This window comes from Streptomyces sp. 4F14 (assembly GCF_048159485.1).
Classification (GTDB): domain Bacteria; phylum Actinomycetota; class Actinomycetes; order Streptomycetales; family Streptomycetaceae; genus Streptomyces.
Genome location: NZ_JBLRVY010000002.1, coordinates 1 through 55,117 on the forward strand (window position 1 = coordinate 1; position 55,117 = coordinate 55,117).

General features: G+C 70.4%; 55 protein-coding genes. 17 read left to right on the plus strand and 38 right to left on the minus strand.

The features are described 5' to 3' along the window. Positions 1–73: 73 nt before the first annotated feature. Both ACLZOT_RS02275 and ACLZOT_RS02280 read right to left on the minus strand, forming a co-directional pair. Positions 74–325 carry a DUF397 domain-containing protein gene (locus ACLZOT_RS02275; RefSeq protein ID WP_416966964.1) on the minus strand — a complete coding sequence of 84 codons (252 nt, stop codon included), beginning with the start codon at positions 323–325 and terminating at the stop codon, positions 74–76. Continuing rightward, positions 322–1,236: a Scr1 family TA system antitoxin-like transcriptional regulator gene (locus ACLZOT_RS02280; protein WP_416966965.1), complete on the minus strand. Its 915-nt coding sequence runs from the start codon at positions 1,234–1,236 to the stop codon at positions 322–324. The genes ACLZOT_RS02275 and ACLZOT_RS02280 overlap by 4 nt, the downstream gene beginning before the upstream one ends. A gap of 149 nt (positions 1,237–1,385) precedes the next feature. Between ACLZOT_RS02280 and ACLZOT_RS02285 the strand changes: the two genes are divergently transcribed. After that, positions 1,386–1,850, plus strand: coding sequence for an ATP-binding protein (locus ACLZOT_RS02285; RefSeq protein ID WP_416966966.1), 465 nt, complete (start codon positions 1,386–1,388; stop codon positions 1,848–1,850). Here ACLZOT_RS02285 and ACLZOT_RS02290 read toward each other — a convergent pair. Beyond that, positions 1,847–2,533: a hypothetical protein gene (locus ACLZOT_RS02290; RefSeq protein WP_416966967.1), complete on the minus strand. Its 687-nt coding sequence runs from the start codon at positions 2,531–2,533 to the stop codon at positions 1,847–1,849. The genes ACLZOT_RS02285 and ACLZOT_RS02290 overlap by 4 nt on opposite strands. A gap of 347 nt (positions 2,534–2,880) precedes the next feature. Between ACLZOT_RS02290 and ACLZOT_RS02295 the strand changes: the two genes are divergently transcribed. After that, complete coding sequence (locus ACLZOT_RS02295; RefSeq protein ID WP_416966968.1) at positions 2,881–4,233, plus strand: alpha/beta hydrolase; 1,353 nt, start codon at positions 2,881–2,883, stop codon at positions 4,231–4,233. A 46-nt stretch (positions 4,234–4,279) separates the two neighbouring features. Here the strand turns inward: ACLZOT_RS02295 and ACLZOT_RS02300 are convergent, their stop codons facing one another. The 5 genes from ACLZOT_RS02300 to ACLZOT_RS02320 form a co-directional block, all read right to left on the minus strand. Then, positions 4,280–5,512, minus strand: coding sequence for a hypothetical protein (locus tag ACLZOT_RS02300; RefSeq protein ID WP_416966969.1), 1,233 nt, complete (start codon positions 5,510–5,512; stop codon positions 4,280–4,282). Between the two features lie 121 nt (positions 5,513–5,633). Then, positions 5,634–6,245 (minus strand): DUF305 domain-containing protein, encoded by a 612-nt coding sequence (locus ACLZOT_RS02305; protein ID WP_416966970.1) that lies wholly within the window; start codon positions 6,243–6,245, stop codon positions 5,634–5,636. Beyond that, a complete protein-coding gene (locus tag ACLZOT_RS02310) occupies positions 6,242–6,979 on the minus strand; it encodes a DUF3105 domain-containing protein (protein WP_416966971.1) in 738 nt (245 codons plus the stop codon). Before ACLZOT_RS02310 ends, ACLZOT_RS02305 begins: the two co-directional genes overlap by 4 nt. Positions 6,980–7,049: 70 nt before the next feature. Next, complete coding sequence (locus ACLZOT_RS02315; RefSeq protein WP_416966972.1) at positions 7,050–7,436, minus strand: hypothetical protein; 387 nt, start codon at positions 7,434–7,436, stop codon at positions 7,050–7,052. 54 nt (positions 7,437–7,490) lie between these two features. Next, entirely contained in the window at positions 7,491–8,096 is a 606-nt protein-coding gene (locus ACLZOT_RS02320) for a DoxX family protein (RefSeq protein ID WP_416966973.1), read from the minus strand. Between the two features lie 266 nt (positions 8,097–8,362). Here ACLZOT_RS02320 and ACLZOT_RS02325 point away from each other — a divergent pair, with 266 nt between their 5' ends. Continuing rightward, positions 8,363–9,331 (plus strand): D-alanyl-D-alanine carboxypeptidase family protein, encoded by a 969-nt coding sequence (locus tag ACLZOT_RS02325; protein WP_416966974.1) that lies wholly within the window; start codon positions 8,363–8,365, stop codon positions 9,329–9,331. 238 nt (positions 9,332–9,569) lie between these two features. Here the strand turns inward: ACLZOT_RS02325 and ACLZOT_RS02330 are convergent, their stop codons facing one another. From ACLZOT_RS02330 to ACLZOT_RS02345, 4 genes are all read right to left on the minus strand, one after another. Further along, positions 9,570–10,319 carry an SDR family oxidoreductase gene (locus tag ACLZOT_RS02330; RefSeq protein ID WP_416966975.1) on the minus strand — a complete coding sequence of 250 codons (750 nt, stop codon included), beginning with the start codon at positions 10,317–10,319 and terminating at the stop codon, positions 9,570–9,572. Next, positions 10,316–11,308: a small ribosomal subunit Rsm22 family protein gene (locus ACLZOT_RS02335; RefSeq protein WP_416966976.1), complete on the minus strand. Its 993-nt coding sequence runs from the start codon at positions 11,306–11,308 to the stop codon at positions 10,316–10,318. Before ACLZOT_RS02335 ends, ACLZOT_RS02330 begins: the two co-directional genes overlap by 4 nt. Positions 11,309–11,389: 81 nt before the next feature. Further along, positions 11,390–12,373 carry a serine hydrolase domain-containing protein gene (locus ACLZOT_RS02340; RefSeq protein WP_416967419.1) on the minus strand — a complete coding sequence of 328 codons (984 nt, stop codon included), beginning with the start codon at positions 12,371–12,373 and terminating at the stop codon, positions 11,390–11,392. A 461-nt stretch (positions 12,374–12,834) separates the two neighbouring features. Then, positions 12,835–14,127: a multidrug effflux MFS transporter gene (locus ACLZOT_RS02345; protein WP_416966977.1), complete on the minus strand. Its 1,293-nt coding sequence runs from the start codon at positions 14,125–14,127 to the stop codon at positions 12,835–12,837. Between the two features lie 105 nt (positions 14,128–14,232). Here ACLZOT_RS02345 and ACLZOT_RS02350 point away from each other — a divergent pair, with 105 nt between their 5' ends. The 3 genes from ACLZOT_RS02350 (at position 14,233) to ACLZOT_RS02360 (ending at position 16,716) form a co-directional block, all read left to right on the plus strand. Then, complete coding sequence (locus tag ACLZOT_RS02350) at positions 14,233–15,234, plus strand: Gfo/Idh/MocA family protein (protein WP_416966978.1); 1,002 nt, start codon at positions 14,233–14,235, stop codon at positions 15,232–15,234. Positions 15,235–15,243: 9 nt separating this feature from the next. Continuing rightward, positions 15,244–15,849 (plus strand): TetR/AcrR family transcriptional regulator, encoded by a 606-nt coding sequence (locus ACLZOT_RS02355; RefSeq protein ID WP_416966979.1) that lies wholly within the window; start codon positions 15,244–15,246, stop codon positions 15,847–15,849. A 120-nt stretch (positions 15,850–15,969) separates the two neighbouring features. Next, the gene (locus ACLZOT_RS02360) at positions 15,970–16,716 is read left to right on the plus strand and encodes a bifunctional DNA primase/polymerase (protein ID WP_416966980.1); all 747 of its coding nucleotides are present in this window, start codon (positions 15,970–15,972) and stop codon (positions 16,714–16,716) included. A gap of 85 nt (positions 16,717–16,801) precedes the next feature. On the opposite strand, the gene ACLZOT_RS02365 is transcribed toward ACLZOT_RS02360, so the two are convergent. The 6 genes from ACLZOT_RS02365 to ACLZOT_RS02390 form a co-directional block, all read right to left on the minus strand. Next, positions 16,802–17,782 carry a hypothetical protein gene (locus tag ACLZOT_RS02365; protein ID WP_416966981.1) on the minus strand — a complete coding sequence of 327 codons (981 nt, stop codon included), beginning with the start codon at positions 17,780–17,782 and terminating at the stop codon, positions 16,802–16,804. Continuing rightward, positions 17,760–18,614 carry an iron uptake transporter permease EfeU gene (gene efeU, locus ACLZOT_RS02370; protein ID WP_416966982.1) on the minus strand — a complete coding sequence of 285 codons (855 nt, stop codon included), beginning with the start codon at positions 18,612–18,614 and terminating at the stop codon, positions 17,760–17,762. Before efeU ends, ACLZOT_RS02365 begins: the two co-directional genes overlap by 23 nt. A 3-nt stretch (positions 18,615–18,617) precedes the next feature. After that, positions 18,618–19,841 (minus strand): iron uptake transporter deferrochelatase/peroxidase subunit, encoded by a 1,224-nt coding sequence (gene efeB, locus ACLZOT_RS02375; RefSeq protein WP_416966983.1) that lies wholly within the window; start codon positions 19,839–19,841, stop codon positions 18,618–18,620. Between the two features lie 11 nt (positions 19,842–19,852). After that, positions 19,853–20,992 carry an iron uptake system protein EfeO gene (efeO, locus tag ACLZOT_RS02380; RefSeq protein ID WP_416966984.1) on the minus strand — a complete coding sequence of 380 codons (1,140 nt, stop codon included), beginning with the start codon at positions 20,990–20,992 and terminating at the stop codon, positions 19,853–19,855. A gap of 189 nt (positions 20,993–21,181) precedes the next feature. Next, the gene (locus ACLZOT_RS02385; protein WP_416966985.1) at positions 21,182–22,006 is read right to left on the minus strand and encodes a heme ABC transporter ATP-binding protein; all 825 of its coding nucleotides are present in this window, start codon (positions 22,004–22,006) and stop codon (positions 21,182–21,184) included. Positions 22,007–22,294: 288 nt separating this feature from the next. Then, positions 22,295–23,374 carry a FecCD family ABC transporter permease gene (locus ACLZOT_RS02390; protein ID WP_416966986.1) on the minus strand — a complete coding sequence of 360 codons (1,080 nt, stop codon included), beginning with the start codon at positions 23,372–23,374 and terminating at the stop codon, positions 22,295–22,297. 387 nt (positions 23,375–23,761) lie between these two features. Here ACLZOT_RS02390 and ACLZOT_RS02395 point away from each other — a divergent pair, with 387 nt between their 5' ends. From ACLZOT_RS02395 to ACLZOT_RS02405, 3 genes are all read left to right on the plus strand, one after another. Continuing rightward, positions 23,762–24,406 carry a PhzF family phenazine biosynthesis protein gene (locus ACLZOT_RS02395; RefSeq protein WP_416966987.1) on the plus strand — a complete coding sequence of 215 codons (645 nt, stop codon included), beginning with the start codon at positions 23,762–23,764 and terminating at the stop codon, positions 24,404–24,406. A gap of 106 nt (positions 24,407–24,512) precedes the next feature. After that, on the plus strand, positions 24,513–24,776 hold the full coding sequence (locus tag ACLZOT_RS02400; RefSeq protein WP_416966988.1) for a DUF6247 family protein: 264 nt from the start codon (positions 24,513–24,515) through the stop codon (positions 24,774–24,776). Next, a complete protein-coding gene (locus ACLZOT_RS02405; protein WP_416966989.1) occupies positions 24,773–25,069 on the plus strand; it encodes a hypothetical protein in 297 nt (98 codons plus the stop codon). Before ACLZOT_RS02400 ends, ACLZOT_RS02405 begins: the two co-directional genes overlap by 4 nt. Positions 25,070–25,073: 4 nt before the next feature. Here ACLZOT_RS02405 and ACLZOT_RS02410 read toward each other — a convergent pair whose 3' ends face one another. Beyond that, a complete protein-coding gene (locus ACLZOT_RS02410) occupies positions 25,074–25,721 on the minus strand; it encodes a heme oxygenase (biliverdin-producing) (RefSeq protein WP_416966990.1) in 648 nt (215 codons plus the stop codon). Positions 25,722–25,860: 139 nt separating this feature from the next. Continuing rightward, on the minus strand, positions 25,861–26,718 hold the full coding sequence (gene map, locus ACLZOT_RS02415; protein ID WP_416966991.1) for a type I methionyl aminopeptidase: 858 nt from the start codon (positions 26,716–26,718) through the stop codon (positions 25,861–25,863). A 59-nt stretch (positions 26,719–26,777) separates the two neighbouring features. Between map and ACLZOT_RS02420 the strand changes: the two genes are divergently transcribed. After that, on the plus strand, positions 26,778–27,029 hold the full coding sequence (locus ACLZOT_RS02420; RefSeq protein WP_416966992.1) for a hypothetical protein: 252 nt from the start codon (positions 26,778–26,780) through the stop codon (positions 27,027–27,029). Between the two features lie 20 nt (positions 27,030–27,049). Here ACLZOT_RS02420 and ACLZOT_RS02425 read toward each other — a convergent pair whose 3' ends face one another. Then, on the minus strand, positions 27,050–27,649 hold the full coding sequence (locus ACLZOT_RS02425) for a hypothetical protein (RefSeq protein WP_416966993.1): 600 nt from the start codon (positions 27,647–27,649) through the stop codon (positions 27,050–27,052). 88 nt (positions 27,650–27,737) lie between these two features. On the opposite strand from ACLZOT_RS02425, the gene npdG reads away from it, so the two are divergent. Further along, positions 27,738–28,442: an NADPH-dependent F420 reductase gene (npdG, locus tag ACLZOT_RS02430; RefSeq protein ID WP_416966994.1), complete on the plus strand. Its 705-nt coding sequence runs from the start codon at positions 27,738–27,740 to the stop codon at positions 28,440–28,442. Between the two features lie 55 nt (positions 28,443–28,497). Beyond that, entirely contained in the window at positions 28,498–28,668 is a 171-nt protein-coding gene (locus ACLZOT_RS02435) for a hypothetical protein (RefSeq protein WP_416966995.1), read from the plus strand. On the opposite strand, the gene ACLZOT_RS02440 is transcribed toward ACLZOT_RS02435, so the two are convergent. Beyond that, complete coding sequence (locus ACLZOT_RS02440; protein ID WP_416966996.1) at positions 28,661–29,458, minus strand: site-2 protease family protein; 798 nt, start codon at positions 29,456–29,458, stop codon at positions 28,661–28,663. The two genes, ACLZOT_RS02435 and ACLZOT_RS02440, sit on opposite strands and share 8 nt — an antisense overlap. Before the next feature lie 221 nt (positions 29,459–29,679). Here ACLZOT_RS02440 and ACLZOT_RS02445 point away from each other — a divergent pair, with 221 nt between their 5' ends. Continuing rightward, a complete protein-coding gene (locus tag ACLZOT_RS02445; RefSeq protein WP_416966997.1) occupies positions 29,680–33,288 on the plus strand; it encodes an AfsR/SARP family transcriptional regulator in 3,609 nt (1,202 codons plus the stop codon). A gap of 13 nt (positions 33,289–33,301) precedes the next feature. On the opposite strand, the gene ACLZOT_RS02450 is transcribed toward ACLZOT_RS02445, so the two are convergent. The 3 genes from ACLZOT_RS02450 to ACLZOT_RS02460 all read right to left on the minus strand — a co-directional run bounded on the left by ACLZOT_RS02450 (position 33,302) and on the right by ACLZOT_RS02460 (position 35,789). Further along, the gene (locus ACLZOT_RS02450) at positions 33,302–34,111 is read right to left on the minus strand and encodes an ABC transporter permease (protein ID WP_416966998.1); all 810 of its coding nucleotides are present in this window, start codon (positions 34,109–34,111) and stop codon (positions 33,302–33,304) included. Further along, positions 34,108–35,133 (minus strand): ATP-binding cassette domain-containing protein, encoded by a 1,026-nt coding sequence (locus ACLZOT_RS02455; RefSeq protein WP_416966999.1) that lies wholly within the window; start codon positions 35,131–35,133, stop codon positions 34,108–34,110. The genes ACLZOT_RS02450 and ACLZOT_RS02455 overlap by 4 nt, the downstream gene beginning before the upstream one ends. Positions 35,134–35,198: 65 nt before the next feature. Continuing rightward, positions 35,199–35,789: a dihydrofolate reductase family protein gene (locus ACLZOT_RS02460; protein WP_416967000.1), complete on the minus strand. Its 591-nt coding sequence runs from the start codon at positions 35,787–35,789 to the stop codon at positions 35,199–35,201. Between the two features lie 83 nt (positions 35,790–35,872). On the opposite strand from ACLZOT_RS02460, the gene ACLZOT_RS02465 reads away from it, so the two are divergent. Continuing rightward, positions 35,873–36,457, plus strand: coding sequence for a TetR/AcrR family transcriptional regulator (locus tag ACLZOT_RS02465; protein WP_416967001.1), 585 nt, complete (start codon positions 35,873–35,875; stop codon positions 36,455–36,457). Between the two features lie 29 nt (positions 36,458–36,486). Then, on the plus strand, positions 36,487–37,710 hold the full coding sequence (locus ACLZOT_RS02470; RefSeq protein ID WP_416967002.1) for an MFS transporter: 1,224 nt from the start codon (positions 36,487–36,489) through the stop codon (positions 37,708–37,710). On the opposite strand, the gene ACLZOT_RS02475 is transcribed toward ACLZOT_RS02470, so the two are convergent. From ACLZOT_RS02475 to ACLZOT_RS02490, 4 genes are all read right to left on the minus strand, one after another. Further along, positions 37,707–38,930 carry an MFS transporter gene (locus tag ACLZOT_RS02475; protein WP_416967003.1) on the minus strand — a complete coding sequence of 408 codons (1,224 nt, stop codon included), beginning with the start codon at positions 38,928–38,930 and terminating at the stop codon, positions 37,707–37,709. The genes ACLZOT_RS02470 and ACLZOT_RS02475 overlap by 4 nt on opposite strands. Positions 38,931–39,051: 121 nt before the next feature. Then, the gene (locus ACLZOT_RS02480; RefSeq protein ID WP_416967004.1) at positions 39,052–40,098 is read right to left on the minus strand and encodes an endonuclease/exonuclease/phosphatase family protein; all 1,047 of its coding nucleotides are present in this window, start codon (positions 40,096–40,098) and stop codon (positions 39,052–39,054) included. A gap of 189 nt (positions 40,099–40,287) precedes the next feature. After that, positions 40,288–40,974, minus strand: coding sequence for a TetR/AcrR family transcriptional regulator (locus ACLZOT_RS02485; RefSeq protein WP_416967005.1), 687 nt, complete (start codon positions 40,972–40,974; stop codon positions 40,288–40,290). A gap of 125 nt (positions 40,975–41,099) precedes the next feature. Then, entirely contained in the window at positions 41,100–42,692 is a 1,593-nt protein-coding gene (locus ACLZOT_RS02490) for an MFS transporter (RefSeq protein WP_416967006.1), read from the minus strand. A gap of 169 nt (positions 42,693–42,861) precedes the next feature. Between ACLZOT_RS02490 and panB the strand changes: the two genes are divergently transcribed. Further along, positions 42,862–43,728: a 3-methyl-2-oxobutanoate hydroxymethyltransferase gene (gene panB / locus ACLZOT_RS02495; protein WP_416967007.1), complete on the plus strand. Its 867-nt coding sequence runs from the start codon at positions 42,862–42,864 to the stop codon at positions 43,726–43,728. Positions 43,729–43,933: 205 nt separating this feature from the next. Here the strand turns inward: panB and ACLZOT_RS02500 are convergent, their stop codons facing one another. The 4 genes from ACLZOT_RS02500 to ACLZOT_RS02515 all read right to left on the minus strand — a co-directional run bounded on the left by ACLZOT_RS02500 (position 43,934) and on the right by ACLZOT_RS02515 (position 49,216). Further along, positions 43,934–45,688 carry an NAD+ synthase gene (locus ACLZOT_RS02500; protein ID WP_416967008.1) on the minus strand — a complete coding sequence of 585 codons (1,755 nt, stop codon included), beginning with the start codon at positions 45,686–45,688 and terminating at the stop codon, positions 43,934–43,936. 121 nt (positions 45,689–45,809) lie between these two features. Beyond that, entirely contained in the window at positions 45,810–47,756 is a 1,947-nt protein-coding gene (locus ACLZOT_RS02505; RefSeq protein ID WP_416967009.1) for a S53 family peptidase, read from the minus strand. A 165-nt stretch (positions 47,757–47,921) separates the two neighbouring features. Continuing rightward, positions 47,922–48,551: a DUF305 domain-containing protein gene (locus ACLZOT_RS02510; protein ID WP_416967010.1), complete on the minus strand. Its 630-nt coding sequence runs from the start codon at positions 48,549–48,551 to the stop codon at positions 47,922–47,924. Beyond that, positions 48,548–49,216, minus strand: a complete 669-nt coding sequence (locus ACLZOT_RS02515) for a DUF3105 domain-containing protein (protein ID WP_416967011.1) — start codon at positions 49,214–49,216, stop codon at positions 48,548–48,550. Before ACLZOT_RS02515 ends, ACLZOT_RS02510 begins: the two co-directional genes overlap by 4 nt. Positions 49,217–49,653: 437 nt before the next feature. Here ACLZOT_RS02515 and glnA point away from each other — a divergent pair, with 437 nt between their 5' ends. Further along, complete coding sequence (gene glnA, locus ACLZOT_RS02520) at positions 49,654–51,015, plus strand: type I glutamate--ammonia ligase (protein WP_416967012.1); 1,362 nt, start codon at positions 49,654–49,656, stop codon at positions 51,013–51,015. Between the two features lie 51 nt (positions 51,016–51,066). On the opposite strand, the gene ACLZOT_RS02525 is transcribed toward glnA, so the two are convergent. The 5 genes from ACLZOT_RS02525 to ACLZOT_RS02545 form a co-directional block, all read right to left on the minus strand. Beyond that, a complete protein-coding gene (locus ACLZOT_RS02525; RefSeq protein WP_416967013.1) occupies positions 51,067–51,189 on the minus strand; it encodes a hypothetical protein in 123 nt (40 codons plus the stop codon). A 217-nt stretch (positions 51,190–51,406) separates the two neighbouring features. Next, a complete protein-coding gene (locus tag ACLZOT_RS02530) occupies positions 51,407–51,700 on the minus strand; it encodes an AbrB/MazE/SpoVT family DNA-binding domain-containing protein (protein ID WP_416967014.1) in 294 nt (97 codons plus the stop codon). A gap of 94 nt (positions 51,701–51,794) precedes the next feature. Beyond that, a complete protein-coding gene (locus tag ACLZOT_RS02535) occupies positions 51,795–52,823 on the minus strand; it encodes a TolB-like translocation protein (RefSeq protein WP_416967015.1) in 1,029 nt (342 codons plus the stop codon). Continuing rightward, a complete protein-coding gene (locus tag ACLZOT_RS02540; protein WP_416967016.1) occupies positions 52,820–54,070 on the minus strand; it encodes an MFS transporter in 1,251 nt (416 codons plus the stop codon). Before ACLZOT_RS02540 ends, ACLZOT_RS02535 begins: the two co-directional genes overlap by 4 nt. Position 54,071: 1 nt before the next feature. Next, positions 54,072–54,962, minus strand: coding sequence for an alkaline phosphatase family protein (locus ACLZOT_RS02545; RefSeq protein WP_416967017.1), 891 nt, complete (start codon positions 54,960–54,962; stop codon positions 54,072–54,074). Positions 54,963–55,117: the final 155 nt, after the last annotated feature.

The window sequence follows — 55,117 nt, forward strand, 5'->3', positions numbered from 1 at the left end:
CCTGCCCGGCCTCAGCCACCGACAACGAAATGGGCCCCCGACTCCGTCGGCGGCCCATCACGAAAGATCGAGGCTAGAGGGTTGCCGTGAACTCGGTCCAGGCGGAGGGGGCGAGGGCGAGTTGGGGGCCGTCGGTGTCCTTGGAGTCGCGGACGTGGACGGTGTTGGTGCAGGCCGCGAACTCAACGCACTGGTTGCCCTCGGTGTCGCTGTAGCTGCTCTTGCGCCAGGCGACTTCCACGCAGTCGTTTCCTTCGGTGTCGCTGTAGCTGCTCTTGAACCAAGCGAGGCCGGAAGTGGTGGTTGAGGACTCGGCGTTGTTCATAGTGATCCCAGAATCCCTTCGATCTTCTTCGTCGACTCCCGGGACGAGAGAGCCTGCGATCGCATGATCCCATAACGGGTGTGCGCCAGAGTCGTCTGTTCGGGCTCGGTTTGGAGCGAAGTCACCCCGGCGACCTCGCTGTACAGGAACTGCTTGCCGTCCCTGCGTCGCGTCAGCACGGTGAACGGGCCGGTCACACCCGCGTTTTCCTCGCAGTCGAGCGGCATGACCTGGATTTCGACGTTGCGCTTCTGGCCGATCAGCAGTACATGCTCCAACTGCCCCCGCAGCACGTCGATTCCGCCGTGCGGACGCAACAGAACCGCCTCATCGATGATGAAGCCCAGGTACGGAGTGGGCCAGCGGTCGAAGATTTCCTGCCGGGCCATGCGTGCGGCCACACGCTGCTCGATGATGTCGTCGTCCAGGAGCGGTCGGCGCATTGCCATCAACGCCCGCATGTAGTCGGGGGTTTGTAGGAGGCCAGGGAACATGAGCGTGTCGTACTTGAGCAGTTCCATGGCCAGCTTCTCCAGAGCCGCCATCCCCTGGAACGTCGCCGGATACTGCGCCCGCTCCATCTGCCCCTTCCACGAACTCAACAACCCGTTCGCGCGCAGGACTTCGTCCGCCTTGTCGATCGTCTTGCCGTTCATGATGCGGCGACCTTGCTCGTACGACGCGACCGTCGCCGCCGAGTAGCCGATCCGCGCGCCGAACGTCTCGCGGTCCAACCCCTCCCGCTCGCGCAGGGTCTTCACGTTCTGGCCGAACGCGATGACGAGGGCCTTGCTCGTCGCGTCGGGCTGGAGACCGGCCTCTTCGTCGTCCCCGATGAACAGGGAACCGGTGTCTTCGTCGTTGTTCCGGGGTTCTTCCACCCCGACCGTCGTCCTCGTACGCTCCGTCATGGGATCACCGCCTCTCCGGACCAACTCCCCAAGGGGAACGCTGGTCACGCCGCGCGACTCGTACACGGTCCTACACCGCGCGTACAAGCAGTTCGGCGTCGGTGCGTCACCACTGGTGACGGTACGCCACGAAGAGGACCGTTGGGGGCATGACGAAAGAACCCGGCATCCCCACCCTCACACCGCTCGCCGAGCAGTACTTCGAGATGCGCTTCACCTCGACCCGCAGGGGCGCCCGCCTCGCCCGCCGCCTCGCGGCCGTCCGGCTGCACGAGTGGGGCATCCCGTACGGATCGGACGACCACGACGCGATCGTGGTGATCGTCGCGGAACTGACGTCCAACGCGGTCCGGCACGGCCATGTCCCGGGCAGGGACTTCCACTTGAGGCTCCAGGTGGCCCCGCGTCTGGAGACCGCGCGGGTGGACGTCACCGACACGCGCGGCGAGCGCCTGCCCCCGCGCCCGGCGACCGTCGTCGTCGGCCGGGACCCGTACGTCTCGCTGAGCGGCCGGGGTCTCCTCCTGGTCGCGGGACTCGCCTCGCGCTGGGACTGGCACCTGCGGACGGACGGGCCGGGGAAGACGGTGTGGGCGGAGTACGCCCTGACCTAGGTGTGCGTGTTGTCCAGATGTGCGCCAAGGTAACCCACGTACACCAGGCCGGAGTTGGCAGTGTCGTCGTGGAAGTACAGGCGGGGCGAGACGGTGTTGCCGCTGCCGATGCGCAGGTGGGACTGCATGAACAGACGGCCGCCCGGGGAGACGGACTCCGGTACGGGGAAGGTGCGTTGGCGGCGCCAGTCGTGGTGGCCCGCGACGGTCTCCGACTCACGCATCGTCACTTTGCCTGCGGGGAAGGGGTGTTGGCAGGTCTCGGGGAGGTTGTCGCACCAGTGGCGGAAGTCGACGCCGGTGCCGTGCGCGGCGTACTCGTCGAGGGCCTGGAGGGCGTCCCAGGCGACCGCGACCCAGTTGGGGATGGAGTGCGCGTCCAGGTCCTTCGTCCGCTTCGGGTTTCCGGTGAAGCGGAGATGGGGGAAATCGGCGAGGCGGTCGAGGAGTTCGGTGAAAGTGGCGGGGCGGCGTGGCGGATCAGGGGGCGGGGTGCGAAGGGCGGCTTCCCCCAACTGGCGCTGGAGAAAACGGACTTTGCTGTGCGCGCCCTGGAGCGAGTCGTACAGCTTCTCGTTCTCCACGAGGAGTTCGAACTCGCGGTCCTCCGCCTGCTGGAGTCTTCGCCGCAGCTCCCGGACCTCCTCGTCCCGAGCCTCCTCCCGCTCCGCTGCCTCCCTCAACAGCGCCTCGGCCGTACGGAGTTCGACCCGGAGTATTCTCCCGCCCCGCCTTTTCTTCGGCGCAATCAGAATTCCGCGCCTGCCCGGCTGCTCACACGTCTCGAATACGTCCACGAGGCCTCATTCATGACCGCGCCGAAGGGGACCTCATCACACCACCATCCGGCGAATCCAGTCAATCATCTTTATCGATCGAATTCGAAACTCCGGATTTAGCAAGGGTGTTCATAATGCGCCCAAATTCTGTCACCCGCGCCGAGTGTCGGGGGCGGTGATCGTCACAGGATCTCCATGGAGCAAGCTACCCCCGTAGTCATGTTCTCCAACTTTCAAGGAGGCGACCGGACATGACGAGGTTCGTGACACGCAGGACCCTGCTGGGCGGCATGGCGGCGGGGGTGGCGGCAGGCGCCGTGCTCGGTGGAAACGCCTGGGCGGCCAGGGGAGTTCGGCTCTCGGCGGAGCCGTACGTGGCCTTCCCCGTCGGTGCCGGCGGCGGCCCCGCCGGGTCGGACCGGGTCCACACGCTCCAGATCGGCGACCCCGCAGCGGGCACCGTACTCGTCCTGGTCCCCGGCCAGTTCGGCGCGGCGAACGACTTCCGCCTCCTCGCCCGCGACCTCGTCGCGGCCGTACCCGGCGTACAGGTCTGGGCGTTCGACCGCCGCGAGGAGAACCTGGTGGACCGCGCCGGGTTCGCGACCGCCGACCCCGTCGGCTACTACCTCGACGGCCACTACCGCAGCCAGGACCCCGCGTCCTCCGGCTACTTCGCCAACTGGGGTCTGCCGCAAGTCCTTTCGGACCTCCGCACGGTCGTCGAGGCGGCCTCGTGCGGCGGCCGGCGCAAGGTGATCCTCGGCGGCCACTCCTGGGGTGCGACCACCGCCGCCGCGTACGCCGCCTGGGACTTCGACGGAGAGCCCGGTTACCGTTCGCTCGCGGGTCTCGCCCTCATCGACGGGGGAGTCCTCGGCGCGTTCGACGGCGCCGGCGAGGCCCCCGACAACTCCCCGGAGAAGGTCAGGCAGCGCCTCGCCGCGATCTCCGGCGGCGCGGTGCTCGACATGTCGCTGGCCGCCGTAGGGGTGGGCACCCGCTCCGAGAGCACCCAGATCTTCTACCAACTCGCAGGCTGGTACGCCCACTTGGACCCCCACGCCAAGTCGGTCCTCCAGCCCCGCCTGCCTGACGCGCTGCGTCCGTCGGGGACCATCACCAATGCCGCCCTGCTGGGCCTTCTGGTCGACCAGAGCTTCGGGTGGCCCAACAACATCACCGTCCACTCGGGCACCTTCTCGCCGACCGGTGACTGGACGGACACCGGCATCACCCCCATCTCCCGCGTGGCCACGTCCTACGCGGGCCCCGAACCGACGGTCTGGCAGTGGTACTGGCCGGCCCGCCTCTCCCTCGATCTCGACGCCACCGACCTCTACGCGGACACGGACACCACCCGCTTCCTGGGCCTCCGCCTCCAGCACGCCACCGGCATCAACACCCCCCTGTACGCCTTCCAGTCCAGCTACCCGAAGGGCACAGTCGTCACGGCGGCCCAGAAACTCGCCGCCCAATCCCGCATCCTCTCCACGTCCTTCGCGACGGACGAGGGCATGAACCACCTGGACCCGCTGTTCGCGGAGCCGTCGAAGAACACGGCGACCCAGAGCCTGTCCGCGTTCGTGAAGCGCCTGGTCTGAACTGCCCCTGGTGGCCTGCCCATGGGGACGGGCAGGCCACCGATCGTCACCAGGATTGCAGCTCCCGGAGCGCCTGCTCAGAGAAGGGCAGAAGAGCTTGGCGGGCACGCGAGTTCTCGCCCATGAGCCAGCCGGTCGCCCGGTCCAGGCGGAAAGCGAACGCCTTGGCCCGATCGGCGAATTCGCCAGCGGGCTTGGTGATGCCGCTACTCGTGATCACGAGGAGGCGCTTCGGCACCTCCTCGCCGGCTGCCGCAGCCTGACCGCTCAGCCGCTCGATCTCCGGGCGTGACAGTGGCTTACGGCCGCTGTGCCATACGACGTCGAACGTGTCGGACGCGATCGGCGTGTCGATGTCGCCTGCTCGGAGGTCCGTGAAGCCACAGCCCCTGAGCTGATGGAAGACCGCTTCCGCGATCTCGGACGCACGGGGCATAGTGGTCTCGCCCGTAGTGCCCCACAGTTCGGCGAGGTCGGCGAACCAGTTGGGCGCATCCCTCAGAAGCTCGGGCGACAGGTCCGCACGCCGCCACTTCCACGCTGCCACCTCGACGTCCCACTCCCGCGGCCCTCGGGACAGCAAGTCTGCGATCTCCCGCACCGGAACACGCCCGTGCGGAACGCCAGGAGCGGGAGATGACTGTCCCCGTAGCAGCCGTTGGATGTCGATACGGCCCCACCTGCTCCACGCGGGGTGATGTACGTCCACTGTCCAACCCAAGGCGGGCTTGAGCGAGGCACGGAGGAAATGGCCGTCGACCTCGGCCTCCAGTACGGATTCACCGCGATCGCCGCTCGTGATGCCGAGTCTGGGGGTGAGCGGTGAGCCGTACGGGTAGTACCAGTTGTCCACGGCGACGCGGAGGACCTCGACCCTCCGCTCGGCGAGCAGATCGGCGAACTCGGTCATCTCCGAGGAAGCGCTCTCCTGCCAGCGCCAAGGCGAGGCGACCGGCTCACCGGTCAGACAGGCGGTCGCCACCGCGTGCAGCGCGTCGACGAGGACCTCGTCGGGCGTGGTGATCGGCCAGACGTACGGAGGGTTGTCCAGGACCGGATCCCGGACGCACCAGACCGTGGCGTGACCCATCCGGACCTGCGCCAGGCTCACCTGCCGCGCACCGGACACCCTGACCAGCAGCAGCCTCCCCCTGCCCGTCTCATGGAGGCGAACCCGATCGGCCAACTCGGGGTGACGCTCGCACAGTTGCCGCTCCAGCAGTTCGCCATGCAGATGCCGGCCGAAGGCATCGACGATGTCACCGGGCGGAAAAGACAAGGGAGTTGCTCCTGCCGAGGCTCTGGGGTCCTTGAGTACCCGGTCCGTACGCGGTCCTGAAGACCATCATGGCGGAGCGCGCGGCCGGAGGGGCCCGCCCGTACCGGCGGGCCCCTCAGAGTCAGTCGACCCGTTTTTTCAACATGTCGGCCATCAGGGCGATTTCGGCCTGCTGGCCGTTCACCATGCCCTGGGCCAGCCGGCGTACCTGCTCGGTCTCGCCCGACCGGGCCGCGCCCTCCGCCATCTCGATGCCGCCCTTGTGGTGGGCGGTCATGAGGGTCAGGTAGGAGACCTCGGCCTGTTTGCCGGAGAGGGAACGGAGCTTGTCGAGCTGTGTGTTGGTGGCCATGCCGGGCATGAGGGAGCCGTCGTGGGGCTGGTACGGCATGGAGTGGTCCATCCAGGACATGGGGGCCGCCTGGGAGGACTTGGGCTCGTTCCAGGTGTCCAACCAGCCCAGGAGCATGCCGCGTTGGTTGGCCTGGGTGTTGATGATGTCGTAGGCCAGGCGGCGGACGTCGTCGTCGGACGTGCGGTCGCGGATGATGAAGGACATCTCCACGGCCTGCTGGTGATGGACGGCCATGTCGCGGGCGAAGCCCGAATCGACCGGGCCCGCGGGGGAGTCGGCCTGCGCCGGGCGCAGGAGGGTGACCGTGAGGGCGACCGCCGCGAGGAGGGTGATGAGCGCGCCGCCGATCAGGGTGCGCGAGAGACGGGCCGAGCTCACGCCGTCGCCTTTCCGCCCGAGCACGCCGCGCCCGGCTCGGGGGTCTGCGCGCCCTGGACGTACTTGTCGAGGAACTCGTTCACCCGCGGGTCGGACGCCTTGTCGACGTTCAGCTGGTGGCCCCACGCGGAGAGCGTGATGGGGGAGGACTGCGAGTCGTACGGACTGATCATCGTGTACGACGTCTTCCTGACCTTCTCCGTCAGCGACTTGACGTCCGCCTCGGCGGCCTTCGTGCTGTACGTCACCCACACCGCGCCGTGCTCCAGGGAGTGCACGGCGTTCTCGTTCTGGAGCTGCTGCGTGTAGACCTGCGCGTCGCAGTTCTGCCAGACGCCGTTGTGGTCGCCGCCGACCGGCGGGATCATCGGGTACTTGACCGTGCCCTCGACGTGGTTCTGGGACAGGTCCTTCCACGTCTTCTCGCCCGAGACCGGCGCCGCCTGCGCGGCCTCCTTCTCGTTCGCGTCGTTGATGAACCAGGCGCCGGCCGCGACGATCGCCAGGACGATCACCGCCGACGCGGAGATCGTCAGGATGCGGCTACGGCGCTCCCGCGCGCGTTCCGCCTTGCGCTGCTCCTCCACGCGCGCGCGGCGGGTGGCGGCCTTCTCGCTCGCCGACGGCTTGTTGCCGGGTCGCTTCCTGGGGGCGGCGGGCGCGTTCGCGCTCGCCTTGGCCTTGGGGTTCGGCTTCGAACCGGTCGTCGTCTTCTTGGAGTTGCCGGTGGACATGACGAAGTGCCTTTCGTGCGGCGGGAGTCGGCGGACATGCTGATGAACGGACGGGGAGGAGACGTCCGTTCTAGGTCCGCAGCACTTGCAGCACGTGCAGGTCGGGAGGGCGGGGGGCCGCCGGGTCGGCCCGTACGGCGAGCGGGGCCGCCGCCGGACGCGCGTCAAGCCGCGTGGGCAGCGCCTGGGGCGCCGGGTGCGGGGTGGGGGCCGTCGTCCTCGCGATCACCCCGCCCGCGCCGTGACACCGGTCGTGCCCCGGCACCGGGCACACGTGTTCCTTCGACGGGGTCTGCGGGGTGTAGGCGACGGCGACGAGATGCCGGGCCGCCTCCGCCTCCGCCTCGCCGGGGTGCATCGCGCAGCCCAGCACCGTGGCCAGCGCCAGCAGCAGGCCCAACGCCACAGAAGCGGCCCTGGTGGGGCCGCTCATGGAGGTCGGGGGCCGGTTGAACACTCAAGGAGTGTATCGGCCGTACGGGTGACGCCGTACGGGGTTACATCTCAGGGGTTACTCCTCGTACCCCTTGACCTCCTCGAACCCGTCCTCCCCGTACCCCTCCTCCTCGAACAGCGCCTCCTGCGCGTCGTCCCTCTCCTCGGTCTCCCGCAGGCGCCGATACCTGAGACCTACGACCACGGAGGTGGCCGCCGCTGTCATACCCAGGGCCACCGGGACCATCCACGCGCGGTTCGTCCGGTGGCCCAGGGCGTGGTCCAGGGAGAGGCGGCCGGGGCCCGTGACGGCGAGGCCGGTCGTGGCGAGGGCGAGGAGGCCCGGGTACTCGTAGCCGCCGGACTGCGCGAAGAAGCCGTTCGGGGCGTGGACGGCCGTCGCACCGGCCATCGCGCCGGCGGCCGCGGCACCCGCGGCGGGGGTCCCCAGGCCCAGCGCGAGGAGGGTGCCGCCGCCGGTCTCCGCGATCCCCGCGGCCAGGGCCGAAGCCTTGCCGGGCGCGTACCCCACGGACTCCATGAACTGACCGGTCCCCTCGACACCGTGCCCGCCGAACCAGCCGAACAGCTTCTGCGTGCCGTGCGCGGCCAGGATGCCGCCCGTGCCGAGCCGGAGCAGGAGGAGGCCGACGTCTCGACGGCGTGCGGTGCAGCGGGTCACGATGGCTCCCTGGGGTGACGGTGGCGGAGGGGGATACCTGCGGGGTACGCCGTTCGGGTGGTGGGCGTGCGGGGGCAGTGCGGAGGTGGGGCCCATGAGACCCGTACACCTCCGCGCCCCGATCGTCCGCGCCTTCGTCGACGCCGTCAACGCCGACGACCGCACCCGCGCCCTTCGGGACCGGGCCGACGAGGAACCGCACCGACCCGAGAACGCCCCCGCCCGGGGTTCGCGTTTTCTCACCATCGTTCTGTACGGTCCGGCCGGTGAACATCACCGCCCGGGCCTGGATCGTCGCCGACCACGACAGTGGGGAGGTGCTGGCCGCGCGCGATCCCCATCTGCGGCTCGCGCCCGCCTCGACGCTGAAGATGCTGTTCGCGGACACCTTGCTGGGGAAGTTCGCGAGGACGGAGCGGCATACCGTCCGGGGCCAGGAGCTGGCGACCGTGCCGGAGGGGTCGAGCCTCGTCGGGATCAAGGCGGGGGCCACCTACAGCGTCGAGGACCTGTGGCACGGCGTCTTCCTGCGCTCCGGGAACGACGCCGTGCGGGTGCTCGCCGCCATGAACGGCGGGATCGAGCGGTCCGTCGCCGACATGCGGGCCAAGGCCGCCGACCTCCAGGCGGTCGATACCTACGTAGTCAGCCCTGACGGGTACGACCACCCCCGGCAGTACTCCTCCGCGTACGACCTCACCCTCATGGCCCGCAGCGGGCTCAGGAGCGCCGATTTCCGGGCGTACTGCGGGACGCGCACCGCGCGGATCGGGAAGACCGGCATCGAGAACACGAACCGGCTGCTGTGCGGCTCGCACGGGGTGAAGGCGTACGCCGGGATGATCGGCGTGAAGAACGGCTACACCAGCAACGCGGGGAACACGTTCACCGGCGCCGCGACCAGGAAGGGACGGACCCTCCTCGTCACCGTCCTGCACCCGAGGAGCGGGCTCAACGCCGTGTACGAGGAGGCCCGCACCCTTCTCGACTGGGGCTTCACGCAAGGGAGTTCGGCGAAAAGCGTCGGCACGCTCACGGAGCCGCTCAGCCGGGGAGGCGCGAAGGTCTCGCACAACTCCCCGCACGGGGCGGCCGGTTCGGCGGGAGCGGCGGTCGACGACGACAGCGTGGGCTGGGGGCTGCCCGTCGGGGGAGCGGTCGCGGGGGCGCTGTTCGGCGGGGTGTACGTGCTGAGGAACCGGCGTACCAAGAAGCCTTCCGCCGAGCGGAGTTGAGCTTGTGGCAGGCGCCCCACGGCCCCGGTGCGTACCTCGCGGTCCCACGCGAGGCCCACCCCCACCCGGTGCCGTGGGGCGACTGCCTCCTCCCCCCTCGGAATGGTCTGCGGAACTCCCTCACCCAAGTGTGAAGTTCTCGTGTAGGAGAGTTGAGCATAGTTCCGCTAACCACCGCAATAGGGCGGACGAATCAATTCCGTTTGTGTGGGTCAACCGGCCCCCGCCCGCCGGGAGTTCAGCCCCGCCCGACGTACGGCATCCCCGTCGCCAGCACCGTCACGAACTGCATGTTCGCCTCCAGCGGCAGCTCCGCCATGTGCCGTACGGTGCGCGCCACGTCCGCGACGTCCATCACCGGCTCCGGCGCGATCTCCCCGTTCGCCTGGAGCACCCCGGCCCGCATCCGGTCCGTCATCTCGGTCGCCGCGTTCCCGATGTCGATCTGGCTCACCGCGATGCCGTACGGACGCCCGTCCAGGGCAAGGGACTTGGTGAGCCCGGTGAGCGCGTGCTTGGTCGCGGTGTACGGGGCGGACCGGGGGCGCGGGGTGTGCGCGGAGATGGAGCCGTTGTTGATGATCCGACCCCCTTGCGGATCCTGCCACTTCATCAGCTGGTACGCCGAACGCGCGCACAGGAACGCCCCGTTGAGGTTCGTGTCCACGACGTGCCGCCAGGCGTCGTACGAGAGGTCCTCGAAGGGCACGTTGCCGGGGCCGAACGTCCCGGCGTTGTTGAAGAGGAGGTCGAGCCGGCCGCGGTTCTCCCCCACGACTCTGAAGACGCGCTCCACGTCCTCCTCGCGCGACACATCGGCCCGGAGACGGTGAAGAACGTTGTCCGGCGCGAGCTGAGCCGTCTCCTCCAGCTTCTCCGCCCGGCGCCCCACCATGTACACCGTCCAGCCGTTGCCCACGAGTTCGAGGGCGACGGCCCGCCCGATGCCCGAACCGGCACCGGTCACCACTGCGACTTTGGAGTTCATGCCTCCGCAGCGTAGGCGGACCCCGGCGGCCAGGGATCGCCCCACTCCGCGTCCCGCGCCGCCTTGTACAGGTCACCGTGCCGCTTCGTCACGGTCGTACGCGACAGCCCGCCGTCCGCCGAGCACAGGTCGAGCAGTACCTGGCCCTTGCGGATCTGCGGGCGGCGTACCACCCGGGAGGTAACCGGGTACACCTCCTGGCGTACCGCCGCGACGTACGCGAACTTCTCGTCCTCGTACGGCAGCGAACCGCCCTTGACCTTGCGGTGCAGGGACGAGCGGCTCACCCGCGCCGAGAAGTGGCACCAGTCCGTGCCGGGGACGATGGGGCAGGCGGCGCTGTGCGGACAGGGCGCGGCGACGGTGTATCCGCTCGCGATCAGGTGGTCCCGCGCCTCGATGATCCGCGCGTACCCGTCCGGCGTGCCCGGCTCGACGATCACCACCGAGGCCGCGCCGCTCACGCCCGCGAGCAGGGCGGTGCGATCGGCGGGGGTGAGCTCGTTGAGGACGTACGACACCGTCACCAGGTCCGTGTCCTCGGGGATCCGCAGCGCGGAACCGATCCGGGCGCGCTCCCAACGCACCCCGGACAGCGCGGAGTTGGCGGCCGCGATCTCCCGCCCCAGGGCGAGCGCCGGCTCGGCCCAGTCCAGGACCGTCACCTCCCGCGCGCCGGGCCACACCGCCTCCACGGCCCAGGTCGCCGCGCCCGTCCCGCCGCCGACGTCCACATGGCGCCCCGGCGTCCACTCCGGCACCGCCTCGGCGAACGCCTCCAGCGCCGAGCACACGGCCTCGAACGTCGCCGGCATCCGGTACGCGGCGTACGCGGCGACGTCGGCACGGTCCCGCAGGATCGGCGCGGAGGTCGGGGTCGCCCCCCGATAACTGCCGATCAGCCGCTCCACCGCCCGAGCCGCCTGCCGGGGCGGCAGCCCGTCGAGGAGGGAGTCGAGGGCGGTACGGAGGGATTCGGCCGAGTTCACGGGGAGATTCTCTCAGGTCCACCACGCTGCTCGCCCCGCACAGAATCCGACCGACCTCGACCCCGCTCACCTCGACCCCGCTCACACCAGCCCGCTCGCCCCGACCCCCCGCACCGCCCGAGCCACCCGCGTCCCCGCCCGAGCCCTCGGCCCGCTCCCGCCCTGTCGGCGCCGGGGATGCACCGTGTTCGCCAGCAGCACCAGGAACGTGTCCGTGGCCCGGTCCACCACCAGCGACGTCCCCGTGAAGCCGGTGTGTCCCGCGGCCCCCCGCCCCGCCAACTCCCCCATGAACCACGCCTGATCGACCGCGAACCCCAGCCCCGGCCGGTCCAGCAGCAGGTCCACGTGGTCGGCGCCCAGGATCCGCGCCGTCCCGTACGACCCCCCGTTCAGCAGCGTCCGGCAGAACACCGCGAGGTCCCGCCCCGTCGAGAACAGCCCGGCATGACCGGCCACCCCGCCCAGCGCCCACGCGTTCTCGTCGTGCACCTCCCCCCGCAGCATCCCCCGGTCCACCTTCGCCCACGGCCGCCGCTGGTCCTCCGTCGCCGCCGCGCCGGGGCAGGGCCCGAAGTCCGTCGAGGTCATCCCCAGCGGCCGGGTGATGCCCTCGTCGACCAGGACGTCGAGGGTGCGCCCGGTGAGCCGCTCCAGCACGTGCTGGAGGAGCAGCATGTTGAGGTCGGAGTAGACGTACGTCCCCGGCGCGCTCGCCGGTTCCTCCGCGCGCAGCAGTTCCAGCCGCTCGGTGTCGTCGGCGCAGGCGTACAGCGGCAGCTCCGGCCGCAGTCCGGACGTATGCGTGAGGAGCTGGCGGACGGTCGTCCCGTATCGGCGTACGGCGTGGAAATCGGGAAGGTACGCGCTCACCCGGGCGTCGATCCCGAGCCGCCCCCGCTCGATCTGCTGGACGGCGGCGACGGACGTGAACAGCTTGGTGAGAGACGCGAGGTCGAAGGGCGTGTCCAGGGTCATCGGCACCCACTCGGACTCCGGCAACTCGACCCCGCCACCCCGCACACCGCCGCCCCGCACACCGCCGCCCGTGCCCGGCCTGCCGATGCCGCTCGGCCCGCCGATCCTGCCCGGATCACGGAACCCGCTCGGTCCGCCAACGCCGCTCGGCCCGCCGATGCCGCTCGGCCTGCCGATGCCGCCCGGATCACCGCCCCCGCTCGGCCCGCCGCCCGTACCCGGCCCGCCGATGCCGCTCGGTCCGCCAACGCCGCTCGGTCCGCCAACGCCGCCCGGCCCGCCGACCCCGCTCGGCCCACCGACCCCGCCCGACCCCCCGCCCGCCCCCGCCCCAACCCCGCCCTCACCCCCGTAAGAAGCGAACCGCACCCCCCACCCCACCGCCTCCCGCACCGCGATCACCGGCCCCCGCCCGGCGTACACCACCGCCCCCGCGGCCCACGGATGCGGGCCGGCGGTCAGTGCGTGGACCTCGTCCACCAGCAGGCTCAGCTCTCCCGCGTCCAGGCAGGCCCGCGCGGCCGTGCCGGGGCGGAGTCTCGGGGCGCTCAGCTGTCGGCTCCCTCGACCGAAGCGGCACCACGGCCCTGCCAAGGCCGGCACAGACCCACGAAGCACCCGAGCGCGATCACCGAAGCGACGACCTGGACCACGGCCATCGGCACCGCCGTATGCTCCCCGGCCACCCCCACCAGCGGCGACGCCACCGCCCCCACCAGGAACGACGACGTCCCCAGCAGCGCGGACGCCGACCCGGCGGAGTGCTTGGTGCGCAACAGCGCCAGCGTCTGAGCGTTGGGCAGGCTCAGCCCCATCGCGGACATGAGGACGAAGAGCGCGGCGGCGACCGGCACCAGCCCGACGTCCCCGAACACCCCGGCGGTCATCACCAGCAGCGCGACGGACGCGGCGGCGATCACCAGCAGCCCCACCAGGAGCACCCGGTCGAGACGGACCCGCCCGACCAGCACCTTCCCGTTGACCTGCCCGACGATCATCAGCCCGACGGAGTTGATCCCGAACAGCAGGCTGTACGTCTGCGGGGAGGCCCCGTAGATCTCCTGGACGACGAACGGCGACGCGGAGATGTACGCGAACAGCGCGGCGAACGCGAACCCGCCGGTCAGCATGTACCCCGAGAACGCGGTGTCGGCGAGCAGCCCCCGCATCGACCGCAGCGCCTCACCGACCCCGCCCTCGTGCCGCTCGGCGGGCTCCAGGGTCTCCGGCAGCCGCGCCCACACGAGGGCGGTCAGCAGCACGCCGACGCCGATGAGGACGACGAAGACGCCCCGCCAGTCCGTGAACCGCAGGATCTGCCCGCCGATCAGCGGCGCGACGATCGGCGCGATCCCGGAGATCAGCATCAGCGTGGAGAAGAACCGCGCCATCGCGTCACCGTCGTACAGATCCCGCGTCACGGCCCGCGCGATGACGATGCCCGCCGCGCCCGCGAGGCCCTGGACGAGGCGGAAGGCGACCAGCGTCTCGACGTTCGGCGCGAGCGCGCACAGCGCGGTGGCGATCACGTACACGACGAGGCCCGCGAGCAGCGGACGCCGACGCCCCCACCGGTCGCTCATCGGCCCCACGACGAGCTGGCCCAGCGCCATGCCCGCGAGGCACGCGGTCAGCGTGAGCTGCACGGTCGTGGCGGGCGCGTGCAGCGAGTCGGTGACCTCCGGGAGCGCCGGCAGGTACATGTCCATCGACAGCGGGGGAGTGGCGGTCAGCCCGCCCAGCAGCAGCGTGACCAGCAGACCCGTACGCCGCCGGCTCGCAAGAGCGGGCGACGCGGCCGTCCGCGCCGCCTCTGTCATCGGTGCCCCACCTTCGGGCATGTGCCCCTCCCTCTTCTCCCGGTCCGCCCCCTATGCTCTCAGCTCGTACGGAGATGATCGTACGAATTGCTCGGTCGGGACGGTACGGACGGAAGCGTGGGTTCGATGACGGCGGACAGCGTGCGGTGGGGAATCCTGGCGACCGGCGGGATAGCCGCCGCCTTCACGGCGGACCTGATCGACCTGCCGGACGCGGAGGTCGTCGCGGTCGGCTCCCGCACCGAGGAGGGCGCGAAGGCGTTCGCCGAACGGTTCGGCATCCCGCGCGCGTACGGCGACTGGGCGTCCCTCGCCGCCGACGACGACATCGACGTCGTGTACGTCGCCACCCCGCACTCGGCGCACCGGGCCGCCGCCGGGCTCTGCCTGGAGGCCGGCCGGCACGTCCTGTGCGAGAAGCCGTTCACGCTGAACGTCCGCGAGGCCGAGGAACTCATCGCCCTCGCCCGCGAGCACGACCGCTTCCTCATGGAGGCGATGTGGATGTACTGCAACCCGGTCATCCGCCGCATCAAGGAGGCCGTCGACGACGGGATGATCGGCGAAGTCCGCACCGTCCAGGCCGACTTCGGCTTCGTGGGCCCCTCCTCGCCGGCCCACCGCCTGCGCGACCCGGCACAGGGCGGCGGCGCCCTCCTCGACCTCGGCGTCTACCCCGTCTCCCTCGCCCACCTCTTCCTCGGCGAGCCCTCCGGCATCTCCGCGCGCGCCGTCCTCTCCCCGGAGGGCGTCGACCTCCAGACGGCGCTGGCCCTGTCCTGGGACTCCGGCGCGCTCGCCGCGCTGCACTGCTCCCTCGCCGGCGGTACGTCCGTCGCCGCGTCCATCACCGGCAGCGAGGGCCGCATCGACATCCCGTCCGGCTTCTTCCACGCCGACCGCTACGTCCTGCACCGCGTCGGCCGCGACCCCGAGGAGTTCGCCCACGACCCCGCCGAGGGCCCGGCGGCGAGCTTCCGCCACGAGGCGCGCGAGGTCATGCGGGCCGTCCGCGCCGGCGAGACCCAGTCCCCGCTGGTCCCCCTCGACGGCACCCTCGCGGTGATGCGCACCCTGGACGCGGCCCGCGACCAGATCGGCGTCCGCTACCCGGGCGAGCCCGCCTAACCTGAGCGCATGCCCAGCAGAACACCCGACGCAGGCCGCCGCAGCGAGACGTCCCGGCGTGCCATCTACGCGGCCGCCCTCGGCCTCGTCGAGGAGACCGGCTACCCGAAGACGACCATCGAGGGCATCGCCGCCCGCGCCGGCGTCGGGAAGCAGACCATCTACCGGTGGTGGGGGTCGAAGGCGGACGTCCTCCTGGAGGCGTTCCTCGACCTCGGCGAGCAGCAGGCGGCCGGCGAGGCGGCCCCGGGCATCCCGGACACCGGCGACCTCGCCGCCGACCTCAAGCTCGTCCTGCGCGCGACCGTCGACAACCTCCTCGACCCCCGCTTCGACGGCCCCGCCCGCGCGCTCAGCGCGGAAGGGCTCGTCGACGAGAAACTCGGCCGGGCCGTCGTGGCCAAGTTGCTGGAACCCAATTTCGACTTGTACGTCGAGAGGCTGCGATCCGCGCGCGACGCGGGCCAGCTGAGGCCCGACCTCGATCCCCGGATCGCCCTCGAACTCTTCGTCGCCCCCATCGCGCAACGCTGGCTCCAGCGCACGGCAGAGCTGTCCTACGGCTACACGGACACGATCGTCGACTACGCCCTGCACGGCATCGCACCCCGCTGAGAGCCCCGCCGGACGCCCCGTGTCCCGGGGTGACGCTTATGTCCCGACAAGGCACCCCGGTTCCGCACCCGGCGGGCCCATGAGGCATGCTGTGCCCACCACAGCGACGCGAGGGGACAGATGAGCGCGGAGGCGATCGGCCGGACCGGCCTGAGGGTCAGACTCACCCAGTGGCTGCGTGGGGGCACCGCCGACACCGACACCGGCGGGGAGCGCGAAGCCCTGCTGCTGGCCGTCGCCGAAGCGGGCCTGCCGCTCGCGCCCGCCGCCCACCCGGCCCCCGGCTACCGCTGCTCCTGCGACCGCGTCGGCTGTCCCACCCCCGCCCGCCACCCGATCTCTTTCGCCTGGCAGACGCAGTCCACCACCGACCGCGCCCAGGTCGAACGCTGGGTACGCCACCAGCCGCAGGCCAACTTCATCACCGCGACCGGCACCACCCACGACGTCCTCGACGTCCCCCGGCAGGCCGGCCGCGCCGCCCTCGACCGGCTCCTCGCGGCGGGCATCGAGGTCGGCCCGGTCGCCGAGTCCGACGACGGCCGCGTCCTCTTCTTCACCCTCACCCGGGGCACCCCGGACGACGAGGACGAGTGGTGGCCCTGCGAACTCGACTGCCACCCCGAGACGATGGACGAACACCCCGGGCTGCGCTGGCACTGCCGGGGCTCCTACGTTTTGGTCCCCCCGGCCCGCCTCCCCGGCGACGACGGGCAGTCGGTGCACTGGGTACGCGGCCCGGAGTACGCGCTCCCGGATCCGCTGAGCCTGCTGGAGGTCCTGACGGACGCGTGCGCGCGGTACGCGGAGGCGGAGGCGGAGGCGGGGCAGGACGCGGGGGGCGCGGCCTGGCCCCTGCGGACCTGAGGGGTAGTACCCGAGGGCTAGTACCTGAGGGCTAGTACCTGAGGGGTCACTCCCAGGCACTACCTGAGGGGTAGCACTTGAGGGGTCACTCCCCCTTCGCGCCGGTCAGCCCCTCCACCCGGCTCAGCAGCGACACCTTGCCGTCCCCGACACCCTTCATCGGGTCCACGGCGACCGCGTTCGACACGAACTCCATGGTCAGCGACTGCTTGATCTCACCGGTGGTCAGCGCCTTCACGCTCGCGTTCGGCGTGGGGACGGCCGTCCCGGCGGCAGCCGTCTGCTTCGTGTAGTTGTGCCCGGAGAAGAAGACGAGCGCGCCCCCGTCGGCGGTGCGCACCGCGACCGGCCGGTAGTCGCTGTCGTTCAGCGCCTCGTCGATGTACTGCGTCGCGAGCCCCGGCCGCGTGGCCTTGTCCCGCGTCGCCCGCAGCCCGCTCGTGTACGCCCCGTCGGCGAACTCCCCCTGCCCGGTCCGCAGGTACTCCGCGTACGCCGCGCTCAACTGGTCGGTGGACACGGCGAGTTCGGGCGAGGAGGCGGGCACCTCCTCGGCGTACCCCTGCGTGTCCCGCTTCAGCGCGGGCAACTGGCCCGGCGCGACCAGCGTCAGGAACGCCGCCTGCCACGGCTCGGCGACGTCGTTGCGGGTGAACACCAGCAGCCAGCGCGCCGACCCGCCGCGGTTGGCCTGCGCGTCGGCGACGAACCAGCGCGGCCAGCCCGCCTTCTTCGGGATCGTGACCTGCACGTCCGACAGCGCCAGCGGCTGGTGGTTCGGGTTGCCGCCGGGGCTCGTGATCTTCCCGGCCTTCAGCCGCGCCGAGTCGATGACCCCGAGCGGGCCGGTCGTGTACGCGGCGTCCAGCGAACCGTCGTACGCCTTGTCGGCCTTGTTGTACGCCGCCGTGAACTCCTGGACCGCCTTCGCGGCCTCGGCCGGGGTGGTGGTCGGGACGATCTCGCGTTCCCCGTGGACCACCACACAGCCGCCGGCCGTGAGGGACACACCGGTCAGTACGACCGCTATGAGCGCGTTCCGGTCACGCCTGCGCAGCCTGATCATCAGGTGACTTCACCTTCCTCTTCCCGGAGCCGAACCCTACCGGGGCGAGGAAGAGCGCGAGCGCCGGGACCAGGTACAGGAGCCACACCGTGACCTGGAGCACAGTCGGGTCGGGCTGGAAGTTGAACACCCCCTTCAGCAGCGTCCCGTACCAGCTGTCCGGCTCGACGGTGTCACTGATGTCGAAGGCGAGCTTGTTCAGCCCGGGCAGCCACCCGGCCTCCTGGAGGTCGTGGAACCCGTAGGCGAGCACCCCGGCCGCGACGACGACCAGCATCCCCCCGGTCCACGTGAAGAACTTCGCGAGATTGATCCGCAGCGCCCCCCGGTAGAACAGCCACCCCAGGAGTACGGCCGTGGCGAGCCCGAGTGCCGCTCCGATCAAGGGCCTCGGCGTCCCGTCCCCGGCGGCGTGCACGGACGTCCAGACGAACAGGGCCGTCTCCAGCCCTTCCCGGCCGACGGCGAGGAACGCCGTCGCGACCAGCGCCCCCGTCCCCATCGCGAGCGCCGCGTCCAGCTTGCCGTGCAGCTCGGCCTTCAGATGCCGCGCGGTACGCCGCATCCAGAACACCATCCACGTCACCAGCCCCACCGACACGACCGACAGCGACCCGCCCAGCGCCTCCTGCGCCTCGAACGTCAGCTCCTGCGACCCGAATTCGAGCGCGCACCCGAAGGCGAGGGCGATCACGACGGCCGTGGCGACCCCGAGCCAGATCGGCTTCAGCGCGTCCCGGCGACCGGTCTTGACGAGGTACGCGATCAGGATGCAGACGACGAGACTGGCCTCCAGCCCTTCCCGCAGCCCGATCAAGTAGTTGGAGAACACCGGTCATTCACCCTTCGCCTCGAACAGGGCCCGCCCCCACCAGTCGTCCGCGTCCCGGACCCCCGGCGGCACGGCGAACACCGCCGAACCCACATGCTGGATGTACTCGTTGAGCGCGTCGGTCCCCAAGTGCCGCTGGATCCTGATGAACCCGTCCCGTACGTCCCGCTGGTACGCGAGGAAGAACAGGCCCGCGTCCAGCCGCCCGAGCCCGTCGGTCCCGTCGGTGAAGGAGTAGCCCCGGCGCAGGATCGTCGCCCCGCCGTTGGAGTCGGGGTGCGCGAGCCGGACATGCGCGTCCGGCTTCATCGCCTTCAGGAACGGCGCGTCGTGCTCCTTGGCCTTGCCGACCGGGGCGCCCTCGCCCTTGTCCCGTCCGAAGACGTCCTCCTGCTCCTGGAGGGACGTCCGGTCCCAGGTCTCGATGTGCATGCGGATCCGCCGCGCGACGAGGTACGACCCGCCGGCCATCCACGCCGGGCCGTCCTTCCCGGACGCCCACACGAACCTGTCCAGCCGGTCCGTCTCGGTCCCCGCGATGTTGCGGGTGCCGTCCTTGAACCCCATGAGATTGCGCGGCGTCTGAGCATCGGGGGTCGTCGACGAGGTCTTCCCGAAGCCGAGTTGGGACCAGCGCACGACGACCTTCCCGAACCCGATCCGCGCGAGGTTGCGGATCGCGTGCACGGCGACCTGCGGGTCGTCCGCGCACGCCTGCACGCACAGGTCCCCGTTGGAGCGCGCCAAGTCCAGCGCGTCCCCCGGGAATTGAGGCAGCTCGACCAGGGCTGCCGGCCGCTGTGCGTCGAGCCCGAACTTCGCGAACAGCGACGGCCCGAACCCGATCGTCAGCGTCAGCCGCGAGGGCTTCAGCCCCAGCGCCTCCCCGGTGTCGTCCGGCGGAGCCTCCGCGAGCCCCCCGAACGCCCCCTCACCCACCGCCTTCCCGGCGGTCATCCTCCGCGCCGCCTCCGTCCAGTCCTTCAACAGCTGGACGAACTCGGTGCGTTCGGTGGTCGTCACATCGAACGCGGCGAAGTGCAGCCGGTCTTGTACGGCGGTCGCGATACCGGCCTGGTGCTCGCCGTGGAACTCGACGGCCGTGGAGGGGTCGCCGGATCCAGTGTCACCGGTGACCGCCACGGCGGTGCCGGCGGCCACGGCCCCGAGCGCGAGCCCGGCGCCGCCCCAGCCCAACAGGGCGCGGCGGGAAGGGGATTCAGTCATCGTCAGCGCCTTTACTTGACCACGGCCGCGGCGAGCTTCGACAGCGGCTCCGCCAGCGCGTTCACCGCGTCCGACAGCTCCTTGCGCTGCGCCTCGGTGACCTTGTCGTAGGAGACGAAGTCGTAGGACGCCTTGTCCGCGCGGTACTTGTCGAGGAGCGTGTCCAGCGCGGCGAACTGTTTGTCCAACTCCGTCACCAGGGACGGGTCGTTCTTCTGGGCGATCGGGCGCAGCAGCGTGTACGCCTCCTGGGCGCCCTCGACGTTCGCCTTGAAGTCGACGAGGTCCGTGTGCGAGTAGCGGTCCTCCTCGCCGGTGACCTTGCCGGTGGCGACCTCGTCCAGGAGTTCCTTGGCGCCGTTGGCCATCGAGGTCGGGGTGATGTCGGCCGTCCCCACCCGCTTCTGCCAGTCCGTGAGGTCCTTGACCAGCTGCGCGGCGAGCGTCTTCTCCTCGGCGCCGATCTTCTTGTCCTGCCACAGGGCCTTCTCCAGGCGGTGCCAGCCCGTCCACTTCTGGCCGGCCTCCAGGCCGTCCGCCCGCGTGTCCACCAGGGGGTCGATGTCGCCGAACGACTCCGCGACCGGCTCCGTGCGCTCCCAGCCGATGCGGGACGGGGCGTACGCGGCCTGCGCCGCCGTGAGGTCGCCCGCCTGGATCGCGTCCGTGAAGACCTTCACCTTCGGGAGCGTCGCGTCCGCCTGCTCCTGCGCGTACTCGCGGTATTCGGCCACGGCCCTGTCGAGGCGGGGGTCGCGCTTGGCGGTCGACTTTCCGGTCACCGCGAGGGGCTGGCGGATGCCCTTGCCCTTCATGCCGGGCTTGCACGCGATCTGGTAGTCGCCGGCCTTCACCTCCGCCGTCAGGCGCTGCTTGGTTCCCGCGCCGATGTTCTCCCGCTCCGACACGATCCGGTCGTCCGGGAACAGGAGGTACACCTCCGTGACCTTCGATCCCTTGTTCTCCACGGCGAGTTCGACATGGCCCGCCGGGATCGTCCTCTTCGATGTCTCGCACTTCTCGTCCGTCGCCGTCACCTTGACGACGTGGTCGCCGTCCTCCGCCGTGCTTTTCTCCGTGCAGCCCGTGAGGACGGTCAGGGCCGCGAGGGTCGCTGCTGCGGTGACGACGGTGAGTCTGGCGGCGGGCATACGGGGGCTCCCGGGTGGCTGGAAAAGTACGTGACGGGGCTCACAGGGTTTGGTGAGGCTCGCCTAACTTAGCCCGGGCTTACCTGGGGCATAAGGGTGCGCGCAGTGATTCACCTCTCAAAAATCGCGTACGGGTACGGGGTGGTTACGGCTGCCTAAAGCGGGCGTCATGGGAACGTCAAAGGGAGTTCAAGGGAGGGTGGTTCGGCGTGGGGTGACCAAGAGGGTGCCGTTCGTGGGGTGGGGGAGGACCTCGATGGGCTGGTCGTAGACCCTCGACAGCAGCTCGTCCGTGAAGATCTCCTTCGGCGGGCCGTCCGCCGCCACTTTCCCCCTGTGCAGTACGGCCACCCGGTGCGCGTACGCCGCCGCGAGGCTCAGGTCGTGCAGGACCACGACCACCGCGTCTCCCTTTCGCGCCCTGTCCCGGCAGATCCTCAGCACCAGCTCCTGATGCTTCAGGTCCAGGGCCGCCGTCGGTTCGTCCAGGAGCAGCAGCGGGGCCTGTTGGGCCAGGACCCGGGCCAGGGCGACCCTCGCGCGTTCGCCGCCGCTGAGCGCCGAGAACGGGCGGGTCGCGAAGGCGGTCACCTCCGTCGCCGCCATCGCCTCGTGGACCATCGCCTCGTCCTGTGCGGGTGAGGTGTCGTGCGGGGCCCTTCCCATCCGTACGACGTCCTCCACCGGGAACGGGAACGAGACCGTCGCCGCCTGCGGCAACACCGCGCGTCTCAGGGCGAGTTCGGGAGGTGTCCACTCGTTCGCCGGGCGGCCGTGGATATGTACGGCGCCCTCCGTGGCGGGGAGGTCGGCGGCCAGGGCCGCGAGGAGGGTGGACTTGCCGGCACCGTTGGGTCCGACCAGGGCGAGGAGTTCGCCGGCCCGGACGGGGAGGGTGATGCCGTGGAGGATGCGGTGGGGGCCGAGGTCGAGGTGGAGGGCCTGGGCTTCGGCGAGGGTGTCGCCGGGGGTGGGAGGGGGTGGGGGAGTGGGGTGGGGGCGGAGGAGTTTCATGGGGTTCCTTGGAGAGGTGGGGTGGGGTGGTGGTTTTTTGCATTTACGGGGGCAGGGAGGGCGTTGTGAGGGGGTGACGTGGGTGCAGTCGCGTTACGGCGTGCAGTGGTCCGGTGGTGTTGAGGGGCGGCGCGATTTTGGCGCTGGGCGGGCCGCGTGTTTTGAGAGGCGGCTACCTTTTCATGCCGGGTGCTCCGTGTTTTTTAGGGGCGCGGGGCTGTATCGATATGCGGCTCCGCCGCCTGGGCGCGACCAGCCACATCCAACCCGCACTCGGCAACGCACCCCCTAAACCCACCCCCCTTGCCGCTTCCGCGTCCGATGCAGCAGCCAGAAGAAGAACGGGCTCCCCAGCAACCCCGTCAACACCCCCAACGGCAACTCGGCGGGCGCAGCCATCGTGCGGGACGCAAGATCCCCCGCCAACAAGATGAACGCCCCCAACAACGCGCTCGCCGGTACCAGGAAACGGTGCCCCGGCCCGGCGGCCATCCTCAGCAAATGCGGAATCACCAGCCCCACGAACCCGATGATCCCGGAAACACTCACCGCAGCCGCCGTCAACAACGCGATCACCAGAATCAGCACCACCCGAAGCCGCTCCACATCGACCCCGAGATGCCGGGCGGGCCGCTCCCCGAGGGAGAGGAGATCGAGTCGCCGTGAGTAGAGGGGTGCGAGGGCGAGTCCGACGACCGTGCACGGCAGAACGGCCAACACCTTGGGCCAGGTGGCCTGCGAAAGAGACCCGAGCTGCCAGAACACGATCTGATTCACGGCAGCGGTATCGGCGAAGAACAGAAACAGCCCGATAAGGGCGCCGCCGAACGCGTTGACAGCGATCCCGGTAAGAATCAGGGTGACGACCTCGGCCTTCCCGTCACTCCGGGACAACGAATAAACCAGCAGCGCGGTCCCCAACCCACCCACAAACGCAAACGCCGGAACAGTCCAGGTCCCCAGAAACCCCATGCCCATGGCAATAGCGGCAACCGCCCCCACCGCAGCCCCGGAAGAAATCCCGATCACTCCGGGCTCGGCCAACGGATTCCCGAACACCCCCTGCATGAGCGCCCCCGCACACCCCAACGAAGCCCCCACGAGCAACGCCAGCACAATCCGAGGAAACCGCACATTCCACAGCACGGACTCGGCAACCCGATCCAACTCCCCACCCCAGAGCCCGACCCGATGCCCCACGGACCCGACCACATCCCCGAGCGGAATGGGATAAGCCCCGGTCCCCGCAGCCACGGGCACCAGTACGACCAACCCCACGACGAGCCCGACCCCGAGCCACCACTCCCGTCGCCGCCCTCCGCCCCCCACCCTCCCGGTTCGCTCAACAGGCTTGTCCAGCACAGCCATCCAACACCCTCCCCATCCGTTTCCGACGTCCAGATATTAGGTTAGCCTCACCTAATCAAGCCACCTCGATGACTCGAACGTCCTCATGCCAAGAGCCCGCCGCCCACCTCGACTGGTCGGCCCACGGCTGGCACGGAACGCCGCCGTGCGTGGTGCTGGCGCGTGTGCCGGACGAGGAGGATCGGCGGAGGGAGGCGGCGGATCTGATGGAGGGTCATCACACAGGAATTCAGGGCGACTTGGGCCGGCGGACCCGCCGGGACGCCCATCTCGCCCATGCCCTCGCCGCTCTCCCGTACGAAGAAGCCCGTGCCCGCTCCGGGCCCCTCCCCGGTGGAGCCGAAGCCTGGGATCGGGAAAGTGCTCGCGCGATGTTTCAATTCCCGGGTGACTGATTACGACGTCCTCCGCGTCTTCTGTGCGCCCGGCGGAGGGTATGGCAACGAACTCGGGGTGATTCGCGACGGTTCGCGAATACCCGAGCGGGAGGAGCGGCAGGAGCTTGCCGCCAAACTCGGGTTCAGTGAGACCGTGTTCGTGGATGATCCCGAGCGCGGGGTCATCGACATCTACACGCCCACGCTCCGGCTTCCCTTCGCCGGTCACCCCTGTGTCGGGACGGCCTGGCTCCTGGACGTCCCGGAGCTGGTCACCCCGGCCGGTGTGGTGGGGGCCCGGCTCGACGGGGAGTTCAGCTGGATCGAGGCCCGCGCGGAGTGGGTGCCGCCCAGGACCCTGCGCCGGTACGGCAGCGCCGCCGAGGTCGACGACCTGCCCGTGCCCCCGCCCGGTGAGTGGATCTACGCCTGGGCCTGGCTCGACGAGGCCGCCGGCCGCGTACGCGCACGCGCCTTCCCCGGCCGTGACGACGGCATCGACGAGGACGAGGCGACCGGCGCGGCGGCGATCCTCCTCACGGACCGGCTCGGCCGCGCCCTGAACATCACGCAGGGCGCCGGTTCGCAGCTCCTCACCGCCCCGCAGCCCTACGGCTGGGTGGAGGTCGGGGGCCGGGTCCTCCTGGAACGCTGACCCGCCGTCGTACGAGATGACAACCGAGGAACCGGTCCGTGATCGGGGGAAGGGCGGGACAATGGGGGTGACCGCCTGTCCGGAGTGACGGGAGTGAGGAGAACCGATGACACGTCTCCCGCTCAGGACCGTGGCCGAGATCAGGGCCGCGCTGAGGGAGGGCCGGGGGTTCCCGGGTGACCGGGAGGACTTCGAGGCGGATCTCGCGCGTGCGCTGGAGGACGCCTCGGAGGCCGAGCTGGACGCGCTGGCCGCCGTGATCGTCGACTATCGGGGGCGCATCCGGCTGTACTCGGATCCCGGTTTCGAGGACGCCCTCCAGGAGGGTCTCGACATCGCCGCGAAGATCAAGAAGGGCGAGTTGGGTTGAGCCGTGTCGTGGCCGTCGTGTCCGAGGTGGCGGCACACAGGCTGGAGGCGCTGGGTCCTGTTGCCCGCCAGGCCGTCGAAGGACTGCTGAAGGAGCTGGAGGCCGCCCCTCGGCTCGGTGTCCTGCGCCATGTCTGGTCCGACGGGCAGCAGGAGGTCTACAAGACCAAACTCGAACCCCGCGACGGGATGCCGGGCCTGGCGGTCGCGTACGTCTACCTTCCGCAACCGCCCCCGGCGGCGGCCGTGATCATAGCGATCACCCCCGACGACCCCGCCGAACCCCGGTTCTGACCCCTCACGCACTCACCGCGAACTCCTCCCCGAGCCCCCGGAACACCCCCGTGTTCAGCGCGAACGCCCGCTTGCACTCCCCGACGATCCGCTGCTTCTCCAGCTCGTCCGCCGGCACGGCGTCCAGCAGCTCCCGGTACCCCCGCTTGAACGCCGCCGGGTTCCCGATCTCCTCGAAGACGTAGAACCGCACCCCGTCCCCCTTCCGCTCGAACCCCCAGGTCCGTTCCGCCTTGTCGCGGATGATCTGGCCGCCGGAGAGGTCGCCGAGGTACCGGGTGTAGTGGTGGGCGACGTACCCGCCCGGCCACTGGGCCGCGCACTCCCGCACCCGGTCCGCGTAAGCCTGGGTCGCGGGCAGCGCCGACAGCCCCGTACGCCACTCGGGCCCCCGCAGGTGCGCGAGGTCCCGCTCCAGCGCGCTGAGCCGGAACAGCTCCGGCCGGATGAAGGGCCCGGCGACGGGATCGGCGGCCAGCCGTTCCGCGCCCGCCTCCAACGCCTCGTACACGAACCAGAGTTGCTCGGTGTAGCGGGCGTACGCGTCGACGCCCAGGCGGCCGCCCAGCAGGTCGGACATGAACGTCGAGGTCTCGGCCTCCACGTGCTGTTCGTGGGACGCGGTGCGGATGACGGTCGAGAAGGAGTCCATGGCCCACATCTTGTTAGGTAAGGCTTACCTGAGTCAATAGCTTTGCCGACGCCGCGTCGGGAAACTTGCCGACACTGTGTCGGTAAAAGCGTACAGAGAAAAACCCGGCCTCGACAGAGGAGACCGGGTCCGAAAGGAGCTACGGCAGCGTGAGGATCTCCGCCCCCGTCTCCGTCACCACGAGCGTGTGCTCGAACTGCGCCGTCCGCCTGCGGTCCTTCGTGACGACCGTCCAGCCGTCGTCCCACATGTCGTACTCGTGCGTCCCCAGCGTCAGCATCGGCTCGATCGTGAACGTCATGCCGGGCTGGATGACCGTCGTCGCGTGCGGACTGTCGTAGTGCGGGATGATCAGGCCCGAGTGGAACGAGGAGTTGATGCCGTGCCCGGTGAAGTCCCGGACCACGCCGTACCCGAACCGCTTCGCGTACGACTCGATGACCCGGCCGATGATGTTGATCTGCCGGCCCGGGCGGACCGCCTTGATCGCCCGCTCCAGGGACTCCCGCGTCCGCTCCACCAGCAGCCGCGACTCCTCGTCCACCTCGCCGACCAGGTACGTCGCGTTGTTGTCGCCGTGCACCCCGCCGATGTACGCGGTCACGTCCAGGTTCACGATGTCGCCGTCGCGCAGCACCGTCGAGTCCGGGATGCCGTGGCAGATCACCTCGTTGACGCTCGTGCACAGGGACTTCGGGAAGCCCCGGTAGCCCAGCGTCGAGGGGTACGCGCCGTGGTCGCACATGTAGTCGTGCGCCACCTTGTCGAGGAGGTCGGTCGTCACGCCCGGCGCGATGTGCTTCGCCGCCTCCGCCATCGCCCGCGCCGCGATCCGGCCGGCGGTCCGCATCGCCTCGACCGTCTCGGGCGTCTGCACCTCCGGGCCGGTGTACGGCGTCGGCGCGGGCTTCCCGACGTACTCGGGGCGCCGGATGTTTCCGGGGACCGGGCGGGTGGGAGACAGCTCCCCTGGTACGAGCAGCGACTGGCCAGACATGACCACGAGTCTAACGAGCACACATGGGGGACCATGTCCCTGGTGAAAGGAGCCCCGTGATGGCCCTCTTCAAGAAGCGCACGGCCGGCAAGCCCGGCGAATGGTTCTACTGCCTGGAGCACAAGAAGGTCGAGGAAGGCCCCGACTGCCCCGGCAAGGACCGCTTCGGCCCCTACCCCTCCCGCAAGGAGGCCGAACACGCCATGCAGACCGCCCGCGAACGCAACCTGGAGTGGGAGAACGACGCCAGGTGGAACGACGGCGCGGGGCAGGGCGAGGGCGGTGACGGGAGCGGGGGCGGCAACGACTGAGGCAGGGCGGAAAACTGTTGTCACCATGCGGGGGGTGGTGGAGCCGTCAGTGCCTCCGCGACCCGGGAGAGCCGGTCCCGGAACCGCCTGCGGCCTCGCTGCTGGACGACCGCCTGCTCCCCGGCGCCCGCGCTCACCAGGTGCTGCACGGTGTCGAGGTCCAGTTCCGCGTTCTCCGGTACGTCCAGCGTCTCGTGGGCCAGGGACTCCAGCTCGCCGCCGCCCCAGCCGAGTGTGAGGACGGTCGCCCCGGCCCTCCGCGCCGCGTGGACGCGTTCGAGGAGCGGGGCCGGTTCCGTCGGCGCCACCACCAGGAGGGTCTCGCCGCGCCGGGCCGCCTCGATCCTGCCGGGGCCGACCGCGAGGTGCGCCGGGTCGGACGGGCGCGCGGTGTGCCGTACGAGGGTCGGGGCCAGCTCGGGCGTACCGGACCAGGCGGCCTCGTCGACGAGGTGCGCGGCGAGGTGCCAGGGCTCGTACTCCGGGGTGCCGACGAGGAGCAGCCCGCCCCCGTGCGTCACCACCGAGCCCCGTAACACCTGGGCGAACCTCCTCGTCGAGGTCAGCCACTCGGTCCCGGCGAGCACTTCACGCAGCAAGGCGACACGTACGGCGTCCATGGGGCGCAGCCTGCCGCAGGGGGCGGGGGCCGGTCTCGGGTACTACGGGTATTCACCCGTCCGGGGATCACGGACGTAGGGTCGGCTCATGACCTCTACGGACAGTGCAGACAAGCCCGCCCCCAAGGACCCCTGGGACCTTCCCGACGTCTCCGGGCTGGTCGTCGGCGTGCTGGGCGGGACCGGGCCGCAGGGCAAGGGGCTCGCCTACCGGCTCGCGAAGGCCGGCCAGAAGGTGATCATCGGCTCGCGGGCCGCCGAGCGCGCGCAGGAGGCCGCGGCCGAGCTGGGCCACGGCGTCGAGGGCGCGGACAACGCGGAGACCGCCCGCCGCAGCGACGTCGTCATCGTCGCGGTGCCGTGGGACGGGCACGGCAAGACGCTGGAGTCCCTGCGCGAGGAACTCGCCGGGAAGCTGGTCGTCGACTGCGTCAACCCGCTCGGGTTCGACAAGAAGGGCGCGTACGCGCTGAAGCCGGAGGAGGGCAGCGCCGCCGAGCAGGCCGCCGCGCTGCTGCCGGACTCGCGGGTCGCCGCCGCGTTCCACCACCTCTCGGCGGTGCTGCTGATGGACCGGGAGATCGCGGAGATCGACACCGACGTCATGGTCCTCGGGGAGGAGCGGACGGACGTCGAGATCGTCCAGGCGCTCGCCGGGCGCATCCCCGGCATGCGGGGTGTCTTCGCCGGGCGGCTGCGCAACGCGCACCAGGTGGAGTCGCTGGTCGCCAACCTGATCTCCGTCAACCGGCGGTACAAGGCGCACGCCGGGCTGCGCGTCACCGACGTCTGAGCGGATGGGGGACACTGGTTCGTCGTAACGCACCGGTGTCCCCCGACAGGAGCCCATGGCCATGCCCCGCCTCGCCCTCTACGCCCTCGCCGTCTGCCTGCTCGCCGTGGCGGCGGCCGTCGTCTCGTTCGTCCAGGGCAGCTTCCTGGGCATCGTGTGGGTGCTGATCTCGGGCGTCTCGTCCAACATGACCTGGTACTACTGGCGGCGCTCGAAGGCTAGTTGACCGAGCAGAACTCGTTCTCGCCCTGCCAGAAGCGGTACAGCTCCTGACCGCAGTACGTCGAGAAGTTGTCGATGCCGAGGCCGCGCAGGATCGCGTCGATCACGTCGAAGAACCCGTCGTTGATCGACGGCACCCACAGCACCGCGAACACGAACAGCAGGCCGAACGGCGCGAACGGCTCCACCTGGCGCTTCACGCTGTACGGCAGCCAGGGCTCGATCACCCCGTAGCCGTCCAGACCCGGCACCGGCAGGAAGTTCAGGATCGCGGCCGTCACCTGGAGCAGCGCGAGGAACGCCAGCGCGAAACGGAAGTCCGCCGGCACACCGTCGAGGGCGTCCAGCCAGAAGGGCGCGGTGCAGACGACCGCGAACAGTACGTTCGTCAGGGGCCCCGCCGCCGAGATCAGGCTGTGCCGCCAGCGGCCCCGGATGCGGTTGCGCTCGATGAACACCGCGCCACCGGGCAGGCCGATCCCGCCCATGATCACGAAGATCACGGGGAGGACGATGCTGAGCAGGGCGTGCGTGTACTTGAGCGGGTTGAGCGTCAGGTACCCCTTGGCCCCGACCGTGATGTCCCCGCCGTGCAGCGCCGTCCTGGCGTGCGCGTACTCGTGCAGACACAGCGACACGATCCACGCGGCCGTCACGAACAGGAACACCGCCACCCCGGGCGTCTCCGCGAACCCCGTCCACGTGGCCCACCCGGTGACCGCCGTGACGGCGAGGATGCCCAGGAAGACCGGGCTGATCCGCCGGTCGCTGTGGCGGGAGGTGGTGCTGGTCATGGGGCCGGGCTCCTGGGTAGGGCGGGATGTACGGGTAGACCGTACAGGTGGTGTGTGACAAACGGACCGTGGGTGGATGAGGGTTCCCGCCGGGGTGGGGGCTTCGGGGAGCGGATCGAGATCCCCGTCGCCGGGCAGGTGCTTGTGCTCGGCTCCTCCGAGTTCAAGAGGATCTGAAGCTTCCGAAACCCGGAGGCGCGTCGGGGGCGTCCACAAGGACAATGGAACCCGTGCGTTACTGCGTCCTCGGCTCTACTCAGGTTCTGCGTCCCGACGGCACCGCGTTGGCGGTGGGCGGGGCGCGGCTGCGTGCGTTGTTGACGGTGCTGGTGCTGCGGGCGGGGCGGACGGTGCCCGTGGGGTCGCTGGTGGAGGAGGTGTGGGCGGGGGAGCCCCCGGCGGACGCGCAGGGGGCCTTGCAGGCGCTCGTGGGGAGGCTGCGGCGGACGCTCGGCGCGGAGGCCATCGTCTCCGTGGACGGCGGATACCGGCTCGCCGCGGGCGCCGACGACATCGACCTGTTCCGCTTCGAACGCCTCACCGGCGACGGCACCCGCGCCCTCGCCGACGGCGACCCCGCGAAGGCCGCCGTCCTCCTGGAGGACGCCCTCGCCCTGTGGCGCGGCCCCGCGCTCGCCGACCTCCCCGACCGCTCGGCGGAAGCGGCCCGCTGGGAGATGCACCGCCTCGACGCGGTCCGCGCCCGGCACGCCGCCGCCCTCGCCCTCGGCCAGGCCGAACAGATCCTCCCGGAACTGACGGCCCTGTGCGACACGCATCCGCTGGACGAACCCCTCCACGCCCTCCGCCTGCGTGCGTTGCGCGACGCGGGGCGTACGGCGGAGGCGCTGGCGGCGTACGACGAGGTGCGGGGGGTGCTGGCGGACCGCCTGGGCACGGACCCGGGGGGTGAACTCCGGGCGCTGTACATGGAGTTGCTGAATCCCCGGGATGTCGCGCGGTCGGGGGGTGCTGCTGGGGGGCAGGAGAAGAGAGCTGGTGCGAGGGCGCCTGGCCACCAGGGGTCTCCCGGTCGATCGGGGGCGTCCGGTCATCACGGGTCCGCCGGCCGGTCGGGGACGTCCGGTCATCACGGCTCTTCCGGTCATCACGGCTCTTCCGGTCACCACGGGACGCCCGGTCACCACGGCTCCTCCGGAACCCCGGACCGTTCAGCACCCGGCGCAGACCAGCCCGCGCCCGCCGACCGCCTCGTACCCCCCGCACCCCCCGGCCACGTCATACCCCCACCCCACCCCGGCGTCTCCGGCTCCCTCGTCCCCCCAGCGCCTCCCGGCTCCCTCGTCCCCACCCCGCACACCTCTGGCAACCTCCGCGCCCGCCTCACCTCCTTCGTGGGCCGCGAGGCCGACATAGCGGCGATCCGCGCCGACCTCACCACCGCCCGCCTGGTCACCCTCCTCGGTCCGGGCGGCGCCGGGAAGACCCGTCTCTCGCAGGAAGCCGCCGAGACGGTCGCCGCCCGCGACGGGGTCTGGCTCGCCGAACTCGCCCCGGTGTCCGACCCGAACGCCGTACCCCAGGCCGTGGTCACGGCGGTCGGCGCCCGCGAGACCGTCCTGTACGGCGCCGGCGCCGAGGAGTTCAGGGCGGTGGGGGAGCGGCACGACGACCCCGTGGAGCGGCTGGTGGACCACTGTTCACGCCGCCGCATGCTGATCATCCTGGACAACTGCGAGCACGTCGTGACGGCGGCAGCCCACCTCGCGGAGGAACTCCTCGCCCGCTGCCCGGAGTTGACGATCATCGCGACGAGCCGTGAACCCCTGGGCGTGGCGGGCGAGTTGCTGCGCCCGGTCGAACCCCTCCCGGAACCGGTGGCGTTGCGCCTGCTCGCGGACCGGGGCACGGCGGCCCGCCCGGGCTTCCGTACGGCCGACGACCCGGAGGCGTGCGCGGAGATCTGCCGCAGACTCGACGGCCTCCCGCTGGCGATCGAGCTGGCGGCGGCCAGGCTGAGGATTCTGACGCCCCGTCAGATAGCGGACCGCCTCGACGACCGCTTCCGCCTCCTGACGTCGGGCAGCCGCACGGTCCTGCCCCGCCAGCAGACCCTGAGGGCGGTCGTGGACTGGTCCTGGGACCTGCTCGACGAGGACGAGCGGGACGTCCTGGGCCGGCTGTCGGTCTTCGCGGGCGGCTGCGACCTCCCCGCCGCGGAGGCGGTCTGCGGCCCGGCGGCCCTGGACGCACTGGCCTCCCTCGTCGACAAGTCCCTTGTGGTGGCGGCCCCTTCACCGGACGGCCCGATGCGCTACCGCCTCCTGGAGACGGTCGCCGAGTACGCGGGCGAACGCCTCACCGAGGCGGGCCGCCGCCCGGCGGCCGAGCGCGCGCACCTCACGTACTACCGCGAACTAGCCCGCACCACCGAACCGTTGCTGCGCGGCCCGCGTCAGGGCGAGGCGATCCAGCGCTACCAGGCGGAGTACGAGAACCTGCGTACGGCGCTGCGCCGGGCGGTGGACGCGGCCGACGAGCAGGAGGCACTCAGCCTCGCCCACTCCCTGATCTGGTACTGGCAGATGCGCGATCTGCGGATCGAGGCCCGGAACTGGTTCAAGGAGGTGATGGAGCTGGCCCCGGACCCCTTCGCGGGCCCCGAACCGCAGCGCGCCGAGCCGGTCTGGCAGCGGGTCACGGCCCTGCCCCCGCCGTTCACCGGGGAGTTCCTCGCCGAGGCGCGGCGCGGCGCGCACCTCACCCATCTCGCCTACATGGACACGGAGCTGGAGCTCTGGCAGACCCCGGAGGCGGAACGCAAACTGGTCCTCATCAAGGACAGTTACCGCCCCGGCCTGCCCCAACTGTGCTGGATCCCGGGCCTGCACGCGTTCTACGCCGTGATGCTGAGCGGCGACATGGAGATGGTCCGCGAGGTCCTGGACGCCAACATCCGGATCTGCCGCGCCCATCCCGAGCTGGAATGGGACCTGGCGTTCTGCCTCCAGCTGCGCGGCAACTTCCTCGCCAACCGCAGCGACTGGGCCGGTGACGGCGCCCGTGACGCGGACGAGGCGCTGGACATCTTCCGCCGGCACGGCGACTCCTGGGGCGCCGCCGAGTCGCTGTCGGCGCGCGCGGAGGCGTACGAGCGGCTGGGCCTGCACGACAAGGCCGCCGCCGACTACCGGGAGGCCATGGTCCACGCCGAGAACCTGGGCGCCCGGGCCCAGTTGACGATCCTGCGGGTGCGGTACGCCAACGTCCTCCTGGAGAGCGGCGACCCGGTCGAGGGCGCGCGGGGCGAGGTGATCCTCCGCGAGGCGATCACGGATGCCGAGGGGTACGTCAACGAGGCCCGCCCGGCCGCCCGGCTCTTCCTCGCCGCCTGGCTCGGGGAGACCGGCCGCCGAGCCGAGGCCCGCGAGCAACTCCGGCTCCTGCGGCAGGACTTCGCGCTGGCCTCGTTCATGGTCTTCGAGGCGTTCATCGACGGCCTCGAAGCCTGGCTGGACGCCCGCGACGGTCTGGTCGACCAGGCCCTCACCACCGTACGCAGAGCGCTCAGCGCCTCCGGGGCGCCGCTGTCGATGGTCATCGCGCCGCATATGCGGGCCCTGTATCTCTGTACCGCCGCGTACGTCCTGACCTGCGCCGACGATCCGGAGCGCGCCGCCGACGCGGCCCGTTGTCTGGGGGTCGGCGACGCGATGCTGCCGCCCGGTCACGTCCGGATGCGCGCGGAGCGGATGCAGCGCGAGGACGCGGAGGCGCAGGCCCGCCGCCGGCTCGGCGACGCGGCCTACGAGTCGGCGTACGCCGAGGGCGGCGGCCTCAGCTACGAGGAGGCTGTCGCTCTGATCTGACGTGCCGTCAACCTCAGGTCTTCGTACGGAACTTGTGGATCGCGACCGGTGCCATGACGGCGGTGATCGCCGCCGACCAGCCGAGCGTGATCCACAGGTCGTGCGCGACCGGGCCGCCGACCATCAGTCCGCGCGCCGCGTCGGCGAGCGTGGACAGCGGGTTGTACTCGGTGAACTTCTGGAGCCAGCCCGGCATGTCGCCGGTCGGGGTGAAGATCGACGAGCCGAACTGGAGCGGGAACAGCACCAGGAAGCCCATCGCCTGCACGGACTGCGCGTTCTTCATGATCACGCCGAGCGTGAGGAACACCCACATGATCGACGAGGCGAACACGGTCGCCAGGCCCACCGCCGCCAGCAGCCCGCCCGAGCTGGTGATGTCGAAGCCGACCAGCACCGCGACGATCATCAGGACGGCCGTCGCGAACAGCATCCGCACCAGCTCCACCGCGATCTTCGCGAAGAGCACCGAGCCGCGGCCGATCGGCAGCGACCGGAAGCGGTCCATGACACCGGAGTTGAAGTCCTGGCTGAAGCCTGTCCCGACGCCCTGTGAGAGGGTCATCGACATCATCGCGATCATGCCGGGTATGACGTACTGCACGTACTGGTCCTGGCCGCCGCCGAGCGCCTGGCCGATCGAGCCGCCGAAGACGTACACGAACAGCAGGGTGAAGATCACCGGCATCAGCAGCGCGTCGGCCATCGACTCCGGGTCCTGGCGGATCCACAGCAGGTTGCGGCGGATCAGCGCGCCGGTGTGCCGCAGATGGGACCTGAGCGGGATGCGGTCGTCGGTGAGGTGGACGGTGGCGGCGCTCATACGGCGACCTCCTCGCGGGGTTCGGCGGGCGTCGGGTCCTGGGCGGCACTGGCGCGGTGGCCGGTGATCGACAGGAACACCTCGTCCAGGCTGGGCAGTTCGGTGGAGATGGCGGAGATGGTGATGCCGCGCGCGGTCACCGCGCCGACGACGGCGGTGAGTTGCTCGTCGCTGAGGATCGGCACCAGCAGCGTGCCGCTCTGCGCGTCGACCGTCGTCTGGGCGAGGCCGGTGATACCGAGGTCGTCGAGCATCCGCGCGAGCGGCTCCAACTCGGCGGATTCCAGGGGCTTCACGCGCAGGGTCCGGCCGCCGACCTTCGCCTTCAGCTCGTCCACCCGGCCCTCCGCGACGACCTTGCCCCGGTCGACGACGGTCAGCTCGGACGCCAGCTGCTCGGCCTCCTCCATGTACTGCGTGGTGAGCAGGACGGTGACGCCGTCGCCGACCATCCGCTTCACCTCGTCCCACACCTCGTTGCGGGTGCGCGGGTCGAGGCCCGTCGTCGGCTCGTCGAGGAACAGGACCGCCGGGGAGCCGATCATCGAGGCGGCGAGGTCGAGGCGGCGGCGCATCCCGCCGGAGTACGTCTTCGCCGGGCGCTTGGCGGCCTCGGTGAGCGAGAACCGCTCCAGCAGCTCGTCCGCCCGCGCGCGGGCCTGTTTGCGGGGCAGGTCGAGCAGGCGCCCGATCATGTACAGGTTCTCCCAGCCGGGCAGCTTCTCGTCCACGGACGCGTACTGCCCGGTCAGGCCGATCACCCGGCGCAGCTGCCGGGGCTGGCGCAGTACGTCGTACCCGGCGACCGTCGCGTCCCCCGCGTCGGGCCGCAGCAGCGTGGAGAGGATCCGCACGAGGGTGGTCTTCCCGGCGCCGTTCGGCCCGAGCACCCCCCGCACGGTTCCTTCCCTGACCTCCAGATCGACCCCGTCCAGCGCCTTGGTCTCGCCGTAGTGCTTGACCAGCCCCCGTACGGTGACGGCGCTTCCCCCGCCGTTGAGGTTGATGTCGGTTCGCTTCATGTCCGCCACCCTGACAGGCGGCACCGACAAAGCACCGACAGACGACCGACAGCCCGCCTACGGAGCTATCCGCGCACGTACCGCGTGAGCGTTACCCCGTTCGTGAACGCGGTCCGCTCGGCCGCCTCGAACACTGTCGGGTCGAAGCCTCCCTCGAACGCCGCAATACCGTCCCCGGCGACCACCGGATAGCTCTTGATCACCAGCTCGTCGATCTCCGGCAGCAACTGCCCCGCGAGCTTCCCGCCCCCGCACAGCCAGATGTCGAATCCGGTCTCCTCCTGCTTCAACTCCCGTACGAGAGCCAGCGGTTCACCCGGTACGACGGTGACGTCCGGGTGCGTGGCGGGGTCCAGGGTGCTGGAGACGACGTACTGCCGCAGATGGGCGTACGGACTCACGATCCCGGCGTCCAGGGCCGGCCGGTAGGTGCCCAGCCCCATCAGGACCGTGTCGTAGCGCTTGTTGGGTACGCCGGTGAGGCCCGCGCCCTCGCGCATCGCCGTCGGGACCGTGTCCGGGTACAGGGAGTTAGTACCTGAGGTGTACGCCGCGGCCTGTTCGGCGTCGCCGAAGGGGAAGAAGTCGTACTCACCGGCGGGGCCCGCGATCCGGCCGTCGAGGGTCAGGGCGACGTAGTACGAGAGCTTGCGCAAGCTGGTCAACTCCAGTCGTAGTACTCTGGGTGTAGTGGTTCTCGGTGCTGGACGAAGTTAGTACTACACATGGAGTGGTGTCAATGGCGAGACGGAACGACGAACGGCGCGTCGCCCTCATAGACGCCGCGCTGGAGGTCCTGGCGAGGGAGGGCGCCCGGGGCCTCACCTTCCGCGCGGTCGACAAGGAGGCCGCCGTACCCCCCGGCACGACCTCCAACTACTTCCTCAACCGCGACGACCTGCTCACCCAGTCCGGAGCCCGCGTCTACGAACGCCTCCAGCCGGACGAGGAGACCATCACGCGCCAGCGCGAGGCGGGCCGCGACCGGGAGTCGTACACAGCCCTGATGCGCGAGCTGGTCACCCGCGTCTCCTCCTTCCGCACCGGCTACCTGGCCCTCCTCGAACTCCGCCTCGAAGCCACCCGCCGCCCCGCCCTGCGCACCCTCCTCACCACCCGCGTCCGCGCGGACGTCGACGCGAACATCGCCTACCACGAAGCCTCCGGCCTCCCCGGCGACGCCACCGCCGTCAAACTCCTCATGCTCACCCTGAACTGGCTGATCGTCGAACAGCTCACCCTGCCGGACGTGTTCGGCGAGGAGGAGCGGGAGGAGCTGGTGACGGCGGCGGTCGAGAGGATCGTGGGGGCCGCCGGTCCTTGAAGGGGCTCGGGCGTGGGTACGTCATGATCATGCCGAGACTGATCGACACCCCCGGATACCCCCGCTTCTGGACCGCCTTCGCCGTCTCCGCCCTGGGCTCCCAGATCACCGGCCTCGCCCTCCAGATCCTGGTGGCCGTCACCCTGAGCGCGAGCGCCACCGAGGTGGGGGTCGTCAACGCCGTCCGGTGGCTGCCGTATCTGCTGTTCGGGCTGGTGGCCGGGGTGCTGGTGGACCGGTGGCGGCGCAAGCCCGTCATGGTGGGCACGGATCTGGCGCGCGGGGCCGTGCTGGCGCTGATTCCCGTGCTGTACGGCCTCGACCTGCTGACCATCACGACCCTGTGCGCGGTCGTCTTCGTGTCCGGCGTGCTGAGCCTGCTGTTCGACGCGGCGAGCCAGTCCTTCGTGCCCCGGCTCGTGCCCGAGGCGCAGCTCAACTCCGCGTACGCGCGCACCGAGCAGGCGTCGGCGGTGGCCGGATCGGCGGGACCGCTGCTCGCCGGGGTGCTGGTGCGGTGGCTGGGAGCACCCCTCGCAGTCCTGGTGGACGCGGCCAGTTACGTCGTCTCCGGGCTCCTCCTCGCCACCCTCAAGGCCGACGACCCCGTTCCCGAGAAGAGTGAACGGCGCAGTCTGGCGGGGGAGTTGAAGGAAGGTGTCCGATGGGTTTACCGGCATCGGACCCTCGCCCCCATCGCCCTCACCTCCCACGCGATGCTGCTGTTCAACTCCATGGTGTCGACGGTGTTCGTGGTCTTCGCGCTGCGTGAACTCCGGGTCGGGGGCTTCGGGTTGGGGGTGACCTACGCGTGCGCGGCGGTGGGGTCGGTGCTGGGCGGAGCGATATCCGGGAGGATCGCGCGACGGCTCGGCGTAGGACCGACCTTGGTCGCCTTCCGCGTCGTGGCCGCCGTCGGCTGGCTCCCGATACCCCTGGCACAGCAGGGGAGTTGGGCCGTCCCGACGGTCTGCCTCGCCTTCTTCGCCGTCTCGTTCGCGATCTCCGTGGAGAGCCCGGTCGAGCTGGCCTACCGCCAGTCGGTGACCCCGGACCGGCTACGAGGGCGGATGAACGCCACCATCCGGTCGTTCAACTGGGGGATGGTGGCGGTGGGAGCGCCGGTCGGGGGACTGCTGGCGGACGGGGTGAGCTACCGGTTCGCCCTGTGGGTGGGGATCACCGGAGCCGTCGCACAAGCGGTCGCGCTGGCGTTCTCCCGGGTCGGGGAGGCGGCGTACGCCGACCGCTAGTGCCGTACGGCCTCGGCCTGTTGCGGCATGTGGGTGGCCACCAGGCGTTCGTGGCCGTGGTGTCGGGGACCCCGGCGCAGGTCGACGGCGTACGCGGCCGCCGCGACTCCCAGGCCCAGGACGGCGAGTGCGGCGCCCGCCACCGCCGGCGACGTCACGCCGAAGCCGGCCGCCAGAGTGAGACCCCCGATCCAAGCGCCCCCGGCATTGGCCAGGTTGAAGGCGGCCTGGTTCGCGGAGGACGCCAGGGACGGGCCGGCGGAAGCCTTCTCCATGACCATCAGCTGGAGCGGCGACCCCGTGATGAATGCGGCAACTCCCAGCAGCGTCACGGCAAGTGCCGCACTCCACTGCGCCGACATCATCACCGGGAACAGAGCCAGAACGGCGGCGAGGGACGTCATGCCGCCGAACAGGGTGCGGCGCAGGGAGTGGTCCGCGAGGCGGCCGCCGACCAGGTTGCCGATCGTCGCGCCCACGCCGAAGAGGGCCAGCAGCAGGGTGACGCTGGTCTCGGCGTAGCCGGCGGAGTCCGTGAGCATCGGGGTGACGTAGCTGTACGCCGAGAAGAGGGCGCCGAAGCCGGCGACCGTCGTGCCGAGGGCGAGCCAGACGGGGAGGGACCTGAGGGCCTTGAGTTCGCCGCGCAGGCCCGTCGTGGGGGCGGGGGCCTCGCGGTCGTACGGGATCAGCGCCGCCAGCGACGCGATCGCGGCCACGCCGATCACGCTGACGCCGAGGAACGTGGCCCGCCAGCCGAGGTGCTGGCCGACGAGGGTCGCGGCGGGGACGCCCGCGATGTTGGCGACGGTCAGGCCGAGGAACATCAGGGAGACGGAGCGGGCCTTGCGCTCGGGGGCGACCAGCGTCGTCGCGACGACCGCGCCGACCCCGAAGAACGCGCCGTGCGGCAGGCCGCTCAGGAAGCGGGCGGCGAGCAGCGAGTCGTACCCGGGCGCGAACGCGGACAGCGCGTTGCCGGCCACGAAGAGGACCATCAGGCCGATCAGGACCCGGCGGCGCGGCATCCGGGCGGTGAGGGCCGCGAGCAGCGGGGCGCCGATGACGACGCCGAGCGCGTACGCGGAGACGAGGTGGCCGGCGCTGGGGACGGAGATGCCGAGGTCGTCGGCGACGTCGGGCAGCAGGCCCATCATCACGAACTCGGTGGTGCCGATGCCGAACGCGCCGATGGCGAGGGCGAGCAGGGCGAGGGGCATGGCGGAGGGACCTTTTCTCAAGAGGGCGCACCAGAGGGCACAGGGGAGCGGTACGTTCATCGTACCGCTAGTTTGTTCACCTAAGAAACAAAGCCCTCGGTGCCGCTATTCCTCGGTGCCGCTACTCCCTCGTGAGATCCACCCGCGCCGCCACCGGCAGATGGTCACTCCCCGTCTCCGGCAGCGTCCACGACGACACCGGCTCCACCCCCTGCACCATGATCTGGTCGATCCGCGCCATCGGGAACGACGCCGGCCAGCTGAACCCGAAGCCGCTCCCCGCCGCCCCCTGCGTGGACCGCATCTGCGACGTCACCGCGTTCAACGACCGGTCGTTCATCGTCCCGTTGAGGTCACCCAGCAGGATCTTGCGCGGCAACCGCTCGTCCGCGATGGCCTCCCCGAGCGCGTCGGCGCTCTTGTCCCGCTGCCGGGCCGTGAACCCGGCCTCCAGCTTCACCCGCACGGACGGCAGATGGGCGACGAAGAACGCGATCTCCCCCTCGGGCGTCCGCACCGTCGCCCGCATCGCCCGCGTCCACCCCAACTTGATGTCCACGGCGGAGACTTGACTGATCGGGTACTTGCTCCACAGCCCGACCGTCCCCTCCACGGCGTGGTAACGGTACGTCGGCGAAAGGGCCTTCTCGTACGTCTTCACCGCCGACGCCTTCAGCTCCTCCAGCGCCAGGACGTCCGCCCCGGCCGCGGCCACGTCCCGCGCCGTCCCCGCCGGATCCGCGTTGTCCGCGTTCACGTTGTGCGTCGCGACGGTGAGGTCACCGCCGGAGCCCGTCCGGTCGATGACGAGCCCGCCGAAGAGGTTCAGCCACACGGCGACCGGCAGGACCGTCGCGATCAGCGCCGTCGCCGACTTGCGGACCAGCGCCAGCACCAGCAGCACCGGCACGAACACCCCGACCCACGGCAGGAACGTCTCGATGAGGCTGCCGAGGTTGCCGTACCGGTTCGGGATGTGCGAATGCAGCATCATCACGCCCGCGATGACCACCGCGAACACGGCGAGCACGATCCCCCGCCGCCAGATCCGCCGGTCCCCGCGCCAGCCGGAGGTCAGCCGGTCCACCAGGCGCCGGATCCGGGCTCCCCGACGTTCGGGCCCCGGCCCGCCGTCCGCCGTCTCCGTCAAGTACGCCTGCTGCGCCATACCGTGTCGCCTCACTGCCTGCCGTGCACACCGTCCGTCCCCCGTGTGTATGACCCTAGGGGATGAACGGCTCCGATCCGGCCGTCCCATGACGGCCGTATGGAGACTTGGACGAGGCCGGGGGTGTCAGGAGTTCCGTCAGTGCTGCTCGGGGCGGGGTCTGTGACCGAATACGGACATTCCGAATTCTCACCGGGGACCGACGGGACGTGTCCCTGTGTGCGCGCTGTTTTCCGGCCGTTTCTCCGGTCTGCTGACGGGTCGTACGACTGGTGCGGGTCGTAGCCCTTCGAGCAGAGTGTCCACGACGTCCTCCGCCAAACCCTCCGGGAGGTCCGCGTCGGGGCGCAGGATCGAGCGGGTCAGGAGGGGGCCGACGAACAGGTCGTTGATCAGGTTCAGGTCGAGGTCGGTGCGGAGTTCGCCGTTCTCCCGGCCCCGGCGCAGGACGTCGAGGCCCATGCGGCGGCGGGGTTCGATGACGACGCTGTGGTAGAACGCCCAGAGTTTCGGGCTGCTCTTCATCTGCGCGTGCACGCTGTAGAGGATCGCCGACGAGCGGTTGGCGAGCCCTCGCAGGCGCAGCGCCTCAAGGAGGGTCACCAGGTCGTCCCGCATGGAGGTGCCGGGGAGTTCGGGGTCCTCCGGCTCCGTCGCGCGGATCACGTCGACGAACAGTTCCTCCTTGTTGCTCCAGCGCCGGTAGATCGCGGCCTTGCCGACGCCGGCCGTGCGGGCGATGCGCTCGATCGACAACTCGGCGAGGGAGACGCCGTCTTCGAGGAGCTTCATCGTGCCCTCGATGATGGCGCGCTCGACCGCTTCGCTGCGGGGGCGGCCGCGAGGTGGGGGGGCCTTGCCGGTGTCAGTGGTCATCTGGGGATTTTCGTTCATGTGGGGGGACGGGTTTGTTCGTGGGTGCGGGTCCGCTGTGGTTGCTCGCGCCCGCGCGGCGGTAGCCGCACATCGACACAGCCCCGCGCCCCTAAAAGCACCTGCTCCTAGCCCTTCTTGGTCAACTCGCCTTCCTGCTGTGCCCCTTGGGCGTCCGTCTGCGGCTTCCCGGGCAAGAAGAGCGCCACGACCACCGCGCCGATCACCGCGACCCCCGCCCCCCACACGGCGGTGACATGCATCGCGTGCAGGAACGCGTCGTCCGCCGGACCCACCAACTCCCGCCCCCGCGGCCCGAGTCTCGCCGCCACCCCGAGCGTCGCCTCGATCGACTCGCCCGCCGTCTCCCGCAACCCGGCCGGGAGCGCCGTCAGATGGTCCTGGATCCCGTTCCGGTACGACGTCGACAGCACCGAGCCGAGTACGGCGATCCCGAGCGCGCCGCCGACCTGGCGGAACGTGTTGCTGAGCGCGCTCGCCGAGCCCGCCTTCTCGCGCGGCAGAGCCTGCATGATGACCACGGACGTCGGCGTCATGATGTGCGCCATGCCGGTGCCCATGAGGAAGAACACGACCTCCAGGAGCCAGATCGGCGTGTCCTCGTCGAACGTCGCGAACGCGAGCAGTGTCCCGGCGATCACCACGAGCCCGCCGGTCGTCGTCGCCTTGTTCCCGAACCGGTCGACGACCAGCCGGGCCCGCGGCGCGAAGATCATCTGCGCGACGGCCAGCGGCAGCATCAGCAGACCCGTCTCCAGCGGCGAGTACCCGCGCACGCTCTGCGTGTAGAACACCGAGAAGAACGTCACGCCCATCAGCGCGAAGAAGACGAGAGCGATCGCCGCGATGGCCGCCGAGAACACCTTGTTCTTGAAGTACGTGATGTCGATCGACGGATGGTCGCTGCGCTTCTCGTGCAGCACGAACCCGGTCAGCACCGCGAGCCCCGCGACGATCGTCACCAGCACCGTCGTATCGGTGAAGTCGGCCAGCTCGCCGCCCTTGATGATCCCGTACACCAGAAGTACCAGTCCGACCACGGAGAGTACGACCCCCACCGGGTCGATCCGGCCGGGACTGGGGTCGCGCGAGTCGGGGACCAGCCACACCATCAGCGCCACCGCGACCAGCACGATCGGGACGTTGATCAGGAACACCGAACCCCACCAGAAGTGGTCGAGGAGGACCCCGCCGGTGATCGGCCCGATCGCGATGGCGAGACCCACGCCGCCCGCCCAGATGCCGATCGCCTTCGGCTGCTCCTCGCGCTCGAAGACGTTCATCAGGACGGCCAGCGTCGCCGGCATCACGAACGCCGCGCCCAGCGCCATCAGCGCCCGGAACGCGATGAGTTGACCCGGCGAGCCGGACTCCGCGGCGAGCGCGGAGCCGATGCCGAACACCGCGAGCCCGCCGAGCAGCACCTTCTTGCGGCCGACCCGGTCGCCCAACAGCCCGGCGGAGAACAGGAGTCCGGCGAAGACGAGCGTGTAGGCGTTGATCGCCCACTCCAACTCGCTCTGCGTCGCGCCGAGTCCGACCGGGGCCGGGGTGGAGATGGTCTTGATCGCGACGTTCAGGATCGAGTTGTCGAGCACGACGATCAGCAGGCTCAGCATCAGGACGCCGAGGATCGCCCAGCGCCGTCTGTGGACGGCTTCCGGTATGCGGGGCCCTGCGGGGGCGGCGGGAGTGGTCATACTTCCGAGCGTAGGTCCCATTCCGATACGGCACCGATCCGTATCGTTAATCCTTACCCGTCTCTTACCCGCCGGGGGTGCTCTGGCCCCCGTAGTCCTCAGGTGCGACCATGGGAGTGATCCGGGGACGCCGTACGGGCGCTTCGAGATGACAGAAGGAGCCGTTGCCATGACGCAGCTTTCGGCTGCCCAGACCAAACCCACCGACGGCAGCAAAGCGCTGTACGGGGGGAAGGGCACCCGCCGCATCACGGTCCGCGACATCGCCCTCGCCAAGGAGCGCGGCGAGAAGTGGCCCATGCTCACCGCGTACGACGCGATGACCGCGTCCGTCTTCGACGAGGCCGGGATCCCCGTGATCCTCGTCGGCGACTCGGCGGGCAACTGCCACCTGGGCTACGAGACGACCGTACCCGTCACCCTCGACGAGATGACCATGCTCTCGGCGGCCGTCGTACGCGGTACGACGCGCTCGCTGATCGTCGGCGACCTGCCCTTCGGGTCGTACCAGGAGGGGCCCGTCCAGGCGCTGCGCTCCGCGACCCGTCTGGTCAAGGAGGCCGGGGTCGGCGCGGTCAAGCTGGAGGGCGGCGAACGCTCCCACGAACAGATCCGCCTCCTCGTCGAGTCCGGCATCCCCGTCATGGCCCACATCGGCCTCACCCCCCAGTCCGTCAACGCCATGGGCTACCGCGTCCAGGGCCGTGGTGAGGAGGCCGCCGCCCAGCTCCTGCGCGACGCCAAGGCCGTCCAGGACGCGGGCGCCTTCGCCGTCGTCCTCGAACTGGTCCCGGCGGAGATCGCCGCCGAGGTCACGCGGGTCCTGCACATCCCGACGGTCGGCATCGGCGCGGGCCCCTCCACGGACGCCCAGGTCCTGGTCTGGACCGACATGCTCGGCCTGACCTCCGGCCGCGTCCCCAAGTTCGTCAAGCAGTACGCCGACCTCCGCAAGGTGATGACCGACGCGGCGAAGGCGTACGCGGAGGACGTGGTGGGCGGAACGTTCCCGCAGGAGGAGCACTCGGTGCACTGAGGGGGTGGGCCGGCGGGTGGTTGAGGCGGTGAGTGGCTGAGCCACTCGGCCACCCGACCACTCGGCCACCCGACCACTCGGCCACCCGACCACCGTCTGGCTGAGCCATCGAGTGGCTGAGCCACTGAGCCATTCCCGGCACAACGAAGCAGCCCGCCGATCCTCCCCCCGTCGGCGGGCTGCTGTCGTGTGTGGTCGCCCGGTGTCAGACCGACTCCCGCCACCCGTTCGTGATCGGCAGTCGGCGGTCCTTGCCGAAGCCCTTCGCCGAGATCTTCGTGCCCGGCGGGTACTGGCGGCGCTTGTACTCGGCCGTGTCGACCATGCGGAGGGTCTTGACGACGAGTTCGCGGTCGTAGCCGGCGGCGGTGATCGCGTCGGCGCCCTGGTCGCGGTCCACGTACAGCTCCAGGATCGCGTCGAGGACCGGGTAGTCCGGCAGGGAGTCCGTGTCGACCTGGCCGGGGCGGAGTTCCGCGCTCGGGGGTTTCGTGATCGAGTTCTCCGGGATCGGCGGGGTCTGGCCGCGCTCGGCGGCAGCCCGGTTGCGCCACTGAGCGAGGCGGAAGATCGACGTCTTGTAGACGTCCTTGATCGGGCCGTACGCGCCGACCGAGTCGCCGTAGAGGGTCGAATAGCCCACCGCCAGCTCGGACTTGTTGCCGGGGGCGAGGACGATGTGGCCCTCCTGGTTGGAGATGGCCATCAGGAGCGTGCCGCGCAGCCGGGACTGGAGGTTCTCCTCGGCGAGCCCGGTCAGCTCCGTGGACGCCATGTACGCGTCGAACATCGGCGCGATCGGCACCGTACGGAAGTTGAGGCCGGTCCGCCGCGCCAGCTCCGCCGCGTCCCCCTTGGAGTGGTCCGAGGAGTACTTGGACGGCATGGAGACGCCGTACACGTTGGCCGCGCCGACCGCGTCGCAGGCGAGCGCCGCGACGAGCGCGGAGTCGATGCCGCCGGAGAGGCCGATGAGGACGGACGTGAAGCCGTTCTTCTCGACGTACGCCCTGAGACCTACCACCAATGCCGAGTAGACCTCCTCGTCGTCGTCGAGGCGCTCGGCGTACGCGCCGGGCATCGTCGGCTCGTACGACGCGACCGGGTCCCCCGAGAGGACCACGCGGTCGATGCGCAGACCGTCGTCGACCACGCCCGTGGGAGCGTCGTCCGAGGCGGCCGGCAGGTCGAGGTCCAGGACCACGCACCCCTCGGAGAACTGGGGCGCCCGCGCGATGACCTCCCCGCTCGCGTCGACCACGATCGAGTCGCCGTCGAAGACCAGCTCGTCCTGGCCGCCGATCATCGCGAGGTAGGCGGTCGTGCAGCCGGCCTCCTGCGCGCGCTTGCGGACCAGTTCGAGGCGGGTGTCGTCCTTGTCGCGCTCGTACGGCGAGGCGTTGATGGACAGCAGCAGACCCGCTTCGGCGGAGCGCGCGGCGGGCACCCGGCCGCCCTCCTGCCAGAGGTCCTCGCAGATCGCGAGGGCGACGTCGACGCCGCGCACCCGGATCACCGGCATCGTGTCGCCGGGCACGAAGTAGCGGAACTCGTCGAAGACGCCGTAGTTGGGGAGGTGGTGCTTGGCGTACGACAGCGCCACCTCACCGCCGTACAGCACCGCGCCCGCGTTGCGCGGAGCGCCCGCCGGCTGGCCGAACCTCGGCTGGGCGGCGTCGGAGCGGTCCAGGTAGCCGACGACGACGGGGAGTTCGCCGAAGCCCTCCTCGGCGAGGCGGGCGGCGAGGGAGCGCAGGGCCGTACGGGACGCCTCCACGAAGGAGGAGCGCAGGGCGAGGTCCTCGACGGGGTAGCCGGTCAGCACCATCTCCGGGAACGCCACGAGGTGCGCACCCTGCTCGGCGGAGTGCCGGGTCCAGCGGAGGACCGCCTCGGCGTTGCCGGTGAGGTCGCCGACGCGGGAGTCGATCTGGTTCAGAGCGAGACGAAGTTGAGGCACGTTTTTCAGTGTAATCGTCAGAGCGACGCGATGGGGTGGTGCGAGGTGTCAGCCACCTCACGCCACCCCATCGGGAGAGCTACCTCAGAAGAGGTACCCCGGGAGCACTACCCCAGGAGAGCTACTTCTTCTTGTACGACTCCACATAACCCTTCGCGGGCGAGCCCACGCCGGTCACGTCGTCGTACCCCTTCACGGCCGACAGCGAGCTGTCCTTGCCGAGGCTGCGCACGGACGTCGTGATGCCGCCGGTCGCGTCGTACCCGTTGACGAAGTCGAGGCGGGCGACCGCCAGGCCCTTGCCGGTCGGGTTGTCGGTGACGTCGTGGTACGCCTTCGTGCCGTACCGCGCGTAGATCTGCGGGTTGGCGAAGCCGATCGCCTTGCCGCCGCGCGCCTGCTGGGCGAGCGCCTGGACGGCGGCGATGACCGGCGCGGCGAGCGAGGTGCCGCCGATGCGGTACTCGCTGTACTGCTGCGAGCCGTCCGGGAAGGTCTGCGTCTGGCCGACCTTGAAGCCGGTGTTGGGGTCGGCGATCGCGGCGATGTCCGGGAGCACGCGGTTGCCGGCGGCGCTGTTGGCCTTGGCGAGCGCGTCCGGGACGACACCCTTCTGGTAGAAGGGCTCGGCGACGGTCTTGCTGGTGCCGCCGCCCGCGCCGGAGGTGAACGCGCCGGGGAAGCCGGTCCAGCTCTTGCCGTCGGCCGACAGGGTCGCCTTCTGGGTGCCCCAGCCGGTCTCCCACAGGTACTTGTCGCCCTTGCCGACGGCCAGCGAGGTGCCGCCGACGGCCGTCACCCACGCCGAGTTGGCCGGGCTCTCGACCTGCTTGGTGCCGCTGCTGACGACCTCGTCGCCGTCGTCACCGGACGAGAAGTAGAAGCCGATGCCCTCGACCGCGCCGAACTGGAACGTCTGGTCGTAGGCGGCGGCCAGGTCGGGCGTCTGCTGGTCCTCCAGGCCGGCCCAGGAGTTGGAGACGATGTCGGCGAGGTGGTTGTCGACGACCTTGTTGAGCGCGTCGAGCAGGTCGTCGTCGTTGCAGGAGGCGCCGCCGACGTACGTCACGTTCGCGTCCGGCGCGACCGCGTGCACGGCCTCGACGTCGAGGGTCTCCTCGCCGTACCAGCCGGCCGCGTCGCACTCGTCCTTGGAGGTGTGCGTGTACGTCTTCGGCAGCACCTGCGTGAGCTGGCCTGTCTTCCACTTCGCGTCGCCGTGCGCCTTGGCGTAGGTCTGCGCGTCGAAGGCGATCGTCGGGGAGGCGAAGGCGTCGGTGATGGCGATGCGCACGCCCTTGCCGGTGTACTTGCCGGCGCCGTACGCGGCCCGCAGCTGCTTGCCGGTGTACCCCTGCACGGCGTACGGGATCTTCGAGCCGTACGCGTCCGGCAGGGTGGAGGCGATCTTGGAGCCGTAGTACGAGGAGAACGGGCCCGCGTTCTTGAACACCGTGGACGGAGCCGGGAGCTGGTCCTTGGCGTCGGCCCGGTGCGGCGCGTTGTCGAGACCGGTGACGGTCAGGACGGCGTCGTTCAGGGTCGCCGGGACGGAGGCCGCCTTGGCGGGGGCGCGGTAAGTGTGGCCGCTCTTCGTGTAGTTGTGCAGCTGGGTGCCGAACGCCCGCTCGGCGGACGCCACATCACCGCTCACCGACACGTAGTGCTGGGTGGTGCCGGTGACTTGGAGACCGGCCTTGGTCAGCCACGCCTGGACCGCGGCGACCTGGGCCGGGGTGGCCCCGAACCGGGCCTGGGCCTGCTGGGCGCTCAAGTAGGCGCCGTACGAAGCCGAGTCCGGGTCGGAGACGGACTTCGCGAGGGCGGCCAGGCCCTGCGCGTCGCGGCCCGCGAGGTAGACCCGGGCGGAGACCTGGGCGCTGTCGGCGGTGGCGCCCTTGTCGGCCTGCGCGGTGGCCCACGCCGGCTTGGTCCCGGCCAGCGTGTCACGGGCCGGGGCGTCCGCGGCGTGGGCCGCGGGTATGCCGAGCGCCAGCGCGCCCGCGACCATCGGCAGCGCCGCCGCCAGGCTCACTCCGGCGCGCAGCGCGGCACGGTTGGATCTCATGAGACCCCCTGTCATGTGGTTCGACGACGAGAGCGGATCACTCGACGTGCCGGTCACTCTCGCGACGAACGGTTCATGCCAGGGGAATGCGGGAACCAAGAGGGAACCAAGTGCGGTTCTTCTGGGGTGATTTGGCGGATATCTCCGTGAACTGTAGGGAAAACCCTACGGCCTTGCCGCCGCCCCTCGCTCCTTGAGCATGTCCGCCATCAGCTGGATCTCCGACTCCTGCGCCGCGACCATGCCCTGGGCCAGGCGTTTCTCCACGCCCACCGTGCACTTGGAGACACAGCCCTCGGCCATGTGCACGCCGCCCTTGTGGTGGTCGGTCATCAACTGCAGGAAGAACACCTCGGCCTGCTTGCCGCTCAGCGAACGCAGCTTGTCCAGCTCGGAGTTGGTGGCCATCCCGGGCATCAGCGCGCCGTCCTTCCCGGAGGCCATGTTCCCCATGCCCATCCAGGTCATCGGCTCCTGCGACGACACCTTCGGCAGCCCCCACAGGTCCAGCCAGCCGATGAGCATGCCCCGTTGGTTCGCCTGCGTCTGCGCGATGTCGTAGGCGAGCCGGCGGACCTCCTCGTCGGAGGTCCGGTCCCGCACGATGTACGACATCTCCACGGCCTGCTGGTGGTGCACCGCCATGTCCCGCGCGAACCCGGCGTCCGCCGAGTCCGCCGCGGGTACCGACAGCGTCCGCCCGGCGCCGTTGTCCTGCGCCACCGCGTACGTGATGCCGCCGGCCGCCAGCAACGCGGTGACCGCCGCGCCGGTCAGGATGGGTCCGAGCTTCACTTCGCCAGCCCGCCCGTGCACGCGGCGCCCGGCTCCGGGGTCTGCTCGCCCTGGACGTACTTCTCGAAGAACTTGTCGACGTTCGGGTCGCTCGCCGCCGTCACCGTCCGCTGGTGGCCCCACGCCGTCAGCATGATCGGGTCGGCCTGCTTGTCGTCCGGGCTCATCAGCGTGTACGGCGTCTTCCTGACCTTCGCGGCCAGCGCGTCCACGTCGGCCTTCGGGGCCTTGGAGTTGTACGTCACCCACACCGCGCCGTGCTCCAGCGAGTGCACGGCGTTCATGTCGTTCAGCGCCTTCGGGTACACGTCGCCGTTGCAGTTCATCCACACCGCGGCGTGGTCACCGCCGACCGGGGGCACGGTCGGGTACGTCACCTTCTTGGTCACGTGGGTCCGGCCCAGCGTGCCCTTCCACGTCTTCACCCCGTCCGAACCGGTCTCGAACTTCCCCGAAGCCTTCGCGTCGGCGACCGCCTTCGCGTCGTTGTCGTCCTTGTTCTTCTGGATCACGAACACGCCGCCGGCGACGAGCCCGGCGACCACCACCACACTCCCGGTGATCATCAGCAGCCGGCTGCGCCGCTCCCGGGCCTTCTCGGCCCGCCGCATCTCCTCTATTCGCGCCTTGCGCTCGGCGCTGCCGGTCTTCTTCGCGGATCCCATGGGTGTCTGTCCTTCTCGGGGCAGGGGCGGTGGGGGGTGTTCGAGGCGTTCGAGTGGGCTGATCGTAATGCGGGAGGAGGGGGGTGGTGTAGAGAGGGCGCGGCCAAGGACGGAGGTGTCCGGGAAGCGCCGGTGCGAATAGCCGGTTATGTAACACCCTGGGTGATACGGAAGTAGTACCCCTCCGGACCGACGGCCTCACCCCCACCCTGAGAGCTACGTGCCCGGCGGGCATTACGGATACCGGTTCGAGCAGGCAAGATGGGGACCGGAGTCGTACACCTGGCGTATGTGAGGCGTTCAGGTCCGGGTCGGGCGGGCGATCATGGTCTGCAACGCGCATGAAATGGTGTTGTGGTGTGATGCTCGGGTGCCCGACCGCCTCCCGAAGGGACGAGGGGCCGGCGGCCTGACCAGCAAGGATGGGGAAGCGGAAGATGGACAAGCAGCAGGAGTTCGTGCTCCGGACCTTGGAGGAGCGCGACATCCGGTTCGTACGCCTGTGGTTCACGGACGTACTGGGCTTCCTCAAGTCCGTGGCCGTCGCGCCGGCCGAGCTTGAGCAGGCGTTCGACGAGGGCATCGGCTTCGACGGCTCGGCGATCGAGGGCTTCGCCCGCGTGTACGAGTCCGACATGATCGCCAAGCCCGACCCGTCCACCTTCCAGGTCCTGCCCTGGCGGGCCGAGGCGCCCGGCACGGCCCGGATGTTCTGCGACATCCTCATGCCCGACGGCTCGCCGTCCTTCGCGGACCCCCGGTACGTCCTCAAGCGCGCCCTCGCCCGCGCCTCCGACCTGGGCTTCACCTTCTACACCCACCCCGAGATCGAGTTCTTCCTCCTGAAGGACCGCCCCCTCGACGGGTCCCGCCCCACCCCCGCCGACAACTCCGGCTACTTCGACCACACGCCCCAGAACATCGGCATGGACTTCCGCCGCCAGGCGATCACCATGCTGGAGTCCATGGGCATCTCGGTGGAGTTCTCCCACCACGAGGGCGCCCCCGGCCAGCAGGAGATCGACCTCCGGTACGCCGACGCGCTCTCCACCGCCGACAACATCATGACGTTCCGCCTGGTCATGAAGCAGGTCGCGCTGGAGCAGGGTGTGCAGGCGACGTTCATGCCGAAGCCGTTCTCGGAACACCCCGGTTCCGGCATGCACACGCACCTCTCGCTCTTCGAGGGCGACCGCAACGCGTTCTACGAGTCCGGCTCCGAGTACCAGCTCTCCAAGGTCGGCCGCTCCTTCATCGCGGGCCTCCTCAAGCACGCGGCCGAGACCTCCGCGGTCACCAACCAGTGGGTCAACAGCTACAAGCGCATCTGGGGCGGCACGGAACGCACCGCCGGCGCCGGCGGCGAGGCCCCCTCCTACATCTGCTGGGGCCACAACAACCGCTCGGCCCTGGTCCGCGTCCCCATGTACAAGCCCGGCAAGACCGGCTCCGCCCGCATCGAGGTCCGCTCCCTGGACTCCGGCGCGAACCCGTACCTGGCGTACGCGCTGCTGCTGGCGGCCGGCCTGAAGGGCGTGGAAGAGGGCTACGAACTCCCGGCGGGTGCCGAGGACGACGTCTGGGCCCTCTCCGACGCCGAACGCCGCGCCATGGGCATCGAGCCCCTCCCGCAGAACCTCGGCGAGGCCCTCACCCTCATGGAACGCAGCGACCTCGTCGCGGAGACCCTCGGCGAGCACGTCTTCGACTTCTTCCTGCGCAACAAGCGCCAGGAGTGGGAGGAGTACCGCAGCGAGGTCACGGCCTTCGAACTGCGGAAGAACCTGCCGGTGCTGTAAGGACGGATATGCGGGAGCGGCCCACCTCTCAGTGGGCCGCTCCCGGTTTCCTCAGGCGGGCCCGGGATCGAAGATCTCGTGCCCGCCGACCCGGCGCCAGACGATGTGCCGTTCGCCCTCGCGGAGTTCGTCGCCGTACTGCCAGGTGGCGCGTCCGTCAGGGGCCCACGTCATTTCCATGACGGGGTGTTCGCCGTCAGGGAGCCGTACTCCCTGGACCGGCTTGACCCGGAGGCCGGGCCGAAACCGCCCTGTGGTCACGTCTGGTACGAACTTGTTCCGGACGGTGTCCGCGAACCGTGTCCGCTCCGGAGCGGTGAGTCTCCGGAAGTCGCGGTCGAAACGGGCGGTCGTCTCGAAGGTCGGCAATAGGGCCTCCAGTGCGGTCTGCTCAGTTCTCCTTGCCGAGGTGCGCGAACATGTCGTCCACGTCCTCGTGGCGGGTCGTGCGCCCGGCCGCGATGTCCTCGCTCGCCTCGCGCTCACCGGCCTGCCAACGCCCCGTCCAGAACCATGCCTGGTCGGTGCGGATCTTCCTCAGTCCGTGCACCTCGACGACGCCGGCGTCGTCGATCTCGAACTCAAGCTCGTCACCTGGGGAAACCCCCAGTGCCTCGCGTACGCCCGCGGGCAGCGTCAACTGCCCCTTCTCGCGCACGCTGGCCTGGAATGTCACCGAAGCCATGGGCGACCTCCCTCGTGTGTTTTCTCTCCGACTTCAAGGCTACTCCAGAACTGCCCACTTTCCAACTCTCCGACTTTCCTACTCTCTCGCTCTCTCACCCGCCCGCCGAGATGAACGTCGGGGACACGGCGGCGGTGCTGATGCGCCTCGGAGCCCCCGTCCCGTCCGCCCCTGTCTCGTACAGGTCCGCCCCGTAGTCCCCAGGTAGGGCGTAGACGACGGTGTGGTCGTCCTTCCAGACCGCTTGGTCATCGACGCTGCGGGACTCCGCGAGGGGGGTTTCGCGCAGGGTCGCCAGGTCGAGGGCGTACAGGCGCCACGGGGCGTCCTTCGAGAGGCCGGGGACGCGTTTTTTGTACGCGATGCGGGTGCCGTCGGGGGAGAGGGACGGGCATTCGACGTTCTCGTGGAGGGTGGTCGCCGTGCGTTTGAGCAGGTCACCCCGGATCAGGTACGTCTTGCCCTTGGTGGCCATGGTCGCGTAGAACGTGCGGTCGTCCCTCGCGAAGGTCACGCCCCAGAAGTTGACGTCGGGGGAGGTGTACCGGTGGCCGTTCTTGATCACCTCGAAGTCCTCCAGCGTCGGGATGAGGGCGCCTGTGCGGGTGTCCACGATCGCCGTGCGGGTCGAGAAGTTCGTGCCCGCGTACGAGTCGCCGCCGACGAAGGCGGTCCATGCCGCGAAGCGACCGGTGGGGGAGACACGGGCGCGGGAGGGGATGCCGGGGACGTCGTACCGGGAACGTTCACGGAGCGACGCGTCCAGGATCAGCGCGCGGTACGTGTCGGAGACGGCGCCGTGAACTGCCTGGAGGCATACGCCGGTTGAGGCGGCGGCGTAGAAGCGCAGGCACTTGACGCCGGACGCGGTGCGGGGCCCGGCGGGGTCGGTGGCCGGCACCGATGCCACCTCGTCGCGGTGCGGCCCCCACGCCATGTTCCGGAAGACCATGCGGCCGGGCGAGGCGAGCGACACCGTGCCGGACGTGACCGGGGGTCCCCCCGCCTGGACCTGGTCCCGCCGCTCCGCGCGGGCCGACGCGTGCAGCACGGACGCGACGGCGACCCCCGCCAGTACGAGCACCGCACAGGCCAGCACCAGGAACCGGTTACGCACACTCATGTCGGGTCTCCAGGTCGCAGCAGGGTCAGGGAGGCCACCGCGCACAGCGCCAGCACCAGCGTCGAGACACCGAGCGCAGTCCGGTCCCCCCACCCCGTCCACAGCGCCCCGAACCCCAGTGAGCAGGCGAAACGCGCGAGCGCCTGCCCGGTCTGGACGAGCGCGAGCCCGGACGAGCGCAGTTCCTCGGGCACGCTGTCGGAGGCGGCGGCCATGAGGACCCCGTCGGTGGCGGCGTAGAAACAGCCGTGCAGGAGCAGCACGAGATACGGCAGCGCGGGACTGTGCAAGGAGGTCAGCAGGACGACGTACACCGCGAGCAGCGCCGCGTGCCCGGCGAGGAACACGCGCCACCGCCCGACCCGGTCCGCGGCCCTGCCGAGCGGCAGCGCCAGCAGCAGGAACGCCGCCGCCGTACCGAGCGGGAGCAGCGCGAACCAGCGGTCGGGGACGCCGAGCCGGCGTTGCAGCAGCAGGTAGACGAAGGAGTCGCTGACGGTGGCGAGCCCGAGGAAGAGCGCGCAGATCGCCGTACGGCGCAGGGTGCGGTGCCGCAGGAGGGCCAACGCCGCGCGCAGGGTGGGGCGTTGGGCGGGGGAGGGGACGCGCTCGGTCCGGCCGCCGGGCACGAACAGGACCAGGATCAGGACCCCTGTCACGGCGATGCAGAAACTGACGGTGAAGACGGCGTCGTACCCGTCGACCGTGGCCCGCAGGATCAGGAAGGCGGCGAGGGGGCCGAGGAGCGCGCCGGCCGTGTCCATCGCGCGATGTACCCCGAAAGACCTACCCCGGTTCTCGGGGGTGGAGGAGAGGGAGATGAGCGCGTCCCGGGGTGCGGTGCGCAGCCCTTTGCCGGTGCGGTCCGCCGCGAGTACTAGTCCTATGGGGGTAAGCGTGTGCACCAGGAGGAGCAGGGGCTTGCAGGCCGCCGAGATGGCGTAACCCAGCCCCGCCACCCACTTGTGGCGCCCGCCGCCCCGGTCCGCGAGATGCCCGCCGATCAGGCGTACGACGGCGGAGAAGCCGTTGTAGACGCCGTCGAGGAGCCCGAAGCCGAGCGGGGAGAGGCCGAGGCCCGTGACGAGGTAGAGGGGGAGGATCGCCGTCACCATCTCCGACGACACGTCCGTGACCAGGCTGACCGTGCCGAGCGCGAGCACGGTGGGGGCGACCCGCGCCGCCCCCACCGTCGCGGACGCCGGCGCCCGGTCCGTCGTACTCGCGCGGCTGTCCGCTACGTACACCTCAGGACGCCCAGATCCCGGTGATGTCCTCGGCGTCGGCCGCGTTGCCCGCGTGAGTACTAATACCTTGGGTGTCCTCGATGGTCCGCAGCAGGTCGTAGTGGTTGTAGGTGGTGGAGGACGACGACCCCGGGGTGACCGGCTGGCCGTACAGCACCGTCGGGATGCGGTTGCCGGAGAGGCGGTTGTCCTCGTCGAAGGTGACGACGAGGAGGCTGTTGTGGGTCTTGGCCCAGGTCGCGTACGCGCCCAGGTTGTTCTTCAGCCAGGTGTCACCGGTCGACACCGAGCAGTCGTGCATGTCGCTGCACAGGTTCGGGACGACGAAGGAGACGTCCGGCAGGGTCGTGAAGTCGGCCGGGAACTGCGCGAACGTCTTCGCGGTGGAGGCCGGTACGTTGCTGAACCCGAACCACGGGTTGTGCTTGCGGGCGTACTTCCCGCTGCTGCACGTCGTCGAACCCTGGCTCGGCAGCGTCTCGTTGTAGCTCGCCCAGGTGCCGCCCGCCGCGATGACCTCGGAGGCGAGGTTGGGCGCGGAGGAGAAACCGGGGGTGTAGCAGCTGTCGTCGGTGACGCCCTGCGTCGAACCCGAGAACAGGGCGAAGTAGTTGGGCTGGCTCGGGTGGGTCTCGCCGTAGGACTGCGAGAGGTTCGCGCCGCCGGTCTTCAGCGAGTTGAGGTACGGCGCGCTGGAGGAGCCGATGACCTGGCTGTAGGCGTGGTTCTCGAAGACCACGACGACCACGTGGTCCGGGCTGGGTACGGCGCCGGCGGCGTGCGCGGAACCGGTGGCCCCGATGCCGGTCCACAGGCCGAACGAGGCGGCGGCGAGGGCGGCGGAGGCGGCGAGGGCCGTGCGGACACGGCGGGAGAGGGTACTGCCGGACACATCATCCTCCGGTGGGGGGAGTACCTGAGAGCTACGGGCGGTACGGAGCTGGCGGTGCGGGCAGAGCATGTACACGCCATTAAGCTGCGCGGCGACATCGCCCGTCCAGGGGGATGAAGAGCGCGTGAACGGATGGCATGCCCTCCGCTCTGTGA

What these genes read in the sequence shown, in the direction of transcription:
- npdG (WP_416966994.1), top strand. Translation starts at nt 27,738, where the DNA reads ATGACCTCTACGGACAGTGCAGACAAGCCCGCCCCCAAGGACCCCTGG.
- ACLZOT_RS02350 (WP_416966978.1), top strand. Translation starts at nt 14,233, where the DNA reads ATGACGGCGGACAGCGTGCGGTGGGGAATCCTGGCGACCGGCGGGATA.
- ACLZOT_RS02355 (WP_416966979.1), top strand. Translation starts at nt 15,244, where the DNA reads ATGCCCAGCAGAACACCCGACGCAGGCCGCCGCAGCGAGACGTCCCGG.
- ACLZOT_RS02470 (WP_416967002.1), top strand. Translation starts at nt 36,487, where the DNA reads ATGCCGAGACTGATCGACACCCCCGGATACCCCCGCTTCTGGACCGCC.
- ACLZOT_RS02440 (WP_416966996.1), bottom strand. Translation starts at nt 29,458, where the DNA reads ATGACCAGCACCACCTCCCGCCACAGCGACCGGCGGATCAGCCCGGTC.
- ACLZOT_RS02455 (WP_416966999.1), bottom strand. Translation starts at nt 35,133, where the DNA reads ATGAAGCGAACCGACATCAACCTCAACGGCGGGGGAAGCGCCGTCACC.
- ACLZOT_RS02295 (WP_416966968.1), top strand. Translation starts at nt 2,881, where the DNA reads ATGACGAGGTTCGTGACACGCAGGACCCTGCTGGGCGGCATGGCGGCG.
- ACLZOT_RS02420 (WP_416966992.1), top strand. Translation starts at nt 26,778, where the DNA reads ATGGCCCTCTTCAAGAAGCGCACGGCCGGCAAGCCCGGCGAATGGTTC.
- efeO (WP_416966984.1), bottom strand. Translation starts at nt 20,992, where the DNA reads ATGCCCGCCGCCAGACTCACCGTCGTCACCGCAGCAGCGACCCTCGCG.
- ACLZOT_RS02400 (WP_416966988.1), top strand. Translation starts at nt 24,513, where the DNA reads ATGACACGTCTCCCGCTCAGGACCGTGGCCGAGATCAGGGCCGCGCTG.
- ACLZOT_RS02490 (WP_416967006.1), bottom strand. Translation starts at nt 42,692, where the DNA reads ATGACCACTCCCGCCGCCCCCGCAGGGCCCCGCATACCGGAAGCCGTC.
- ACLZOT_RS02465 (WP_416967001.1), top strand. Translation starts at nt 35,873, where the DNA reads ATGGCGAGACGGAACGACGAACGGCGCGTCGCCCTCATAGACGCCGCG.
- ACLZOT_RS02310 (WP_416966971.1), bottom strand. Translation starts at nt 6,979, where the DNA reads ATGTCCACCGGCAACTCCAAGAAGACGACGACCGGTTCGAAGCCGAAC.
- ACLZOT_RS02330 (WP_416966975.1), bottom strand. Translation starts at nt 10,319, where the DNA reads ATGAACTCCAAAGTCGCAGTGGTGACCGGTGCCGGTTCGGGCATCGGG.
- efeB (WP_416966983.1), bottom strand. Translation starts at nt 19,841, where the DNA reads ATGACTGAATCCCCTTCCCGCCGCGCCCTGTTGGGCTGGGGCGGCGCC.
- ACLZOT_RS02505 (WP_416967009.1), bottom strand. Translation starts at nt 47,756, where the DNA reads ATGAGATCCAACCGTGCCGCGCTGCGCGCCGGAGTGAGCCTGGCGGCG.
- ACLZOT_RS02445 (WP_416966997.1), top strand. Translation starts at nt 29,680, where the DNA reads ATGGAACCCGTGCGTTACTGCGTCCTCGGCTCTACTCAGGTTCTGCGT.
- ACLZOT_RS02360 (WP_416966980.1), top strand. Translation starts at nt 15,970, where the DNA reads ATGAGCGCGGAGGCGATCGGCCGGACCGGCCTGAGGGTCAGACTCACC.
- ACLZOT_RS02535 (WP_416967015.1), bottom strand. Translation starts at nt 52,823, where the DNA reads ATGAGTGTGCGTAACCGGTTCCTGGTGCTGGCCTGTGCGGTGCTCGTA.
- ACLZOT_RS02390 (WP_416966986.1), bottom strand. Translation starts at nt 23,374, where the DNA reads ATGGCTGTGCTGGACAAGCCTGTTGAGCGAACCGGGAGGGTGGGGGGC.
- ACLZOT_RS02530 (WP_416967014.1), bottom strand. Translation starts at nt 51,700, where the DNA reads ATGGCTTCGGTGACATTCCAGGCCAGCGTGCGCGAGAAGGGGCAGTTG.
- ACLZOT_RS02285 (WP_416966966.1), top strand. Translation starts at nt 1,386, where the DNA reads ATGACGAAAGAACCCGGCATCCCCACCCTCACACCGCTCGCCGAGCAG.
- map (WP_416966991.1), bottom strand. Translation starts at nt 26,718, where the DNA reads ATGTCTGGCCAGTCGCTGCTCGTACCAGGGGAGCTGTCTCCCACCCGC.
- ACLZOT_RS02480 (WP_416967004.1), bottom strand. Translation starts at nt 40,098, where the DNA reads ATGGCGCAGCAGGCGTACTTGACGGAGACGGCGGACGGCGGGCCGGGG.
- ACLZOT_RS02425 (WP_416966993.1), bottom strand. Translation starts at nt 27,649, where the DNA reads ATGGACGCCGTACGTGTCGCCTTGCTGCGTGAAGTGCTCGCCGGGACC.
- ACLZOT_RS02385 (WP_416966985.1), bottom strand. Translation starts at nt 22,006, where the DNA reads ATGAAACTCCTCCGCCCCCACCCCACTCCCCCACCCCCTCCCACCCCC.
- ACLZOT_RS02275 (WP_416966964.1), bottom strand. Translation starts at nt 325, where the DNA reads ATGAACAACGCCGAGTCCTCAACCACCACTTCCGGCCTCGCTTGGTTC.
- ACLZOT_RS02475 (WP_416967003.1), bottom strand. Translation starts at nt 38,930, where the DNA reads ATGCCCCTCGCCCTGCTCGCCCTCGCCATCGGCGCGTTCGGCATCGGC.
- panB (WP_416967007.1), top strand. Translation starts at nt 42,862, where the DNA reads ATGACGCAGCTTTCGGCTGCCCAGACCAAACCCACCGACGGCAGCAAA.
- ACLZOT_RS02515 (WP_416967011.1), bottom strand. Translation starts at nt 49,216, where the DNA reads ATGGGATCCGCGAAGAAGACCGGCAGCGCCGAGCGCAAGGCGCGAATA.
- ACLZOT_RS02365 (WP_416966981.1), bottom strand. Translation starts at nt 17,782, where the DNA reads ATGATCAGGCTGCGCAGGCGTGACCGGAACGCGCTCATAGCGGTCGTA.
- ACLZOT_RS02485 (WP_416967005.1), bottom strand. Translation starts at nt 40,974, where the DNA reads ATGACCACTGACACCGGCAAGGCCCCCCCACCTCGCGGCCGCCCCCGC.
- ACLZOT_RS02345 (WP_416966977.1), bottom strand. Translation starts at nt 14,127, where the DNA reads ATGCCCGAAGGTGGGGCACCGATGACAGAGGCGGCGCGGACGGCCGCG.
- ACLZOT_RS02410 (WP_416966990.1), bottom strand. Translation starts at nt 25,721, where the DNA reads ATGGACTCCTTCTCGACCGTCATCCGCACCGCGTCCCACGAACAGCAC.
- ACLZOT_RS02450 (WP_416966998.1), bottom strand. Translation starts at nt 34,111, where the DNA reads ATGAGCGCCGCCACCGTCCACCTCACCGACGACCGCATCCCGCTCAGG.
- glnA (WP_416967012.1), top strand. Translation starts at nt 49,654, where the DNA reads ATGGACAAGCAGCAGGAGTTCGTGCTCCGGACCTTGGAGGAGCGCGAC.
- ACLZOT_RS02435 (WP_416966995.1), top strand. Translation starts at nt 28,498, where the DNA reads ATGGCCATGCCCCGCCTCGCCCTCTACGCCCTCGCCGTCTGCCTGCTC.
- ACLZOT_RS02280 (WP_416966965.1), bottom strand. Translation starts at nt 1,236, where the DNA reads ATGACGGAGCGTACGAGGACGACGGTCGGGGTGGAAGAACCCCGGAAC.
- ACLZOT_RS02525 (WP_416967013.1), bottom strand. Translation starts at nt 51,189, where the DNA reads ATGACGTGGGCCCCTGACGGACGCGCCACCTGGCAGTACGGCGACGAA.